Origin of the sequence: Methylocaldum sp. GT1TLB (assembly GCF_051027445.1) — a bacterium.
Classification (GTDB): Bacteria; Pseudomonadota; Gammaproteobacteria; order Methylococcales; family Methylococcaceae; genus Methylocaldum.
The window spans coordinates 1,322,122-1,379,792 of the sequence record NZ_CP194898.1 but is presented as its reverse complement, the minus strand read 5'-3'; the positions used below and the strand labels follow the sequence as shown (position 1 = coordinate 1,379,792).

Genomic DNA, 57,671 nt, shown 5'->3' with positions numbered 1-57,671 from the left:
CGGACAAGCTAAGGCGGGTGCTGGTCGATACGCCCAGCGGCGCACAGGTGCCGCTGGCGCAGCTGGCCTCCCTGCGCATGGTCAGCGGCCCGGCCATGATCCGGGACGAGGACGGCATGCTGTCGGGCTACGTCTACGTGGATATGGCCGAACGGGACGTGGGCGGTTATGTTGAGAAGCTCAAACGGCGCGTGGCGGAGAACATCGAGCTGCCGCCCGGCTATACCCTCACCTGGTCGGGGCAGTACGAATTCATGGCGCGCGTCAAGGAACGGCTCAAGCTTTTCATTCCCTTGACTATCGCCATCATCTTCGTGCTGTATTACTTCACCTTCCGCTCCGTCACAAAGACCCTCATGGTCATGCTGGGCGTCCCTTTGTCCTTGGTTGGCGGAATCTGGTACCTGGCCTTGCTCGGCTACAACATGAGCATCGCCGTCTGGGTGGGGCTGATCGCTCTGGCGGGCATTGCCGCCGAGACCAGCGCGGTGATGCTGGCCTATCTCGACGAGGCGGTCAAACGGCGGCAGGTTGCGGGTCGACTGAAGTCCCTCGAGGATCTCACGGAAACGGTATTTTCCGGGGCGGTGGAACGCATCCGCCCCATGGCTATGGCCGGGGGCGCCAACATCATAGGGCTCATTCCCGTGATGCTCGCCAGCGGTACCGGTGCGGATGTGATGAAGCGTCTGGCAGCCCCCATGATCGGCGGTGTCGGTTCCGCCATGCTGCTCACACTGTTCGTCATCCCGGCCGTTTACTTGATTTGGCGCTGGCACAAGGATGTCAAATACCAGGTGCCGGACCAAGGGCCATGAAGCTTTCCGGCCCGGTAAGCCGTCGAAGTCTCCTAGGTTAGGATTAGGCATCGCTTAAACGATGGACGCATGCTGCACTGAAAAAGCCGGTGCGCTTGAGCTACTCCGCGGGCGCCAAGCCAAGACCCTCCGGATCGTCTTGGCTCTGAACGCGATGATGTTCATCGTCGAACTTGTTTCCGGCCTGATCGCCGGCTCGGTCGCTCTCCTCGCCGACGCCCTCGATATGCTGGGCGATGCGTTGGTCTATGGCTTCAGTCTCTACGACGGCATTGTGAAGTATTACGAATCGACGCTTTTATCTTCCGCCGTTTCCTCTCTTCCTCCGATTGAGAAACAACGGATAAAAATTCCGGCTTGGCGGATCAGATCATGAAACCTAGCCCCTAAGAATGAATATCTCCCGTTTCATTATCTTTTGAGTGAGCTGCGGTCAAACCCCGCATGAAGGCATGAGCGGCCCGAAATGACGGCTGCCGATTCCCACATATGAACTAGGAGAGGAGATCGATATGAAGCATTCCCAAGTTCTCGGCATCGTGCTGTGCTATGTCCTAGGAGTCGTTAACGTGTTGAGCGCGGCCGAATCCAAGGCGGCCGGCGGCAAAGTTTACGCTACCGCCTGGTTCGGGGGTGAAGTTGGGGTCGTTGATTTGAACACCGGCAAAACGATTCGGACGGTCAAGGTCGGTGTCCATGACCACAATGTTTTTTTGAGCCCGGATCAAAAAACGGCCTGGGTTACCAATAATAACGACGGTACGGTTTCCATCATCGACACGGCTACGGATCAAGTGAGCCGGACATTCCGGGTCGGTAACGGCCCTCGCCACACCTTCATCAGTTCCGACGGCAAGGAAGCTTACGTCACCACCGAGTTCGATGACGCCGTCGCGGTGATCGATCCCGGAACCTATGCTCCGCTGGCCACCATCAAGGTCGGCCGCATGCCGCACTTCGCGCTCATAGCGGGCGACCGGGTGTTTGTCAGCAATTTCGGCAGCGGCGACGTGTCGGTTATCGACAGGACCAACCGGAACGTAATGGGCACCATACCGGTCGGGCTCGGCCCTTTGGGGGCCGGTTTCGCCAAGGACAGTCAGCGCGTTTATATCGCCTGTCATGCCGCCAACCATGTTGCCGTTATCGACGGCAACAGTCTCCAGGTCATTACCCGTATCCCCACGGATGCGGGGCCGGTGCAGGTGACGGTAACGCCCGATCAGAAACATGCTTACGTGGCCAACGACGGCGCCGGCACCGTGCAGAAGATCGACCTGGCCAACAATGCGATCGTCAAGACCGTCGCGATTGCGCCGAATGCCGGCACCCATGGCATCGGCTTTGCGGCCGATGGAAAACTGCTGCTCTTGACCAATACGGGAAATAACACGATCTCCGTGATCGACGCCACGAAGGATCGCATCATCAAGACCATCAAAGTCGGCACGGCACCGGAAGGCATCGCTTTCAAGCGCCCTTGAGCAGGAGCTGAAAGAGTTCCGATAGCTGGTTCGGAGTAGTAGGCCATTGCCGAATTCGGGATTCGTGGCCTCGATCCGCCGGGATCAGCCATGTTTCGTCCGGGCTGCTTGCCCATCGTGGCGCAAGTACGTTCGGGTAGACCACTCGATGCGGCTTCCGGAGCGCTTTGGGTTTAGAGCAGTTTCCATTCGTATGTAGGGATTGATTGCAAATGGCCTTAGAGCGTTTTCATCGCGCTCGTACGGCAAAACCAGCTTGGCGGACGTCGTTGGCGCCTTCGGCTCGGGTGAATGGATTCAAGCATTCGTAGGTCGGCAATCCTTTCCCAATCGCAAACGGTCGCTTTAGTCGCGACCCTTCCGACGAAGACGCTCGGCCGGGACGTGGCGTCGGGAAAGGATTCCCGACCTACGGGGGGATGCACGGTCGTAGGTCGGCAATCCCTTGCCGACGAAGACGCTCGGCCGGAGCATGGCGTCGGGAAAGGATTCCCGACCTACGCGCGAGTGCCCGTACAGTAGATATGAAAATGCTCTAAGTACATTCCGCAAATATTTGCGGAATCTCGACAGATTGGCTAGATTGGCATGGTTGTCGTGCAGGTTGCCTATGCCGCAAGACTTCCCTGAATGTACTTAGTGTGGGAGCGGGCTTTAGCCCGCGATAATCGCTCGATCGCGGGCTAAAGCCCGCTCCCACAAGCCGTAAACCAATCCGACAGCCGCTCTAAGTGTAAGAAATTGGACGCGAGGCCAAATAGAACCGGGATAATGTGCCGGACCAATCGGCCTGGAGCCGATTTGCACGCGAAGCGCGGCCTACAAAAAGCGTGGTGTGCTACGGCGGTGAAAAAGCGCTCCAACGCGCGTCAGGGCAGCACGATCGGCTCGTCGTCCAGCGAGAGCAGAAACGCCATCAGGTCGTCCTGGTCTCGCAGGGTATAGCCGCCTTCTTTATCCACCCAAACCTCATGGCCGCTGCCGTCCACATTGGCTTTTGGGAGGCGCGGATCGGCTCGGTTGGCCGCGACGACAGAGGCGCGCAAATCCCGGTCGAGCAACGCCCGCAAACTATTGCGAGGGTCTGGGGCCATACCGCGAAAGAGAAAGCTCATGCCGAGTTGGTCGGTCTTGGCGACGACCATGCGGTCGCCCTCGCGGCGAAATGCCTCGGGTCCCGCGGCGACGCCGCCGTCGTGCAGATAAGGCGCGCTGACCCGAATGCCGACGAGCTTGGGCACTTTATAACCGCCGGCGGGATTGCCCTGGGCATAGGCCAATCGCTGATCTTCCTCCGGAGTGATATCGGTCGGCACGGGCAGCATCTCGGGATTCGGCGGCAGGGGCACCGGCACGTCGGCGGGATAGGTCTTTGGCGGTACGAAGCTCCACCAGAATGCGGCCAGCGCCTTGGCGCGCGACGGATGCGTGCCGAGGGTCGGCTGAGGAAGGACGCGATTGTTGGTGAAGTTTGGAGCGCTATGGCAGTTGATACAGCCAGCCTTCGAAAATAGTCGTGCGCCGCGCCGTATCGCCTCCTTATCGTCGGACGGACTGGGCGGCGGCGACAAGGTGTTCTGCCAGGCCGACATGCCGTTGAGTTGCGCCGCAACGGGCATTCCCGGCGTGTTGGGCATCAGCCCATCCAAAATGAAAATCGAGCCTTTCGGATAGCCCGGCATGGTAACGGCCTGATTCATTCCGGGCGTTCCCGGCGTCGGATCGATGCGCTTGAAGAACAGCGAGGGCTGTTCGCCTTCGGACAGCCGGAAGTCCTCGTTCGCGGAGCGTTGCAGGATGACGCCCAGATAGGTTTCCTTGTCGATGCCCAGCAAGGACTCGCTAGAATCCGCGCCGGTGGTCATGTCCGAATTGGTGCCGTGGACATTGGCGTTCAGCGTGGTCAGCCCATGGAACCAGCCGGTCGAGGCGAAACCGCTCCAACCGTAGGGCCAGGCGCCGAAGGTGTAGGATGTCGGAATCTGAGTCGGATTGTTTTGAAGATCGCCGGTGGAATCGAAGTTGCCGGGCGGCCATGCCAGCAGGGCAGCGTCCACGGCGTCCTCGACCGCCCGCGGGTCGGGCAGACGGGCGTTTCGGTCGTCGGTCTTGAGATAAATATGATCGCCGGGGGGCAGGCGCATCGGGTTGACGTCGGTCTGGCGAAAGAAGGCGGCCGAATTGGTGGCGAAAGCCAGTAACAAGCCGGGATTCACATCCGCATTCGGCGCGCCTTCGATGATGGCGCCGGTGGACGGATCGACCGTCGCGTGACACGCGGCGCAGGTCATGCCGACCCGGATCTGTCCCTGCCGCAGAAAAACCCGCATGCCGAGCGGAATGAGTCCGCCCGCCGGTACATCCAGGCCGGTATTGACCCACGTGCCCCGCCTGAAGGTCCGCCCTCCGATCGTTACGTCGCGGTCCAGCTGAACCTGGAGGTTGGTGGTCGGCTCTCCGTCCAGCGCCATCGTGGCCTTTGCCAGTTTCCACAGGTTGATTGGCCCGTCGATGACGCCGACGACATCCGTCAAGAAGACTTCGTTGCCGTAAGTCTCCTCGTAGAATGCCCGACGCCCGAGGTCCAACAACTCACGGGTGATCTCCACGGCTCCATTCGCCGGCGCGAGGTAGCGTTTTCCGTCGGCCGTCTGCAGGAGTCTGGCCGCCTCGGCTTTGCCGACAGTTCGGCCCAATACGTCGTAGGAGCCGATTTCCTGCGGAGTCGCCCTGACTTTCGGGGTCAGCGTTTGGCTCGTCTCCGGTGCGCCGGGAATGGCCAGATCCGCGAAAAAGAAGACATAGACCAGGCCATCGCTGATGAAGAGCGCGGAAAGCAGCATAACGAGCCAAACTTCTGGTCGTAATCGCATAGAAACCATCCTTGGCTGGGTCTGCCTGATTTAGATTTTAGATTCGAGGCCGCAGCATCTACTCCGTATCGCGGAGAACGCCGTGAATTTACTTATACCATCAAAAGTCCCATCTTACGCCGCCTTCCAGGGTATGGTTGGTGGCGCCGCTGATGATCAGGCTGGTGTAGTTCACGAATGCCGAAACCGAGTTGGGCATCACAAACTGTGCGCCAAAGCCCACGTTGGCCCAATTGCGTATGGGATCGGGTGTCACGAATGACGTCGCGAACCCGCCGCGCCCGAGGGTGTTCGTGATAGCTTGGCTGCTGTTGCGGTATTCGTGGACCCACTCTCCGAAAATGCGGGGCAGAACCACGCCGTACGGGGTGCTCCAGACGTAGTTGAGCTCGGTTCCCACGGTGGTGGTCACGGAATCCCGATATTGCTTCCCCATGGTGATTCCGACGCCGCTGTCGCTTCGTTCGCGGAACCGGTTGATCTCGGTCGAAATCCCCGCCGCCTGGACGTAAGGGATGACGCTCAAGCCGCCCCAATTGAAGTTATATCCCGCCCCCAATGCAGCGCTGTACTCGTCGCCGGTATAGTTGGCCTTATAGTTCACGCCGAACGACCGGCGTTCCGACCGGTTGTCGTGAAGGGCATAGCCGATGGTCAAGTCGACATAGGCGTTCTCGAAGGGGACGAAGGTCAGGAATGGCGTAAACCGGAAGCTATCGGCCCTAAAAGTGCCTAGCCCCTGAACCAAGTCCGAACTGGTGCTGACATAGTTGAACAGCAGGCCGGTCCGTAGCCAGTCGGTCACCTGGTAATCGGGACCGACGGTTACCGTGCGTCGATTGATGGCGTAGCCGGGCAAAGATTGGCGCGTGTTGACGTCGCCGAAGCTTCCGCCGGCGGAAAAGAACAGTCCTAGGTTGCCCAGCATCAGATACTGGTCGCCGCTCGCCCCGCCGTTCGTGCCCTGAATCTCTTCATCGGCTTTTTGTTGTGCCATGCGCATTCCGCGCATTAGGCTCAGGCCGCGGGCCATTTCGGACGTCGGACGGTTGAACTGGAAATCCACGAAATTCAGCTGGTTGATCTGCTGCGCTGCGGGCAGGGCGCCTTGCGCCGCGCCGAACAGACAGTGATAAATCGCCAGGGCCGAATCGTAGCTGCCGCCCAGTCCGGTGCTGCCGCAGAACAGCGAATCCACCGCGCCGTTGTAGCTCACGCTGTTCCCGGTGATCTGCGAGCGTATGGCATCAAACGAAGAAAACCGGTACAGCGCGCCATTGCTCGGGACGTTTCCCAAATTTGCCGCGAGGGCATCGTAGGTGTTGATGTAGTCGCTCATCGATTGAGCGCTCTCGAAGGAAACGATGGAGCCATCCGGACGGATGAACTGCATGGGCGACAGGCCCACTTCCGGGGCGATTCCCGCACTCTCGGCGAACGACTGGAACGCCTCGACGTCTACCGACCACATGTGCAACTGGTTCAGGCCGGCGGGAGAGAAGACGTCCGCCGTGCCTTCCACCGGCCGCATAACGGGCACATAGCTGGCGAAATCGTAACCGAACTGTTCCTCGGGCGTTGCCGGCACGAACGAAGTCGTCTCCAAGGTCTCCGCTTGCGAGACATTGCCGGCGACCAAGGTGAGCGCGGAGCACATCAGCGCGATCCGACCGCCGGGAAATCTCGATATGGACAGAATCCGGCCGCCATAGCCGGGGCGGCAAAAGTCATTAAGAGCCCGTAACGGCGGACGGATTGGGACGTTGGCAATGCTCACGAGCTTGTGCTCCTCTTATTGGTTTAATTGTTCGATAAGCCCTCCCTGAATGAATGAGATTCCTATGCGCCCGTGGCCGGTGTTGAGCGAACCATGAGCCCCCATCTGGATCTTGAGTCAACCGCAAATTTAAGCACAAAACTTCGTTTCGGGTCTGCCGACGATTTCGGCCGATCTCGGGGAGTTTTCATGAAGTGTCCGGGTCGATATCGGGAAGGGGCGATTCTTTAGGTTGTTGTCCATGGACGATGATGTGACGGACGATTTTGCGACCCGTCAGGGGTTCTATCCGAATCTGGACGCATGGTTATTCGAACCGATCGATCGGTTCCGCCGCGATCTCGGCCTGTGGTTAGATCTGACCGGTTTCGGGCGGGAGGAGACGCCGTTCCGGACAGTGATGTCCGCGCCAGGTCTCACGCTCAGACGCTATGGTCCCGAACCCAATGCCGGGCCGGTCCTGCTGATCGTTCCGGCACCGATCAAGCGCGCCTACATTTGGGACCTGGTGCCCTGGGCCAGCGTGGTCCGGCGCGGACTGGAGAGCGGCCTGTCGGTATATCTGGCGTACTGGGAGCGTCCCGGCCGTATTGGCCAATCCTTCGGTCTGGCCGACTATGCCGACCTTCTGATTCTCGACAGTGTCAGGGCCATCGGAAAAGAACGAGGGAACGGGCCGGTTTTCCTGGCCGGGCATTCGTTGGGGGGAACCTTGGCCACTTTTTTTGCGGCCTTGCATCCGGAGTGCGTCAAAGGATTGATTCTTTTGGGCGCTCCGCTGCATTTCGGGCGGGATGTCGGACTGATCGACCGCTGGATCGCCACGGCTCCGCCGGCGCAATACTTGACCGCGGTCGTTGCCCCCGTGGCCGGTTCGCTGCTTAGCGGGTGCTCGTTCCTCGCGGATCCTTTGACCTTCGGTTGGCGCCGCTTATGGGACGGGTTTCGAAGCCTGGGCGACCCGCAGGCGCAGCGAACCTATCTGGCCGTGGAGCGGTGGGCATGCGACGAAATGCCCATGGCGCCGGCGCTTTTCGAGGAAATCGTCGAGTGGCTGTATCGCGAGGATCGCTTCATGCGGGGGAATCTTTCGATCAACGGCCATGAAGTCGCCCCGCGGCTCGTCGAGGCTCCGGTTCTCAGCGCCGTGGACCCGAACTGCCGTATCGTCCCGCCTCGAGCGGTGTTGCCTTTCCATCGCGCGGTGCGGAGCCGGGATACCGCGGTGCTTTGGTATGGCGGGGACGTCGGCGTCTCGCTCCAGCACGTCGGCATGCTGGTAGGGCAGGAGGCCCACCGCAGCCTGTGGCCGGAAATCATGCGTTGGGTTCATGCCCGCGCGCGCTGATCCCGCTCGGAAGCGAACCGAATGTCGCTGCCTGGTTATCCCTTTACGAACAATTACCTACGGAGTCGGGCGTATATCGGAAAGCGTCAGAGTCGGGTTTAATAAAGTCCACTTCCATGCAGACGGTGCATGTGAGCCCGAAACAAGAAGGTTTCGGTTGGGACTGTGGGATGCTGCGAAGGGACAGCGGAACTCGCCGGGAAAAGCATCCCAATAGTCGACGGACAAGGCTATAACTGGATCGCCAAGGCACGGCTTCTGCGTTCACGGGACGGTGATCGCAACGGACAAGGATGTCCGGATCCAGTTTCCTCTTCTCATGTCGGTTTCCGCCAAGACCGCGGATTGCAGGAATCAGGGCGAAAATCCGGGGAACACCCTACCGCAAGCCTCTGCCCGAGCTTTGATTCAAGACTGCGCCGATGGTTCAGCCTCTCAACCGCATTCATCCGGTTTCGGGGCGATTCCCCTGGATATCAGCAACTCCCGAACGGCGAGCGTAACGGGATAGACTTCCTGGTTTCGATCTCTCCCCAGTTCGTCATAAGCCCGCTGTTCCGCTTCCACCGCCATGCGGTCCTCGGCGAACACCGCTTCCGCAAAATGGCGGAGGAGCGGCCATAGCACATGAATCAAGCCGGGAATCCGGGGTTTCCGGATCATCAGAATGCCGAAGCTTTGATTGGTTTTTTGGTCCGGGTCTTTCGGCACGTAGACGCACCACAAACCGACGCTCGGAAATTCGGAGCCGCGTCCCGCGATCGTGAGCGTTTGGTAGGGATACTCGGTCCGGATGGTCATGACGTCGTATTCCTTTTCCGCGTGGTCGCCGCCGAACGAGAGGAGATCAGACCCTGAATGCCGGCGCCCGCCCAGATGATGGAAGTGATACCTTGCTTCGACCCATCCGTCGCCCCTGGCTGTGCCGAGCAGCTCCGGTCTGATCTTGCCCATCAACCGCCGATGCAGGAATTGATGATTCATATCCATCAGGTTCTCGTGCATGAACGAATAATGACAATCGACCTGCCGGGAAAAGCACATGGGCTTGTAATCGGGGGAATCGCGAAGCGCAATCTCGGGCAGCGGAACCTGGTCCGCCAAATCCGGATGGCCCGGAAACACGAAGATCGCTCCATAGGCCTCTCGGCAGGGATAGGAGCGCACGCCGGGCGGCGGTACGGTATCGGGTCCGGCGTAAGGAATCGCCGAGATCCGCCCGTGTTGGTCATATCGCCAGGCGTGGTATCCGCATTGAAGATGGTCGCCGCAGACAACCCCCAGGCTAAGCGGAAACTGGCGATGGGCGCAGCGGTCTTCCAAGGCGAATATCTTGCCCGATTGGGTCCGGGCGATGGCGATAGGCCGGCCGGCGAATACGGCTCCGAGAACCTTGGCTTTTCCGACTTGATGCGCCCACGCGAGCGGATACCAATAGTCGGGATTGATTCTCACCTTGCGCAGATCCGGTATGGTTTGGGAATTTCTGAGCTGGCTCATCGTGCACCGTGATTCCTTTCAGGATGAACTGGAGCGATCGCTGGCTGTAAAAAGCCCCAACTTTAGGACTGTTTTACGGCCGCTTCGTTCGGGCATTCGGCGGGGCCACTTTCCATGACGGCACGAAACGTTCGAGACGAGCGTAACAGAGTCGGGACATGCCGGCGCCGAGATGTCGACGGTCGCTACCGGCACGATTTTCCGAGGTTTCTCGAATCACGGCAACGGGAACGTACCCGCGGCCTGGTTTTTCTAAGGATTACCGGGCAGTTTGCCCGATGAGGGACGGAGCCGTGGCGATAGACACCTTGCAGCAATTGATCCGGGCGCTCGAAGGGCAGGGCGGCAAGCCGGCGATTGTGGCGTTTCTGAAAAAACGCACCGAAACCTGGTCTTACGGGAAGCTCGCCCGCTCAGTGCAGCGCTTGGGGGCCGGGCTAGTCGAATCGGGATTGCGGCCGGGCGATGCCGTGGGCCTTTTTGCGCCCAATAGTCCGGAATGGGTGGTGGCTTGTCTCGGCTCGATCGAGGCCGGGATCGTGCCGGTTCTGATCGATGCCCAGATGGGCGACGAGGACCTCCGTCACGTGCTGGCCGACAGCGGCATCCGCTGGCTGTTCACGACGCGGGGCCAGTTTCCGCGCCTGGAGCGCCTGGATCTCAAACGCAATCTCGATCCGATCCTGCTGGATGCGGAGCAGGGTGACGAGCTGGATTGGCGGCGCTATTGCTCCGATGCGGAAAAGCCGGGCATTCCGGCCGCACCGGACGACACCGCCGTCCTCTTCTACACCTCCGGGACGACAGGTCCTCCCAAAGGAGTGCCGCTCAGCCATCGGAACCTCGCGAGCAATCTCCAGGCCGTACTCGATCTTCACGTGGTCGGAGAACGAGAACGCTTTCTGTTGCCGCTGCCTCTGCACCACGTCTATCCCTTCACCATAGGCTTGCTGACGCCGCTCGCCGCGGGGGTTCCTTTCATCTTTCCGCTGTCGCTGACGGGGCCCGAACTGTTGCGGGCGCTCAGGGAAGGGAAGGCCACATTCCTGGTGGGGGTTCCGCGGATGTACGAGGCGCTGTTCGGCGCGATCGAAACCCAAGTCCGGCAGCATGGGGCCTTGGCGGACCGGCTGTTTCATGTCGGCCTGGATCTCGCGAGCGCGTTGCGCCGGCATTCGGACCTTACCATCGGCCGCCACCTGTTCCTTTCGCTGCACCGTCAGTTCGCGCCGGATCTGCGCATGATGCTGTGCGGCGGCGCGATGCTCGCGCCGGACCTGGCATTCAAGCTGGTCGGCCTGGGCTTTGACCTGGCCACGGGTTATGGTCTGACCGAAACCTCGCCGGTGCTGACGTTCAACGTGCCCGGCCGGGCCCGTCTCGATACCGCCGGGGCGCCGCTGCCCGGCGTCGAAATCCGCATCGCGGACCCCGAGCCGCCGGCCGAACACGGCGAAGTGCTGGCCAAGGGGCCCAACGTGTTCTCGGGGTATCGAAACCTGCCCGACAAGACCCGGGAGGCGTTCACCCCCGACGGCTTTTTCCGCACCGGCGATCTCGGCTATCTGGAGGACGGATACCTGCGCCTCGTCGGGCGCGCCTCGGAAATGATCGTGCTGGCCGGCGGCGAAAACATCCGCCCCGAGTACGTCGAGGAGATTCTGAGCCAGGGCCCGCACATCAAGGAAGTCGCCGTGCTGGAGAAAAAGGGCCGGCTGGTGGCCCTGATCGTGCCGGCACCGGCCGCGACCCGCGAGGGCGGGGACCTCGAAACGCTGATCCGCAAGGACGTCGAGGCGCAGTCCGGTCGATTGCCCTCGCACAATCGAATCGGCGATTACGTCATCACGCCGGACCCGCTGCCCCGGACGCACCTCGGCAAGCTTAGGCGGCATGAGCTCGACGAAATTTACGAGAAGGCCAAACAGAAGGGAAAGGCGGCGGCCGGGGAGACGGGTCCCTTGCCCTTCGAACGGATGGCGCCCGAAGACCAGCAATTGCTGGAGGCACCGAACGCCCGCCAAATCTGGCAATGGCTGGCCGAGCGCTTTCCCGACGTGCGGCTGATGCCGGATACGAATCTCCAGCTCGATCTGGGCGTGGATTCGCTCGAATGGCTGACGCTGACCCTCGAAATGGGCGCGGCCACCGGGGTCGATCTCGACGAGGAAACCATCAGCCGCGTGCAAACCGTCCGCGATCTGTTGCGGGAAGGCGCCGAAGCGGGCGGCGGCCTGGCGGGCGAAGTCAAGGACCCGTTGGCCCGGCTGTCTCAGCCGGAAGCCTTGGTGGGCGCGGACCAACGCGCCTGGGTCGAGCCGCCGGGAACCTGGTCGAGCGCTCTGGGCGTTCTTTTGTTCGGCTTCGACCGCTGGCTGATGGAACGGGCGTTCGACGTCAAGGCCGAAGGACAGGAGCACCTGCCGAAGAATGGGCCGTTCATTCTGGCGCCGAACCATGTCAGCTATCTCGACCCCATGGCCATTGCCGCGGTCCTGCCCCGTGAACAACTCCCGAGAACCTGTTGGGCGGGTTATACCGGGGTCATGTTTCGGAACGCGTTGATGCGGCAGGCCAGCCGTTCGACCGGCACGCTGCCTGTCGATCCCCGGCGGGGTCCTTTAGCCAGTCTCGCCCTGGCCGTATTGGCGCTCAAGCGGGGCAACAATCTGGTGTGGTTCGCCGAGAGCGGCCGTTCCGAAAGCGGAAAGCTCCGGCCGTTCGAGACCGGGATCGGTCTGCTGCTCCGGGCGGCGCGCGTGCCGGCCGTCCCGGTCTGGATCGGCGGAAGTTACATGGCGCTGCCGGTGGGGAGCTGGGTGCCACGTTTCCGGCCGATCGAGGTGCGCTTCGGTCCGCCGGCGACGGCGGACGAACTGGAGCGGGAGGGCCGGGGCGAGCGTCCGGAGCAGCGCATCGCCGCAGCGCTGCATGACCGCGTCGCGCGGCTGGATTCGGACGCAAGCGCCGGTTGAACGGGACGATGTGTCGTGGCTCGGGATAGGGGAGTCGCGAATGATGCGCTTCACTTCGTTCAGCACATCCTATGAGCTAGGCACTGATGGAAGCGCCGGTTGAATGGGCCGGGATGTTGCGGCTCGGGATAGGAGATCGTAGTTCGGCAATCCCTTGCCGACGAAGCCGATTATCCACCGGCTGACGTCGACAAAGGATTCCCGACCTACTCGGCTCGGCATAGGGCAGTGGAGAAAGGCTTATGGCCAAGGTCATGAACGTGGAGAAGCAGATCTGGGATGTCGAGGGATTCGCGGTGCGTATTCTCCACCTGGACGGGCGGGACGTGCGCGGCGACCGCATGGGCCTGCCGCCGTATCCCTTCGAATCGCCGGCGAAGAACGACCTGAGCGTGGAGAAATGGAAGGCGACGCGTTTCCGCCAGACCTATCCGGGCTTTCAGGTGGAAGTTGTCGATTCGGACGGCGCGGCGGTACACGGCAATACCCGGCTCGGAACCGTCCGCGATACGTATTTGGACGAGGAATGGCCGGCCGTCTCGCCATCGGAAGAACAGGCTCACGCCGATTAGGAGGCAATCATGTTTCTGGAAACGATCAAGTCGGAAGGGCTTTCCCATTTGTCCTATATGCTGGGCGACGAGAGCGCCGGCGTTTGCGCCGTCGTCGACCCGCGTCGGGACATTCAAATCTATTTGGAAATCGCCAAGGACCGCGACGTTCGTATCAGCCATATCCTGGAAACCCATGTCCACGAAGATTTCGTATCGGGCAGCCGGGAGCTCGCGGCGCAGACCGGCGCGACGATTTACGCAGGCGAATCGAACGAACGCACCTTTGACCACGAAGCCGTCAAGGACGGCGACACGATACGGATAGGAAATCTCTCATTGCAGGCGCTTCACACGCCGGGGCATACGCCCGAACATGTGTGTTACCGAGTAAGCGGCGGCAAGGGCGCCGAGGCGCCCTGGGGAGTCTTTACCGGCGATACGCTGTTCTGCGGGGATATCGGCCGTACCGATCTGCTCGGGAAGGAAGAGGCCGACGGAATGACCCGCCGACTCTATCACTCGCTCTTCGATAAGCTCCTCCCGCTGGGCGACGAGTTGACGATCTACCCGGCACACGGCAAAGGATCGCCGTGCGGCGGCAATATCGGCGACCGGCTGATCAGCACGCTGGGTTACGAGCGGCGGCATAATCCCAAGCTTCTAGCCGATAACGAGGACGAGTTCGTGAAGAACCAGCTCGGCTCGCTGCAACCTGCGCCGTTCTATTACGCTCATCTCAAGGACGTGAATACCCACGGGCCTCGGGTGCTGGCCTGCGTGCCGCCGATTCCGATGCTCGAGCCGCACGTGTTCCAAATCGAGATGGGCAAGCCCGACACGGTGGTCCTCGATACCCGCGAAATCGAAGCCTTCGGCGGGGGGCATATCCAGGGTGCATTGAACATCGCCTTGCGCGAGGAGTTTCCGACGTGGGCCGGCTGGACGCTTAGGCCTAACCAGCGGATTTTGTTGGTTCTGGCGGAAGAGGACGATCTCGAAACGGTTCAGCGTCACCTGCTGCGCATCGGATTCGAGAAAATCGATGGCTATCTGGGCAAAGGCATGCGCGGCTGGTTCGAAGCGGGCTTGCCTTTCGATCATATGCCGGAAATGAGCGTACACCAGTTGAAAGGACGGATAGACAGCGGCAGGAGCGATATCCAGGTCCTGGATGTGCGAAGCCCTGCCGAGTGGAACCAGGGCCATATTCCTGGCGCTCTGCATCTCTATGCGCCTTTTTTGCCGGACCATCTCCACTCCTTCGATCGCACCAAACCGATCGTCACTTATTGCGGGAGCGGTTATCGGTCGAGCATCGCGGCGAGTCTGCTGAAACGCGGCGGATTCAAGGAGGTATACAACATTCCGGGAAGCATGAAGGCGTGGAAGGCGGCGGGTTATCGGCTGGAATGAGTATTCTTTTCGGAAACCGGCTAGGCGGCAACAGTTCCGGCGATAACCCGCGGCGGCAAAGGTCGTTGCATTGCTTATCTTTAGGACAGGAACAAATCCGTTATCTCGAGCTAGAGCGTTTTTCACCGCGGTTTAGGGGTGACGATTGAGAAAATTCGTAGGTCGGCAATCCTTTGCCGACACACGGGATCGGTGAGGGGCGTTCTCGGAAGGGTCGCGACAAAAAGCGACCGTTTGCGATTGGGAAAGGATTGCCGACCTACTGCACCTTGAAGGTTCTAATTCAAACCGCCATGCGATTCGATAACATCCGATTCTTGCGCTATGGATTTCCACATACTCACTCGTCGGGACGGGATAATCATCCCGTCCGCAACGTTTGTGAAGGTATATACCCGTATGCGTCAACGCCAATCGAATGGTGCTGGAGCAGTTTGGTTTTCACTTCGCCATAAGCCGAAAAGCGAACGGCGGAGATGATGCCGTCCCATTTAACGCTTCCGGGGTATGCTGGAGAATGAATTGATCCATTGCCATCAGGGCTTGCTGCCTGGCGGCAAGCCCTAAGCCATGGCAGGTTCCGCGGTAGATTTTGGCTGAGAGACTTCCTTGAGCACTTCCGCCGTCTGCTGGGTCGGGGCACGCCGGGCGATATCCGCCTGGGAAACCATTCCGCAGCAGCGCCCGCTTCGATCGGCTACCGGCACACGCCGGATTCGATGTTCTTCCATCACCTTGCAGCAGTCTTCCAGCGAAGTTTCGGGTGTAACCGTGACGCACGGGGTGGACATGCATTCCCGTGCGGTCATGTCCATTGGATTCTTGCCCTGAGCCAAGCTGCGGCAGACGATATCGCGATCGGTGACGACGCCGACCAGCCGCATCGATTCCTCGTTCTCGACGACCGGTATCTCGCCGCAGTCGTGCCGTACCATCAGTCGTGCGATAGCTTCCAAATGGGTGTCCGGGGTACAGCAGACTGGGTTGGGGGTCATGATTTCTCTTACTTCCATGGGGTTTCCCTCCGTTCTCGGATTTTCATCATGCTGACGATCAAGAACCGCCTGCTTGCGGTCCGTAACAGTGGGACAGGGCGAGCCGACGAAGGTTCGGCACGCGTCGGCAGTTTGGGAACGATCGGCTCCTCACGAGTGAAAGGGTCTTGAGGCGCGTCTCCGGCGCCCGACGGCCTCTTCCAATTGCTCGGGCGAGGACGGTTCGGCGCCGTTCGAGCATTCGGCATTCATCGGTGGGTTGAACGGAGCAGACCTGGAACGGGAAGCGGAGCCGAAATGATAATGACGAGGGGGCGTGATCAGCGGATTTCTACCCTGCAATCTTTCGACGAGACCTAGGAGACGGTTAAGTCTGGCGCGGTTTCCCTGGGGATCGAGGTAGATCATGTCGGCTGCATCCAATAAGCGTTGAATCAATTCCGGATGGTGGCACAGGCGATATTTTCTGGTCGCCATCGTTTCCCTCTGATTTCAAGATCTCATTTAAAAAACTGGCACCTAGTCTCTCGGTGCCGTCGATATTCGGAATTTCGGCTAGAAGGAGACCCACTCTGGTCGGAGGGGCTAGGAAAAGTTAAGGAAGCTCTGAACAAGTGGATTCCGTTCATGCCCTTCGACTTGGCTCAGGACAGGCCTGTCGAAGGACTTAATCAGAGCTTCCTTAACCTCTGCGGGGCTCCGACTTTCCGCCGAAGAACACTTGTGTGAGGAAGGTTCCCACGCCGGCATATTCGGGATAGCGACCGCGCCATGGGGGCTGCACCGGATGGTCAACCGTCACTGTCGATCTAGGCGTGAACCAACAGTAACACTTTCAATTTGAAATGAATTTGACATCAGTCACGAAATCTCCGTTTGACCACCGCCATTAGAGGAGATCTACGTAAGAGCTCGCACGTATTTTTTTCGGCCGAAGCTGGGCGCTTAAATAAATCGCACTCGAAAGGGCGGTAAGGAAGCGGCATTCGAGCACAGAAATAGGGATGTCGCGTCGCCCCCCAGGAAGGGATAGGCCGACATCCCGCTCATTCATGTTACGACTGGCAACTGACCCGGCTAGCGGAAAAGCGAAGGGTTAAGGTTTTTATATTTCGATGGCAAAAAAGGCCGTCGGCGCGATGGCGCAGATCGGCCTTTTTTATGCGTTGATCTTTGTCGGCCGGGACAACGGCCGGCTTCCAGGCCGAAGCGGTTTTTAGTACCGGCGTCCACCCCCGAAACCACCGCGACCACCGCCAAAGCCACCGGATCTTTCCTCTCGCGGACGCGCTTCGTTGACGGTCAGACTGCGCCCGTCGACATCTTTGCCGTTCAGGGCGGAAATGGCGGCCTGAGCCTCTTGGTCGTTGCTCATTTCAACGAATCCGAAGCCTTTGGAGCGGCCGGTGTCGCGGTCCATGATGACATTCGCGGAGTCTACCGCGCCGTGCGTGGCGAACATCTCTTCGAGATCGCGGCTGCTCACGGTGTAGCTCAGATTGCCGACGTACAATTTCTTGCTCATAAAAAACTCCTAAAAGGAAAAATAAAAAATCAAAAGGATGGCTGCCGATCCGGTCGATCAGCCGTTAAACGACGCCTTTTGCCGCCGCTTCGCCCACGGGGACGCTCTTCGCTGATACGAAGACAGTTGCCGCGCTGGGCGTACCTTTTCAGGACACTGATCGCGGCGCGGGCCTCGCGGCCCTTGATTTCAACGAGGCCGAAACCGGGGCAGCGGCCGCCGGAAGTGCCCCTTGCCAGTTCCATAGCCCGCACTCGGCGGTGCTGGCCGAATAAACCGGTGAATTCGTTTTCGGTGAACTCGGACGGCGAATCGCCGGCATAGATTCCCTGCATTAATCGGTCTCCTCTCGGTAGCGCTCAGCGAGGTATCAAAGCGCGCGGCGAGGCGGGTTTGCAGTGCGATGGCGCGTATTCGCGCGGGCATTGGGACGCGGCATGGGCTTCGGCGGCGTGCGCGGAACCGCCGGCTCTGTCGTCATGGTCGACTGGATTTCTTCCGGTACCGGGTGGGCGGGCAATCGCCGACCGAGCAGGCGCTCGATGTCCCGCAACTGCGGAGCCTCATCCCTGCATACGAGCGAAACCGCGGCGCCGTCCGCGCCCGCACGGCCGGTGCGGCCAATGCGGTGCACGTAATCCTCGGGAACGTGCGGGAGTTCGTAGTTGACCACATGGGGAAGCTGCTGAATATCCAGGCCGCGGGCCGCGATGTCGGTGGCCACCAGAATCTGCACGCGGTCCGCCTTGAAATCGGCCAGGGCCTGGGTCCTCGCGGACTGGCTCTTGTTGCCGTGAATCACCGCGACGCGAAAACCATCCCGGTCGAGCTGCTCCGCCAACTTGTTGGCGCCGTGCTTGGTTCGAGTGAAGACCAGGGTCTGACCCCAGCGCCCGCTGGTGAGAAGATGAGCGAGCAATACCTGCTTTCCCGTCTTCGGCACGTGATAGATCGACTGACTGACCATCTCGGCCGGCGCATTGCGCGGTGCCACCTCGATGCTCAGAGGCTGATGCAGGAGCCTCGCCGCAAGCGTGCGGATGTCATCGGAGAAAGTTGCGGAAAACAAGAGGTTCTGGCGGACTTTCGGCAGTAATCCCAGGATACGCCTGATGTCATGGATGAACCCCATGTCGAGCATGCGGTCGGCCTCGTCCAGCACGAGATACTCGATTCCGGCGAGGTTTGCGTGTTGCTGAGCTATGAGGTCCAGCAGACGTCCGGGGGTAGCGATCAGAAGATCGACGCCCCGGCGCAGAGCGGCCACCTGCGGCTGAAACCCTACGCCGCCGAAAATTACCGCCGTCCGGATCCCGGTGTATCGGCCATAGATGCGCACGCTTTCGCTGACCTGCGCGGCCAATTCGCGGGTAGGCACCAGAACCAGCGCTCTAGGGGAGCGGTCCGGTCGATGATGGGTTCCGCTGCTTTCCGTCAAACGCTGCAGCAAAGGCAGGGTGAAGGCGGCAGTCTTGCCGGTTCCGGTTTGGGCCGCGGCGAGCAAGTCCCGGCCGTCGAGTACGGCGGGAATCGCCTGGGCTTGAATAGGCGTGGGGGCCGCATAGCCTTGTTCGGCCACGGCGCGCAAAAGGGCCTTGGAAAGCCCCAGAGAAGTAAAAGCCATTATCTTTTTTTCCTGGCTCTGGCCTGCCGCGTGAAACGCACGGCACCGGTTGAGCGTGAGCGATTGGGTTGAGGTGACCACAGGGTCGTCCGAAACGGACGCACCGCGTGCGGTTTGCAGGAGGAGGCGGGATTAACAGGTGCCTCGCGGCATGGACTGAGTGGGAAATTCCGTATCCTCGTGGCGAAGACCGGTCTTCAGCCGCGACAAACTAGCGTCAGGATACGCGCATTCTTCGGAATAACCTAATTAAATTTATTTCGCCCGTCTTCTGGACATTTCTCCGCCGAAAGCGCACTGTTCTAAGACCAAGGACAATTCGTACAGGAATGCTAGGGATCATTCGGAATGCCTTGGGCAAGCCTCCTCGGGCAGGCTGATGGCGAACCAAACTTCAGAGGTCGAGATGCTATCCACGAGTTCAACACCCTGCGATTCTTCTCTCACGGCCAGCAACTTCCAACAAACCTGCGGGTTTTGCGGCTGCGTGTTCCGTGTGGAAATCACGTGGCGAATATCCTATTCATATTCCTCCAAGGCCCTTCAGGACACACAAACTTATTCCTGCCCGGAGTGCCGGAGGGATTCCCAAATCAAAACGTCTACGGAGCCGCGTGTGAGCTTGATTTCAAGACGCACCGATGGCCGCAAGGGTCCCTGTCCGCTTAAATAAGGAGCTCAGCGCAAGACCGATGTATCTTTCGGCGGGTATCGGCGCCGGTTCCAGAGTGAAAACCCCATGAAGTTCTACGACTTGAGCCGACGCATGTGCGAGTGGGAGCGTCTCGACGAATGGCGCGGAAAGATACGAGCCATCCTCGCGAAAAGCGAGACAGGGATGATTTCGCCGTTTCACTTGCTGTCCCTGCCCGGCATGAGCGCGGGCGAGCAGCGCGCGTGTGCCGATCTCTGGATGAAGACGCGCATCGAGGCGTCCGCTGCGGAGCGGGCCGATCTGGCGTTTACGTTCCGCTCGGCGGCGAGGCCGAAAATACGTTTGGGGTACCTGTCCTGCGATTTTCACGAGCATGCCACGTCGCTGCTGCTGGTGGAGTTGCTCGAATCCCACGACCGGGAGCGCTTCGAGGTATTCGCCTATTCATACGGCCCGGACGACGGCAAGGGCATGCGGGAGCGCCTCAAGAAAAGCTTCGACCGATTCGTCGACATCCAGACTTTGTCCACGTCCGAGGCCGCCCAGGCGATTCATCAGGACGAAGTGGACATTCTCATCGATCTCAAGGGCTATACCCAGGCTACCCGCACCGCCATTCTTACCTTCCGCCCGGCGCCCATCCAGGTGAATTACCTGGGGTATCCCGGAACCTTGGGCGGCGAATTCTGCGACTACATCATCACCGATCCGTTTCTGACGCCGCCCGGCAGCGCGGACGACTACAGCGAAGCCTTCGCGTACCTGCCCAACACCTATCAGCCTCACGGCCGCCAAAGCCCGATAGGGGTTCGGCCCACGCGCGCCGAGGCCGGATTGGCAGAACAGGGATTCGTGTTTTGCTGTTTCAACCAGGCTTACAAAATAACGCCGGACGTTTTCGACATCTGGTGCAGGCTGCTTGCCGACGTGCCCGGAAGCGTGCTCTGGCTGCTTAAGAGCACACTGGCGGAAGGCAATCTCAGAAATGAAGCCTATCAACGCGGGATCTCGCCGGATAGGCTCGTTTTTGCGGATGACAAGCCGCAGGTCGAACACCTGGGCCGCCTGGGGCTCGCTGACCTGGTGCTGGACACGCTGCCCTACAATGCGCACACGACGGCCAGCGACGCACTGTGGGCCGGCGTACCCCTGGTGACCTGCGCGGGCGAAACCTTTCCTTCGCGGGTGGCGGGGAGTCTCTTGCACGCGATCGGTTTGCCCGAGCTGATCGCCGACGATCTCGAAAGTTACTACGACCTGGCGTTCGATCTGGCTACCCGCCCGGAGCATCTATCCCGAATCAAACACAAACTTGCCGCGAATCGGCTTAGCGCGCCGCTGTTCGATATCCGGGCTTATACGGGCCATCTGGAAGGCTTGTTCGAAGCGATGTGGCAGCGGTATCGCGATGGCGAGACGCCGGCGCTCATAGGGGAGACAACCGATTGGCATGGCTGGTCATTCCGGCCTCACGGAGAGACGACGCCGTCGGAATGCGAAAGGGCGTGAAGCTCACGCAATATTCCACTTAAATTTCTCAAGAAGTATGTTCATGAAAAAGCAAGAGAAAACCTATCTTCAGTCTTCCAAGTACCGATGTCCTTTGTGCAAGCAAATGGTTTTGTCATCCGACTACCTATTCTTGCGTCGGCGGTCCGCAAGCGGTGCCTGGACCATCGTCGAGTGTTGCCGGAAGTGCAAGGATTCCGGTTGTTAGGAGGTTTCGGCATCTGAAACGGGGCGGCGTGAAACGGATCAGGCTTTTATCGTTTGCCTTGCGGTCCTTTCGTGTCGATAGGCGTCGGTCTTTCGCTTAAGGAAAACTAAAGCAAATAACCAAAGCCCGATGCCTCCGCCGTCCCTCTTCAATGCTTTCCGCCGGGTACGCGAAAACGTCGATTTTCCGGCTTTCGGATTCTTTTCTGAAGCGACAAAATAAGCTCGGAGACAGTCGCAGACTGTCCGAGGGGGCTGATTCACGAGGCTTTCCGATTTTCGCTTCATGCGGCGGTACATGGGACACGTCGATTTGACACCCTTTTGGATATCCCGCGCTATGTCCTGCTCGGATCGGCAATGATGCGCAAAGACTTTGTCGGCTGAATCGGCGGATTGCACGCAACCGGTGGGTTGTAGACTGGCTGGAGTCGGCCAATCTGAGCCCAGGACATGAAACGTCGCACTCCCGTAGAATCTACCGCGGACCCCATTGGCATCGAATGGAAACTTGTCTTGCAATCGCGGCGCACGCACGATATTCGCGGCGCCCTGTTTGGGGCTATTATTTTGGTTAATTCGGGGCAGGGTTTCCTTAGCGCGGCGACAAGCCGCGTGAGCCAAGGTCGGGCCTGTACCGGCCTTGGCGGCGGCCCGTAAATACCAGGAGGGTATGTACGGGCCTGATTGATAAATTCTTGGCGGGCGGGAGGACCTTTAGCTTATATGAGCCAACGCAGCGGCGCGCTGTTCAGGATCACCGTTTGGAGCACGGCCGGGGCATTGCTGGCGCTCACTGCCATTTACATCTTCCAGGAAATCAAGACATCGGATTTCCAATCACGCTATTTCTCTTCGATCGACGAGCATCTGCGCTTCCAGGTGGAGCCGGGAGGTAGCGCCGCCATCCGCTATCCGAGCGCCGGGCCCTACGATGAACGGCTCGGGTACACGGCCCTTCCGAGCTTTCAGCAGCGTCTCCGGAACCTCGGCTTCTCCATAACCGCGCAGGCACGGTTTTCGCCGGAATTGCTGCGTGTGGTCGACAAGGGCTTTTATGCCACCTATTTCGAGAAGATCCAGGCCGGTCTCACTATCTTCGATCGCGATAGCGAAGTCCTGTTCAGTAAAACCTACCCCACCCGAATTTATCCCGATTTCGACGCCATACCGCCATTGGTGATCAAAACCTTACTCTTCATCGAGAACCGGGAATTGCTCGATGACCGTTATCCGCACCTCAATCCTGCGATCGAGTGGGACCGCTTCGCGCGGGCGACCATGGAGCTGATCGCACGCAAGCTCGGAGCCGACATCAACGTGGCCGGCGGCAGCACACTCGCCACCCAGATGGAGAAATACCGCCATTCCCCCGGCGGCCGTACGGACAACCCCATGGAAAAGCTGCGGCAGATGAGCAGCGCCTCGCTGCGCGCTTACCTCTTAGGCCCCGACACCCGGAAGGCACGGCGCGGCATCGTTCAGGCCTACCTGAATTCCATGCCGCTCGCCGCCGTACCGGATTCCGGCGAAGTGCACGGACTCGGCGATGGTTTGCAGGCATGGTTCGGATCGGATTTTGCTGCGGTGAACCAGTTACTCGGCGCCGCGAACCTGTCCACCGGCGAGGGGATCACCGCGGAACAGGCGCTGGCCTATCGCCAGGTGTTGTGCCTCCTGCTGGCGCAACGTCGCCCCGCGTATTATCTCCTGGCAGGGCGTGCCGACCTGGAGAACCTGGCCGACAGCCATCTGCGCGTGCTGGCCGCGCAGGGGGTCATCCCAACGGCGCTGCGCGATGCCGCGCTGAGCGTGTCAGGCGCTACGAGCGTCCAGGCCAATCTGACGCCCGCGGCACCCCTCATCGATCGGAAGACCGAAAGCGTATTGCGCGCCCGGCTTGCCACCGCCTTGGGTGTGAGCCGGATCTACGACCTTGACCGGCTCGATCTGACCGCCCGCTCGACCATCGATTACGACATTCAGCAGGCGGTAGCCCAGGCTTTGCGCAGATTGCGCGAGCCCGAGCAGGCGCGTGCCGCAGGGGTTTTGGGTTTTCGGCTCCTCAGCACCGACAGTGATTTTGGCGAGATCGTTTACAGCTTCGTTCTGTACGAGCGCAGCAGCCAAGGAAACCTGTTGCGGGTGCAGGCCGACAACAACGAGCAGCCGCTCGATGTGAACGAGGGCATCCGGCTGGACCTCGGTTCGACCGCCAAGCTGCGCACCCTGGTGCATTACCTGGAAATCATCGCGGAACTTTATGACCAGTATGCCGGCCAACCGAGCGAGACCCTGCGCCGGGCCGAGATTCACCCGCGCGATCATCTGTCGCGGTGGGTTGTCGATCAGCTTCTTGCGAACCGCAAGATCGGGTTATCAGCCATGCTCGAGGCGGCGCTGGAGCGCCGCTACTCGGCCAGCCCGGGAGAGGCTTTTTTTACCGGCGGCGGGCTACACACTTTCGCCAATTTCAATAAGGACGATAATTCCAAGATTATGTCCCTGCGCGTGGCACTGCAGGAATCGGTGAACTTGGTCTTCATCCGGCTCATGCGCGACGTGGTCTACTACCACCTGTATAAGCCCGATGGCGTGGCACGCTGGATGGACGCGAAGGACAGCGAAAAGCGGCAGCAGTATCTGGAGCGCTTCGCGGACCAGGAAGGGAAAGCGTATCTGCGCCGCTTTTATGCCAAGTACCGGAACAAAACCCCTCAGGAAGCCCTGGATATCCTAACCGGGAGCGTGCACCCCGTTCCCAAACGGCTGGCCACCGTATATCGCTCGGTCTACCCGCGTCGCGACGTTGCCGCTCTTCGGGATTATTTGCAGGCGCACCACGTGGGCCAAGGCCTATCCGCCGAAGACATCACGGACCTTTACGAAAAATACTCCACGGAGCGCTTCGACCTGCAGGATCGCGGATATATCGCGCGTATCCATCCCCTTGAGCTTTGGTTGGTGAGCTATCTGGTAGAGCATCCGAACGCCACCCTTGGCGAGGTCGTCGGCGCCAGCGCACAGGAGCGTCAACAGGTGTATCGCTGGCTATTCAAGACCAGCCGCCGTTACGCGCAAGACAAGCGCATTCGCACCTTGCTGGAGAACGAGGCTTTTGCCCAAATCCACCGGGCGTGGAAACGGCTCGGTTACCCGTTCGGGGCTCTGACGCCTTCCTATGCCAGCTCCATCGGCGCCTCGGGAGACCGTCCGGCCGCACTCGCCGAATTGATGGGCATCCTGTTGAACGACGGCGTGCGCCTCCCGATGGTACGCTTCGACGCCTTCCACTTCGCAGCGGATACGCCTTACGAGACACTCATGCAGCTGACGCAGGCACAAGGCCGACGGGTGTTGTCGCCGGAGGTGGCGGCGGCTGCGCGCAGCGCCCTGATCGATGTCGTCGAGCGCGGCACTGCGATACGGGTCAAAGGCGTGTACAAGGGCCCCACGGGTACGCCCCTCGTCATGGCCGGCAAAACCGGGACGGGGGATCATCAACGCGAGATTTTCGGACCCGGCGGACGGCTGATCGCAACACAGGTCATCAGTCGTACGGCGACATTTGCCTTCATGCTGGGTGATCGCCACTTCGGAACAGTGACTGCGTACGTGACCGGACCCGCCGCCGCGCGTTATCGCTTCACGAGCGCCTTGCCGGTGCAAGTGCTCAAATCCCTCGAGCCAACGCTGACGCCGCTGATCGCGCGTGCCTATTCCGAGCCGCCGGAGTCTCGTCCTCACACTGTCACTGCCGCCACCGCCAAAGGCTTCGAGCCGGCGCCGACGACACAGCGATAGACCGTTTCCCCGAGGCTTTGGCTATACGGTTCCGAGCAGCACTTTAGAAGAACGAGCGTCCGCTCACGGCCGCCAGTCCGCGAACCAGCCACCGGTAGCGCCGGACGGCTGTCCAGTCGTCCCGCTCAAGGTGATCGTTCGGTCCGAAAGCGACGATTATCCGTCCTTCTTCGTCGCGGCTAGGGCGGCCCTCATCGTCGCGCGCGATGCGGTATTCGTAGGCGGTCGGCGGGCCCGCGGCGATAAGTTGTCGTCCTGTTTCCAGCAGTTTTTCGGCGAACCGGGCAGACCATACGGCGGCAACCAGTTCGCTGTTGAGGGCCATGCTGAGGGGGTCGAGGTTGTAAGTCCCCAACAGGCCGAGCTGATCGTCGATCACGGCGAACTTGCCGTGCAGATTGTGGCGGTCCCCGGCGACGAACAGCCGCAGCGTCGGAACCCGCGCCAGGAGTTTCGGCCATTGCTCGAGGAAAAAAGCCTGGCTGAGGGGATTATCGCTGGACACGGGGCTGTTGGTGAGTACCGTGATTTCTACGCCGCGCCGAGCCGCATCTTCCAATACACTTACGGCTTGCTCCGAAAGCACCAAATACGGGTTGGCGACGAAAATCGATTTCTTGGCGCCGCGCACCAGCCGGCCAAGGCTGACTGTAATGGGATCGTCGGTTCTGATCAGGCGAGTGCGGCTGTCGAGAAAACGAACGGGCGCCTGCACCGATTCAGGGGCCGGTCTGGCCAGAGCGCCGTGGAGCATGGGACGAGCCTGAAGCTCGTCGATCCAGGGCAACCGGCGATCGCGAATCCGGGCGGACACGGCTTCGGGTATGGGTTCGCCCCGCAGCCAGTAATCCATAGCCTGGTAGGCGAGCAGCAAGTCACTGGTCGAATCGAGCAAGTCCACTGTTTCGCGGGTGACAGCATGAGCCTCTCCGCCGTCGTATTGCGATTCGAACACGGCTTCGAGCACGGCTCCGGCCTCTCGTCCGGTCAATACCGCGTCCGCATCGCGAAACGCCTTGGGATCGAAGTTCAGGTCGGCAAAATACTCGGTCGCGATGTTCCGTCCTCCGATCAGGCCGTGAACGCCGTCCGCCAGGAGAATCTTGTCGTGGTCGCTGGCAACGATTGCCGCGGGATTCAGGGTGAGAAAGGCATCCTGGAAGCGATAGCGCAGCGGGCGGTACAGCTTTACGGTGACATTGGCCGTCTGTACCACTGTATCGAGGTAATCGTTCCCCTGGACGTCGCGCGACATCGTGGTGCCTATGGCGTCGAGCAGCACCCGGACCGTAAGGCCTTGACCGGCCTTGTGGACGAGATGGCCGAGAAAAGCGATGCCGAAGACATCCTGTTCCAGAATGAAATAGCTGATGTCGAGACGCTTTCGGGCGTTAGCCAACAGGCGCCAGCGTTCGACCCAGGCCATCACGTTATCGTCCAACAGGGTCACCTGGGACACGGTGGCGCCCTCGGCGGGCAAGGATTCGAAGATTTCGCGCATTGATCGATCCTCATCGTCGGGTCGCCCGGCATCCGTCGATGTAACGAGCGGATCGGGGAACTGGACGTCGAGCAGCAGATGACCGACCAGCCAGATCGCTATCCCGCCGGCCAGAACAATTAAAACGAGGCGGCCGAATCGATGGGTTCGGCGTCCATATCGATTCATGGTCATCCTTGCATTTTGCAGCGTATACCTCGTTGTTCCAATGAAACGGCGAAAAGGCGGGTTACGCGGGTACGCTAACCCGCCCTACCATCGTACTTCGAATGGCAAACGGGCGTTTAGCATATTATTAACCCGGCCTATAAATATAGGCCGGGTTAATCCGGGGCAGGGATGCCCCGGCGCGGCGACAAGCCGCGTGAGCCCAGGCCGGGCGTGTACCGGCCTGGGCGGCGGCCCGAAATACCAGGAGGGTATTTACGGGCCTGATTAATAGGATGCGCTGCACGAAGGGACAAATCGGCAGGGCAAGACGCAACGCGACGAGGCCGATTTACTCGTCTCATCCATGAGACTCGCCCTTCGGGCCGTGCTTCCCACGTTCCAGTTCGCTCCCGGCGAACTGGTGCACGGTAAGTCCGCCCGTAGGGTGCCGGACAGGGATTGTCCGGCATGAGCCGCATCGATCGCGAACTTTTCGACATCCTCAAACCGGGGAGAAGGCAGACGATGCAACAACTTAGCCCCCGTCCTGAGGAGTATCCTTTGATCCTCCGCCGATGCCCGAGAGGATACTCACGAACCCGGTGTTCGTTTTCAGCCATTCGAGAACGCGGTGCTTGTCCGGAATGCGCTTCGGGACGTCGCAGTCGACGAGACGTGCCAGTTGGTGCTGACGCACGGCATCGTGCCAGCGGATGAAGGCGGACTTCGCTTCGGGCGTCAGCCAGCCGTAGGTGACCGACAGTCCGCGGTGATCGGATTCGTCGGCGCCGATCACCTGAACGGCTTGAGGTATCAGATCGGGTGTGGCGAACGATCCGTCCAGAGGCCATACCGGTGCAAGGGCCGGGAAGGTTGCCCAACCCGAAAAATCGTTGACGCCCTCGCGCGCTGCGACGACAACCCGCGCATCCGCGAGGTCGCCGCTGGTCAACACGTCGTGAGTGCGGTCGGCGGCGAAGTGAGGACGTTGGTATGTCAGGGCGGTCGGAACCGTGTTCATGTCGCCGAGGAGAATCGAAGTCCGGCCGGACTCGACGAACCGCTGCAGGAGATCGGCCGCCTGCGCTTCCCGGCGCGCGGGGTTGAAGGCCTCGAGGTGGGTAACCAGGAAGTCCACCGGCTGGCCGAAGAACCGAATGCGTAGGTGAAGCGCTCCGCGCGGCTCGTTCAAGATCCGGTCCAGAGCGCTCACCGGGAAAGCCGAGGCATAACTCGTCTTTTGCGTCTTTTCCAGAATCCGGGCATCCACGGCAAGCGCCGAGTGCCGGAACAGTACGGCGTTGCCGAAGCGGACCTCCAGGCCGGGTGTATCCCGGCGCCAGGTTTCGCCGCGTGCCACCGCGTAGGCATGGCCGGTGCGACGCTCGAGTTCGTCCGCCAGAAATGCGGCTTGATCGATCCAGCCGCTACGGCGCGAGCCGAAGTCCACTTCGTTAAGCGCGACGACGTCTATGGGCATTTCCGGTGATGCTCCCGCGATCCGGTCGGCAATGCCGGTGAGATTGCGTTCGACCTCCCGGCGGTCGGCAAAAACGCGCCAGCGAGGCCCGAGTCCGGAATGGAGGTTATACGTGACGACCCGGAGTTCAGGGAGGTCGCTACGGGTTTCCAGTTGCGGAAACGGGGCGGCATGCTCCCAGTCGGTCGACGGGACCGTGCAGGAAGACGGTGCGTCCGGACGCCCGAGTGTGCTGGCCAACTGATAGCCGTCCCAGAAATCGGTCAAGGTCGTCATGGTCAAAGCGCCGGACACGGCGGTCAATAGAGCGATTCGAAGAAGTCGGAACACGTATGGTTAGATAGCAAGAATGGACTGATTGCGCTGCCAGATCGCAGCATTCGACATCCGCGATGAACCGGGTATTCGGTCGATCATGCGGATTTATTCTTTGACATCGATGGCGGCCGTCCAGTGGGCAATGTTTTCGTGGGTCATTCGCCCCTTGGGTTGCAGGCGGGCGTCCTGGTAACCCCAGCGCATGATGTCGGTCAGATATTGTTCCCGTGAGAGCAGCGTACCCTGGCAGAGGCGCTCGGAAGGCGGTGCGCTGCGAAGCTCGTCGGCCAAAAGGGCCAGCAGCCGCTGCATCACCCAATCGGGAATGCGGCTTCTTTCGGCCGGGTAGATGAAGCCGAAAAGAACGAGATGGCTGAGCAGTACCCGCCAGTGGGCGCCGAAGCGGTCCATCAGCCTAGTCCAATTCAATCGGTCGGAACAGACACGGAGGATATGGGCGATGTCTGCGCCGTCGTAACGCTCCCGCTCCAGTACGAAGGATTTCGACCAGATGATTTCCTCTATCGGGCAAAGCAATACCGGCACGCCCAGTATGTCCCGTCGGGGGGCGTGCTCGAACCACGCTTCGTCGACGGCGCAAATGCCGTTTCCGGAACTGAAGATGATATCGATGAAGTATTCCCCGTAGTACGCCTTGGCGAGCCAGTGAGGATACGTGACGTCGGCTTGATAGCCCGCGCTTGCAAGAATTTCGATGATGCGATCCCGATCGTCGGGCCGCACGAAGATATCCAGATCCTTGGTGTGGCGCGAGATTCCGGTGTAGCACTCCAGTGCGTAGGCTCCTCCGACGAGAAACGGAACCCGGGCGTCGATTAAAAGCGTCAGCCCATGACAATAGAATGACCGCCCGGTCGGGTCGATCGGCGGTGGGCTGGTATCGGGCGCGGAAAACGGTGTGTCCATAAATATTGCTAGCCCTGTACGGGGTATGGTTTGTGGTTGAACGAGTGATGTTCCGTCTCCGCAGATCCTTCGACCGGAAGCTCGACCAGCCGGACCGGAGGTCGATCCGGAAAGGCGCGCCGCAGAAGCGGCAGGGCGACGTTGTAAACCGGAATATTGCCGCCGGTTTTTCCCGTGGGGTGTCCGCGATGGGCGTGCCCGTGAAACACCGCGGTTACCGAGTAACGGTTCAAAGGTTCCTCGAGTCGGCTGGACCCCAGAAACGGATAGATTTCGACGGGTTCGCCCACAACCGTGGCTTTGACCGGAGCATAGTGAAGCAGGGCGATCCGATGCGGCATGCGCAATTTGGCGAGCGCCGACTCCAGCTTCAGTGATTCCTCCACGGTCTCGTGCACGAATCGCTTCAGTGTGCTTTCGCCCCATGGTTGCAGGGCATGCTCGCCGAAACCGCCGGCGAAGCCTTTGACACCGGCGAAGCCGATGCCATGCACTTCATGAGCGTCGCCATCGAGCAGGACGATTCCGGCATCGGAGAAAATATGCTGCACCTCGTGCACTTGGCCTGCTTCGTACTCGTGATTGCCGAGCACGCCGAGGATGGGAATCTTTACGCCGGCGGTCAGCTCCTTGACGAACAGCCGAGCCTCTTCCGCCCGTCCGTAGTCCACGATATCGCCGCAAAGCAACAAAATATCGGCGTTCTCGGAAACATAAGCACAAATGGTTTGAAGTATTCCCTGCGAGGACAGGGTGTAGTGAATATCGCCGACGGCCGCAATGCGGACCGTTTGTCTGTTCGAGGGCATCGCTGCGTTATAGGTCTTGATTGCCGGAAGCCGGTGTCAATAAACCAAAGACAGCGATGCAGGGCAAAAGTGCCCGCGCGAAGCAGGTTTGGCCCGCCTGATTTGGGAGGGGATTTCCGAGCTACTCGCCGACGCAGGTCGATAGGTCGGCAATCCTTTGCCGACGGATCTGCACGCCAACTCGTTTGTCGGGAAGGGATTCCCGACCTACTTGGCTAAGTCCTACTGCCGCGACGAATCGGCCGCGGCTGCGGCTTGTTCCGACGCAGGCGCTAAAGCGAGCGGTAGCTCGACGACGAACTCGCTGCCCTTGCCTGGACCGGCACTGAAAGCCTCTATGCGCCCGCCATGCAGTTCGACCAGACGCCGAACCAAAGTGAGCCCGATGCCGAGGCCCCCTTGACTCCGGTCGAGAGAGCGCTCGCCCTGGATGAAGAGCTCGAAGACATGGGGCAATAGCTCGGGAGCGATGCCAAGGCCGGTGTCTCTGATACGGATGAGTGCCCGCTCTCCCTTGGCCTCGGTGCGGACCGAAATCGAGCCGCCTTCTTCGGTGTATTTCGCGGCGTTGTTCAAGAGATTGGCCACGACCTGGATCAGGCGGGTCGCATCCCCGACGATCAAGAGGGGTGCTGGTGCGACATCGACCGTTAGCCTGTGGCGCCGGGATTCGATCAAGGGCCGCGTCGCCTCGATCGCTCGCTCGACGACGGTATTGAGAGGTATGGGTTCCTTTCTCAGCGTCACCTTGCCCTGGGTGATGCGGGAAACGTCCAGCAAGTCGTCGACCAGGCGCGAGAGGTGAATGACCTGGCGGTCTATGATCTCCCTCGCACCCTGAAGCCTAGGCTCGTCGGCAGCGAGTTTTCGAATCAGCTGAGCGGCGTTGCGTATCGGTGCCAGAGGATTGCGGAGCTCGTGGGCCAGCATGGCGAGAAACTCGTTTTTCCGTCGATCGGCATCGCGTAGCGCAGCCATGGCGCGGGCGCGCTCCCAAGCCATGGCGGTAAATAGGCAAAGCGTCCGCAGGAATTCGATTTCCTCCGGATCGAAATGCTCGCGCCGCGTACTCGCGAAGGAAAGCGTCCCGAGCGTACGGCCATCGCCCGCCATGAGCGGGTGGCAGGCATAGGCGCGCAAGCCCATGTTGCGAAGAAGGATGCTCTTGGGGTCGTTTTCGATGCGAGCGGTATCGGCGATCAGGGGAGTGCCCGTAGCGGCGACCGTGCCGCACATGGTGTCGCCGAGATCTAGCCTCTCCATGGCGGGAAGCAGCGCCTCGGAAATACCGTACGCAGCGATCAGGCGAAGGCTTCGGCCGTTCTCGTCAACCCGGTAGTTGAAACCTACGTCGGCATCGAGCAGGGCGTGTACTTTCTCGAAGACCATCCGGCTTAGTTCGACGTCGGTGGTTTGGCTGTCCAGCGCCGCACGGCTGATGGCCAGCAGCTCCGCCTGCCGTTCGTTATGGCGGCGCAAAGCCAATTCGGCCCTTTTGAGCTCGGTGATGTCTTGAGTGGTTCCGAATGCGCTCAGCACCTCACCCCGGTGGAATTCCAGCTCGGCTTTTTCGTGGACCCAGCGGATGTCCTTGCCGACCACGATGCGGTGTTCGATGTCGTAAGGCGTGCCACGGAGTGCCGCCTTCCATTGCCGGTCGACATATTTCCGATCGTCCGGATGGACGCAGCGGAGGAACGTCTGATAAGTCAGTGGCGTACCCTCGGGTATGCCGAAAATCCGATGGTTTTCGGCCGACCAGAGCAATTCGTTGCGCTGAACATTGAGCCGCCAGCTCCCGATCTTGCCGACCGCCTGGGCGCGGTTCAAATCGTGTTGGCTCCGCTGCAGCGCCTTTTCAGCCTCCTTGCGCACCGTGATGTCGTTGGCGATGCCGAGATAGCCGGTGATCGCTCCCTTTTCGTCGCGCATGACCGAGATCGAGACTTGGGCCGGAAACCGGCTGCCGTCCTTGCGGATCAGACTCCACTCCGTTTCGGTCGATCCGCAGGCTTCGATCAGCGTCGGCAAGAATTTGATGGACGATGTAGCGGGACGGCCTAGCGTATCGGCGAGCGCTTTCGCATGGGCCTCGAGCTCGGCGGGGTCATGAAAGATCGCCGGCGTCTCCTTGCCGACGAGTTCTTCGGCGGAATAGCCGAGCGCTTTCGCCGCGGCTTTGTTGATGGTCTGGATGATGCCTTGCCTATTGACCGAGACGATGCAGTAATTGGCCCCGTCCAGAATCGCCTGCTGCAATCGGAGCGTGTCGCGCAAGGTTGCCGTGCGTTCGTCGACTTCCTTCTCGAGATGATTGCGGGCCTCTTGCAACGCCGCCAGCGCTTGCCGCCACTGGTTAGCCAGGGCACCCAGTACAAGTACCGATATCGAGAACAGCACGACCAGAGACTGTACCAGGAGGGCCTGGACGGAAATCTCGAACTGCGCTCCCGCGAAAGCGCCTTGCCCCAGTGCCGTGTATCGCGCGGCGATGATTCCCAGGACGAGAATCGCGAACGAAACGCCGGGGATGCCGAAACGCACGCCTATCCAAAGCAGGGGTGGCATGATGACGTAGGTGAACGGAATGCGGTCGGTGAAAACAGCGAAGGTCAGTCCCGCGACCGACGTCAGGGCGGCTAGCGCTTCGATCCGCCTAGCGGGCGGCAGCTTGCGCCAATACGAGCGGGTAGCCGGCAGTGCGAGGCAAAGAGGAGCCGTCACCATGATCCCGGCGATGTCGCCGGTCCACCATGTGAGCCAGGCCGCAGCGAACGGTTCGCGGTCGACCAAAGCGATCGGCGCAGTCCCCGCCGTGGCGGCTATGGTCGCACTCAGCAAGGCTCCCAGTATGGTCAGCGCCACCACATCCTGTACCGTTTCCAGGCGTAATGGCATGCCGACCGTGCGTCCCAATAGCCATGCGCCCGTCAACGCTTCCATGGTGTTGCCGAGAGAAAAAGCGGCGGCAATTGCATAAGGCTGGTCGAATACCCATAGATTGACGCCGAAATTGACTGCGAGCGCCGTCATAACGAACGCCGGCCAAAGGGTCCGAGGACGGGTAGCGAGCGTAGATAGGTAAAACCCGCTAGGCAGCCAAAACGCGACAAAGTGGTAAGGCTTCGGGGAGATCCAGTGGCTGAGCAGAGCCAGACCGAAAAAGCAGACCGCAAACCCGAGCAGCGATCGGAACGACGGCCACCGCAGGGATGTTTCACAGCCTGATGAAAACCTTTCGCTTTGCATACTTACAGTAGTGTCCATACAATTCGACCAGTTCCATGGCGGTTTCTCTCAGGTCTCGATCGTTTGGGCGCGTCCCTTTCATCCTACGGATACCTTACGGCTTGCGCAATCCGCTGCTTGCCGGAATCCGGCTAGAGCATTTTCCGATTCGGTGTCAGAGGGCCCGATAGTAGGTCGGCAACCCCTTCCCAATCGCAAACGGGCCTTTAATCGGCCCCTTCCAATCGCAAACGGTCGCTTTAGTCGCGACCCTTCCAATCGCAAACGGTCGCTTTAGTCGCGACCCTTCCAATCGCAAACGGTCATCCGGGGAGCGCCCGAATGACCCTTCCAATCGCAAACGGCCGTCCTGGGAGCGCCAGGACGCCCCTTCCAACAAAATCCCTTGCCGACCTACGTTCTTCCTGCCCGACACGAAGCCGTACACCGGGATGAAAAACGCTCTAGCCTTTCGGTCGACATCGCCGGTAGCATGGTTTCGGTCGAATTTCCGGAAACATAGACAACTATCGAGACTCGGACAGGAGGGTCATATGGCGAAGATTACGGTAAAGAAGCTTACCGAATCCACTTTCGAGGTGACAGTGGAGGCGCAGGCCACGACGACGCACACGGTTACCGTGGATCCGGGATATGCCGCCAGGTTGACGGACGGAAGAGCGCCGGTCGAGCGACTGGTAAGCCGCTCGTTCGATTTCTTGCTGGAGCGGGAGCCCAATACCAGCATCCTGCGTCGCTTCGACCTGCCGGTGATCGGCCATTATTTCCCGGAATACGAGCGGACGATCAAGAACATGCTGGCCTGATCCGATTTACTCCAAATCGCTTTCAATCAGGCATTCATTTTGTAGATGGGTAGAGCGAAGCGAAACCCATCGATGGCGGGTTAGGCCGCGCGGCCGTAACCCACCGAGCGACCTCGGACCTGTCCTGAGCCCAGTCGAAGGGTCGGTGGGTTACGCGGAGCCTGTCCTGAGCCTGTCGAAGGGCCTGCCCCGAGCGGAGACTAGGGGTTAACCCCAATGCCATTAAGTTAAGCCGTCATTCCGGAAGGGATTGCTCACCCCATCCCTGGGGTTCGTCCTACGGACCGTGCTCCGCACGTCCAAATTTGCTCCTGGCAAATTTGTGCCGGACAAATCGGCAGGATGGCCGATTTGCACGCGAAGCGCCCGTAGGGTGCCGCACAGGGACTGTGCGGCATGAATCCAGTGCACAAGGAAGTGAGAGGCCTTTGCCGTCCTTGGCGTCTGGACCCCGGCATTCCAATCGCAAACGGTGTCTTCGGGAAGGGCGTGGCCGGCGCTCCCGGCCAGGCCGTTTGCGATTGGAAGGGTCATCCCAGCGCTCCTGGGATGACCGTTTGCGATTGGAGCACCGAAGCCACCCTTCCCTGCCGGGGTGACGTCATTCGTCTTAACTTAACGGCATTGGGGGCTAACCCACCCATTAATGCTCACTCGAATGCCGAATGGAATTAGGCTGTCGCCGTCATTTTTTTAGGCCCAGCGGCTCGGGAGACGGCGGTAAAACCGTATCCAGCTCGTCCTTGAGGGCGACCCCGGAAATGCGGCGGCGCATGGCTTCCTCGGTCAGGTAGAGCAGTTTCGCGGCGGCGGCTTCGTAGCTCAATCCTTCGGGCGGTCGGATATTGGAGATGCAGTTGCGCTGCGCATCGCTGTTGCCGGGCCGCGGTGCATAGGCGAAATAGATGCCTAGACTGTCGGCGGCGCTGAGCCCCGGCCGTTCGCCGACCACAATGACGGCCACGCGCGCGCCGAGGGCGAAGCCGATTTCATCCGACAGGGCCACCCGGCCGTTCTCGACCAGACTGATAGGCCCGACCCGGATGCGCCGTGGCCGATATCGACCGATCACCGCCTCCAGCAGGGGCAGGCCGTGCCGTTCGACGGCGGTGGAGGACAGCCCGTTGGTGACGATCAAGGCCACATCCGTACCGCCGCCGTCCATGTCATCCAGCCGCGTGCGGGAATCGGAATCGAGGACGCGACCCCGATCGGGACGGCGGAGATATTCGGCGCGACTTCGGATCGGCGTTCGCAAAATCAGACAATCTTGGCCCATTTCGCGCAAGCTTTCGGCGAACCCCTCGATGTCCCAAGGCAAGTGCACGGCATCCCGCGCTTGAGCGTGGGCGAGCTGGAAGTCGAGCAGGGCTTCGGTCGGAACGGCATGACCCGCGTGTCCCAAGCCTATGCGGGCCTGGGTGAAACGCCTGAGGGCGAACCAGGGATCGGTCATGGGCTGTCCTCCGTCAGTGCGTCCATCGCACTGAGCAGGCGAGGGGGCATGGGACCGAGGCTCAGCGCATTGCGGCCGTCGAAAATGCCCATGCGGTCGAGCCATTCCTCGAATTCCGGGGCGGGCCGGAGCCCCAAAACCTTGCGAAGGTAAAGGGCGTCGTGAAACGAGGTGCTCTGATAGGCCAGCATGACGTCGTCGGCGCCGGGCACGCCCATGATATAGGTACAGCCGGCCACCGCCAGCAGCGTGATCAGATTGTCCATGTCGTTTTGGTCGGCTTCGGCATGGTTGGTGTAACACACGTCGCAGCCCATGGGCAGGCCCAGCAGTTTTCCGCAGAAATGATCCTCGAGACCCGCGCGGATGATCTGTTTCCCATCGTACAGATATTCCGGCCCGATGAAGCCCACCACGGTGTTTACCAACAGCGGCGAAAACGCGCGGGCGACTGCATAGGCCCGCGCCTCGCAGGTCTGCGCATCGATGCCGTGGTGAGCGTCCGCAGACAGGGCGCTGCCTTGGCCCGTCTCGAAATACATCAGATTGTCGCCCAGCGTGCCGCGTTTCAGCGACAGCGCCATTTCGCGCGCCTCGCGCAGGAGGGAAAGATCGATGCCGAAGCTCCGGTTCGCGGCTTCGGTCCCGGCGATGGACTGGAACACCAGGTCCACCGGCGAACCGCGCCGCATCAAGTCCATGGTCGTCGTGACATGGGCGAGCACGCAGGACTGGGTGGGGATGTCGTGCTCGACGATGATCTCGTCCAGCAGGCGGAGCAGGGTGTCGACGTTCTTCGGACTATCTGTCGCGGGATTGATGCCGATAACGGCATCTCCGTTGCCGTAGAGCAGCCCATCCAAAATGCTGGCTGCGATGCCGCGCGGGTCGTCGGTCGGATGGTTCGGCTGCAATCGCGTGGAAAGCCGTCCCGAGAGGCCGATGGTGTTCCGGAACCGCGTGGTGACCGTGCAGCGCTTGGCGACGGCGATCAAATCCTGGTTGCGCATGATCTTAGATACCGCGGCGGCCATTTCCGGCATCAGGCCCGTGCGAATCCTCGCGATGGCTTCGTCGGCGGTGGTGTCGGAAAGAAGCCATTCTCGAAACTCGCCGACCGTCAGCGCCGAGATGGGCGCGAACGCGGCATTATCGTGCGTCTCGAAGATCAACCGGCTGACCTCGTCCTCTTCAGGCGGAATCAGCGGTTCTTCGAGGAAGCGGCACAAGGGAACCTCGGCCAATAGCCGTTGCGCGACGGCACGCTCCTCCTCCGACTCGGCCGCAATTCCGGCCAGTTCGTCCGCCGAGCGTAGGGGCGACGCCTTCGCCAGCAAAGTCTTCAGATCGGCGAAGGCATAGCCGCGTCCTTGGATGCTTGCGGTGTATTTCATGGCGGTTCCAATTTCCTTCTCGTTTCCATCCTAATCCTTAAGGAAGCTCTGAATAAGTGCGTTTTATTGGTGGCTCCGATAAACCGGCCGGGGCTGTCAGCCGAAAAAGGTCGTTTTTCCCTCCCCAATTGGCGCCCGCCATCAACTCCTCCCGCACCTGGTAGAGATTGCCGAGGGCAAACAGCAGGTAGAGTTGCTGCCCGTTTTTGAAGAGTCCCCGGTACCGGACCTTGGTATAGCCGAATTGGCGTTTGACGATCCGGAATGGGTGTTCGACCACCGCCCGCAGCGCGGCCAGCATGCGGTTGTGAAGCGCTTGTTCCGCAGGCAAGTCCTCGCCCTTCTTACGCTTGAAGGGAAATGCCCAGACCGGCTCGCCCTCCTGGCGTTCGACCTCCAGATTGCGGTCCTTGCGGGTATAGGCCCGATCGCCCAGGACGACCCGCTCCTCGCCGTGCAACAGGGCATCGGTCATGACCCCGTCCGCCACCTTGGCGGTGGTGACTTCCACCGTGTGCACCAAGCCTGAATCAGCATCCACGCCGATGTGCGCCTTCATGCCAAAGTGGTAATTGTTACCCTTCTTGGTCGAACTCATCTCGCCATCCCGCTTCCGCTCGCGGTTCTTCGTGGACGGCGGGGCGGCGATCAGGGTGGCATCCACGATGGTCCCTTGACGCAACAATAAGCCCTTTTCCGCCAATAGGGCCGCCGTTTCATCGAATAGGGTTTGCGCCATCTGATGGGTTTCCAACAGGCGCCGGAACTTGAGGATCGTGGTTTCATCCGGCATGGCGTCCTCGCCCGCATCCAGCCCGGCAAACTCGCGTAGCATCGGAATGTCATGCAGCGCCTCTTCCATCGCCGGATCGGAGTAGCCGAACCACTGCTGCATCAGGTGGATGCGCAACATCGTCTCCAAAGGAAAGGGACGCCTGCCCCGGCCGGCCGTCGGGTAGTACGGCGCAATCCGGCTCGTCCACAACCCCCAAGGAATCACCTGCTCCATGTCCTGGAGAAATTTCTGACGCTTGGTCAGCTTCGGTTTCTTCACAAACACGGTGGCACTGAGTCCGAGTTGCTTCATCTGGTATCGACCTGTCGAAAATTGGACGTTGGGCGTTATTTTATCGGGGCCAGGGACTTATTCAGAGTTTCCTTAATGCTGTTAAGACACCTTTGTCGGCAAGGGATTGCCGACCTGCCAAGCTTGCACACACCACGCCGGAGTAGGTCGGGAATCCCTTCCCGACGCCTTCTGCCGCCTCACGTGGCAGACGATTTCGTCGGCACAGGATTGCCGACCTTCAACTGGCTTTCGATAGTTCCGCTGCCTTGCCTGGTGGGTTACGGCGCGCGGAAACACCATGGGAACTTTCCAGACTCGGTGCGATGCGCGCCTAACCCACCCTACAGCCGCGATAATGTCGTAGGGTGGGCAAAGGCCGATAGGCCGTGCCCACCGGAATTTGCTGGGCGTTGCCTCTACAGCGCCACGGTAACGGTCTTGACCTCGGTATAGTTCTCCAGGGCATAGCTGCCGAGTTCGCGCCCGATGCCGGACATCTTGAACCCGCCGAAAGGAGCGGCCGTGTCGAAGATATCGTAGCAATTGATCCATACCGTTCCCGCCTTCAGTTCGGCCGCCAGGCGATGCGCCTTGCTGATGTCCTTGGTCCACACCGCCGCCGCCAGTCCATACATGGTGCGGTTGCCGTGTCCGATGACCTCGTCCACGTCCTTGAACGGAATCATCGACAGCACCGGCCCGAAGATTTCCTCGCGCGCGATTTTCATGTCCTCGCCGACATCGGCGAAAATCGTGGGCTCTATGAAAAAGCCCCGGCTGCCGACGCGATTGCCGCCGGTCAGAAGCTTGGCGCCTTGCTCCTTGCCGGAGCGGATATAGCCCATGACCTGATCGAACTGATCCTGGCTGACCTGCGGTCCCTGGGTAGTTTTCGGATCGAACGGGTCGCCCACGACCTGCCTGCGGGTCCGTTCGACCAGCTTTTGGGCGAAATCGTCGTAAATGTTCTTTTCCACGAAAAGGCGAGAGCCGGCGCAGCAGCACTGGCCCTGATTGAAGAAGAGTCCCTGGAATGTGCCTTCGAGCGCCGCATCCAGATCGGAATCGGCGAAGACGATGTTCGGGCTTTTCCCGCCGAGTTCCAGCGTGACGCGCTTCAGATTGGAACGGCCGGCGGCCTGCATGATGAGCTTGCCCACTTCGGTCGAGCCGGTGAAAGCCACCTTGTCGATGTCCATGTGCTCGGCGACCGCGGCTCCGGCGGTTTCGCCGAATCCGGGCACGATATTGATGACGCCTTCCGGAATGCCGGCTTCGAGAGCCAGTTCGCCCACCCTAAGCGCGGTCAGCGGCGTCTGCTCGGCGGGTTTGAGCACGATGGTGCAGCCGGCCGCGAGAGCCGGGCCCCACTTCCAGGCCTGCATCAGCAGCGGAAAATTCCACGGAATGATTTGCCCCACCACGCCGACCGGTTCGTGACGGGTGTAGGTGAAGAACGGGCCGTTGATCGGAATGGTTTTGCCCTCGATCTTGTCCGCCCAGCCCGCGTAGTAGCGGTAACATTCGATGGTCAGCGGCAGGTCGGCCGATTTGCTTTCGGTGATCGGTTTGCCGTTGTTGAGCGTTTCCAACGCCGCCAGTTCGTCGAAGTGCTTCTCGATCAGGTCCGCCAGGCGGTACAGGCAACGTCCCCGTTCGCGCGCGTTCATCTTCCGCCAGGGGCCTTCCTCGAACGCCTTGCGGGCGGCGCGAACGGCCTTGTCCACGTCCTCGCGGTCGCCTTCCGCGACGCGGGCTATGACCTCGCCGGTCGCGGGGTTGAGCGTTTCGAAGGTCTTGCCGCTGGCCGAATCGACCCACTTGCCGGCGATCAGCATTTTCGTTTGAGAGATCTTGATCTGGGACGGGTTGATCTGTTTTGGTTCCGCACTCATCTGCATTCCCTCGTCGGTTGAATTGAAACGGGTCCCGGTTCGACCCTGATTCTGACTACAGGTGTGCCGCCGCCTGCACCCATGGCTTTGACAGACGGCGCCGCTCCAAAAATCCGCGTTATCCGATTCCGGATGGCGCCCGCTTAGATTACACCCCTGGTCGAAAAAATCCTGCATCCGGTCTTTACGACCGGTTTTCGACGACCGACAACGAGGGGCACCGTTGATTTGTTGTAGAACCGTAGGATGCGGTGAGGAACGAACCGCCCTTCGACTAGGCTCAGGACAGGCATCGTTCGCGATTGGTGCGGTTCCTGTCGTCACCGCACCCTATGGGCTGGCATCTGTCGCGGCCGCTGGCGACCCAAACCGGGATGACCAATCAATGGCTGAAGGGCAGTAGGGCGCAATAGCGTACCCGCGTATTGCGCCGCGTGGTAGCCAAATCCATCCGGCGGAATACGGGAGTACCCTATTCCGCCCTACGCGAGCTGTGACATTTTACGGCATCGGCTTGAGCGGCTTGTTGGGCGGATTCTGAGTTACGGACTTTGATTTTTCTAATTCCAAAAACTGCCGTTGTATTTCATTTGCTTCTCTCATCGCAGCTACGGATTGCCAGGTAATCACGGTGTACACGGCAGTAGATACGGCTACGACGATCGAGAGAGCGATTAGGATTTTTTGCTGTCGACTTTGAGCATTAGATATTTTTTCGTACAGCGAGATTAGGTCGGTAGTCTTTTCTTGAAGCCCTTGACTCGCCCTATATATAGTTCCCATCAGGCCAGTCACCTTGTCGCGCAATCCTATTGCGGCCTGAATGGATTTTTGCTGCATGATGCGCTCGTAACGAGCCATTTTCCCAGTGTGCGCGTCCTCGAAGTTCAGAATCTCGTCGTCCGATATTTCGTTCCAATTCTTTGGCATTTACGTCTCCTTGCGACGCACCCAACGACAAAGCTCAGCCGACGCTTGGAGCGTAGCAGAAAGCGGTCGCCTGGAGCAGAATGTTAGGTCGAGATTCCAACCTAGAACCACCATACGGTTTAACTCCTACTTTATGCATTCCGCCTGCATACCTTTTCGTCGAATTGCACTAGCGTATGTTGTACATATCGCCTCCGCCTGTTCACGAGATACGCCCGAGTAAATCATTCTAAATGTTCCACTTGTTGTATACGGTGCAACGAAGCTCTGATTGTGCCAAACAGCTTCATATGCTGATGGAATGCTTTGTGAACATCCACCGTACTCCTTCTTGCATTCAGGGCAATCCAGCTTCAACCCAGCAAAATAATTTTCAATTAGTATTTCACATTTAGCAGACTTGAATGATTGAATGACAACCATTTTTAGGCCAACACCGTTGTCATATTGACTAATCGCGTACTGCTGATCTGCCTGAGATGGCACACAACCAAAGGCAGATAATAGGAACAATATCGTGAGGTATTTTTTGAATATCTGCACGAATTTTGCCTTCGTATATTGAAATTTCACTTGCCGCCTAAAGCGCGGTAGGGCGCAATAGCCCGAGTAGGGCAGAATCGGGTGCCTCACTATTCCGCCGTATGAAAACGATCCATTCGGCATGCCGCGCAAAGTTGAGCGGGACGTAAAACGAGCGCGTTTTTCGACCTGAGAGGCGTCTTGACTCATGAGGCGGAGATACTTGAACGATAAGGCAGGAGTGTTGACCGAGTTACGGATAAATAAACCTAGCACAACCCACTGTTTTTGCCTTTCTTATTGTTCCGGCAGTTTAGTGGAATCAAGGCTTGTGCGGCCTTCTGATTTTCCAACGGCAGCCTTTGTAGCCGTCATAGGATGGGCTGAGCGAAGTGACAAATCGGCAGGATAGCCGATTTGCACGGTAGTCCGCCCGAAGGGTGCCGGACAGGGATTGTCCGGCATGAACCCCATCGATCGCGAACGATGCCTGTCCTGAGCGTAGTCGAAGGGCGCTTCCCGATGGTCAGCACATCCTATGGACTGCAAAAGAAACATCTGCGTTATCCGTCATTTACAAGCGGTTTTCGATGATCAAGAACCAGGGGCGGCGAGGTATCGGCCGAAGATGCCCATTCTTGTCGAGTTTCAAAATGTTCTTGGAAACGGAGTTTCTGACGTTTCCGCCGATGGCTTCCAGGGTCCGACCGTGTTTTTCGACGACGATGTCGCAGTGGAGTTTGGTGTGCTCGATGGTTTCGAGGAAAGGGGATTGTACGAACGGAGGAGTGATCGAGGACCCGCGGCTTGCGCAGATCAGATCGCCGGGACGCGGCGCGTAGTCGTGTATGCGTCTGGGCACGAAAACGGCGTTCGGCGACTCGGCGTTGCGAATAATCCGTGAAAGGTACATCCAGTGGGCTTCCGAAGGCGGAAACCGCTCTTTCGGAACGCCCGCAGTGGCCATGACCCAGCTGACGAAAGCCGCCGACCACGGTTGTTCGCAATTTCGGCCGGTACGTTCCGGCATGCCGACCGCTCGCCAATACTGGTTGATTCGTTGAGCGTAGGGGGATTCGTCCTCCCAGAACCCGACCAGCGGGATGCTTTCCTTGTCGCCGTCGTAAATGACCGATTGCCGACCGAAGTAGAACCATTCGCTGATGGCTAGCGCGAGAATTCGGTCTTTTGTGGGCGGAAGTTCGATGCCGGTGCTTAAGCGAGGGCTGATTTCAGCGTCGTGCGCCTGCTTTTTGGGCAGCCATCCGCAGGCCGATAAAGCGAGAAAAATAAGAACCAGTACGATTTTCATGGTTGCCGATCTTGGGCGATTTTCGGTAGGCTGGCGTACCGGGAACACGCTGCTCGTTTCGGGTTACGCCGACGATTTCACGGCAGGCCGTTATGAGTCCGTGTGGGCAGCTACGGGGCGGCAGCCGTTCCCGGCAAAGACTCTCATTCTCACGGATACGTACCAATGATTCACCATATTTCTATCGCCGCCAGGCACCCCGAGCACGCAGCGGCGGTTCTTGCGGAGTTGCTGGGGGGACGGTCATTTCCATTTCCCGTATTCTCCGGCAGCTACATTGCACTGACCGATGATCCGCACCGTACGGCGATCGAGGTTTATCCGCTCGGCACGGAGCTCAAGCCCGGCCTGGAGCACGAAGAGGTAAGCTCAATGAATAACGAGGCATCCTCGCCGTTCACCGCCACCCACGCCGCCGTCTCGGTCGATCTCACCGAACAACAGATCAAGAGCATCGCCGCCCGCGAGAGCTGGCGCGCCGTGACGTGCAACAGAGGGGGGCTTTTCGATGTCGTCGAATTGTGGGTGGAGAACCGCGTTCTGATCGAATTGCTCACTCCGGAAATGGCAAAAGCTTATCTGAATTCGATGTCTTCAAGACAATGGGCGGACTTTTTGAAGCAGAATGCGGGCACGGATTAGCCGGTGAGTTCATCCGGTGAAAGGCAGTGTTACACAATCGACCTAAAGCCGCCGGTCCGGCGCTGCTCTATTTTCACGATCCCATGTGCAGCTGGTGCTGGGCGTTTCGACCTGTATGGCAGAGTGTACGGACCCGGTTGCCGGATGCCGTGGAGATCGAACAGTTTCTGGGCGGTCTGGCGCCGGACAGCGCGGTGCCCATGCCGGCCGAGATGCGCGAAAACATTCAGGACATTTGGCGAACGATAGAACGTTCGGTGCCGGGCACCCGGTTCAATTTCGATTTCTGGACGAAATGCGTTCCAAGGCGTTCCACCTACCCGGCCTGCCGCGCCGTGATCGCCGCGCGCCGGCAGGGCGCCGGCTTCGAGGACGCCATGATCTTCGCGATTCAACAGGCCTATTACCTGCAAGCGCGAAATCCGTCGAACGACTCGACTTTGATCGAGCTGGCGGAAGAGATCGGTTTGGACAGAGGCCGCTTCGCGGCGGATCTCCGGCATCCCGATACTCACGTGGAATTGCTCGAAGAAATCCGCTGGGCGCGAGAGCTCGGGGTCCGCAGTTTTCCGACCTTGCTCCTGTCTCATGACGAAGGATACTCGGAAATGCCCGTGGATTACGGCGACGCAAATCGGATTTTGTCGGCTATCGCCGCGCGTTTATAGTGTCGCCACGCTCAAGTAGCGCGAGAAATGGTAGGCCGGCAATCCCTTGCCGACAAACCCGCTTAGCAAGTTGTTAACGTCGGGAAGGGATTCCCGACCTACAACACTCTAACCGCGCCGAAGCCGTTGTCTCACATCGTTTTCCAATTGCCGCCATTGCCCGCCGTTCAGCCATTTCTCGCACCAGTACGTCAATTGCGCCGGGTTGGAGCTCATGAGCCTGTATTCCTGTTTGGCCTGATCCGGTCCTTCCGTCGGCCACCACGAAAGCGTGTCGAATTGCTGCTGAATATGGGCCTTGGCCGCTTCGAACGTGTCCGCATCGATTTGCAAATGACGTGTCGTCACAATGGATCTCCCGTAAAGTCAGTCATGAAATCGCGGTTTCAACTATTTTGACGCTCCATCTTGAATAAAATCGTTTTTCGCATTCACTCATCGAACAAAGGAGATGTCCATGAAAGCCATGCAATACACGGGCTACGGTGATCCGTCGAAAATTCATCCGGCCGAAGTGCCCGCGCCGAAACCGTCGCCGGACCAACTGCTCGTCAAAGTGGCCGCGAGTTCCGTCAATCCGATCGACTGGAAGCTGCATAACGGCAGTTTACGCTTTATCGTTCCGGTCCGGTTTCCGTCCATACCCGGCATGGACCTCGCCGGCGAAGTCGTGGAGATCGGCGCGAAGGTCACGCGTTTTCGGCCCGGCGACCGGGTGATGGCGTGTTTGCGCTCACGGGGTTTCGGAACGGCAGCCGAGTTCGCCGCGGTGGATGAACGCTTGGCCGCCTTGGCGCCGAAGACGATGATCGACCATGAAGCCGCGGCTTTGCCCTTGGCGGGGCTGACCGCTCTCCAGGCTCTGCGCGATCTCGGCCGCCTGAAGGAGGGCGGCAGGGTGTTGATCGTTGGCGCTTCCGGCGGTGTCGGGCATTACGCCGTACAGATCGCCAAGGCGCTCGGAGCCAACGTTTCCGCGGTATGCAGCGGCGCCAACGCGCCCTGGGTACGTGAGCTCGGGGCGGACGAGATCATCGACTATACTCAGACGACCGAGTTCGGTCCCTTGGCCTCTTTCGATCTGATCTTCGATACCGTGGTTTCGGAGCCTTTCGGGCGTTATGAGGGTTTACTGAAACCGGACGGCATCTATGTATCCACTCTGCCCGCGATCGGTCTGATGGTTCGCTCAGTGTTGTTCCGGCTTTTTTCGAAGAAGAGGATCAAGACCGTCATGCTCAAGTCTAACGGGGAAGATTTGGCGTTCTTGAGCACACTGGCGGAGCAGGGGCGGTTGCGTTCCGTCATCGACAGTGTGTTCCCGCTGTCCCAGTTGGATCTTGCGCATCGTCGGAGCCAATCGGGACACGCACGGGGCAAGATCGTCATCGACATACTCGGCGCATCTGCGGGATCGACCTGACACCTTCAACATCCGGGGATCGGTCCGCCGGGAATTATCGGAAAGACCCTATTCACTTCAATCGTTTTGGCTACAGATCTATGCGCATCGATTCAGACGGCAACATGGAATTAACGGCGGAAGAAAACCAAGACCTCATGGATCGGCTGGACATACCCGAGAGCGATTACGACGATCCGCCCGTCGAAATCGAGTGTGTCGGAATAGAGAACGAGGTCGCCACGTTCAAGGCCACGAACACGAAAACGGGAAAGTCGGTTCAGATGGTATTCGACTTGATGGACGAGGAAGATTAGGTTTTTCGTCGCGTATAAGTCGGCCGAAACCGATATGAATCTGTAGCCGCCGGGCTGATGTCGAACTTCCTTCGCGGAACGCCCGGCGTTTGCCGCTTTTGCGGTATCGCAGCCGCGCTATGGCTTGCGTTGGGCCAAACGGCGGCTTATGCCGACTTCGTTCCTTTCGCCGATCAGATCGCGACTAACTTCTATTCCCTGCAATTGCGGGGCATTTCTTTCGAATCGGAAGGACAGCTTGCCGAGGTTTACGTGGCCGAGGGGACCATGGATCCCGCCTCTTTCGGTCACATCCGGATCACCGATTTAAGCGCCAACTCGATTCTTTTCGAGCAAACCTACGGAGATCTGGGGGGCATTTGCTGCAGTCCGCAGATCCGGGGCAGCTTTGCTCAGCAGCTCGTATTGCCCTATGCCACACCGCTCCAGATCGACATGAACGGCCAGGAGTTCAGCGGGATGTCGGTCCTCTACGGCAATACGGTGGTTGCATCGGGAAGAACATTTGACAATCAGTTCCCTTCCTTTTCGACAAGCTTGACGATTAATACCAACGTGCCGCCGACGGCAACCGACGATAGCGTCGCCATCCCGCGCGACCAGGCGACGGCGATCGGGGTGCTGAACAACGACGGCGGAGCACAGCTCCAGCTGGCCGGCGTTTCGGCGCCGGCCCACGGCACCGCTGTTCCGAGTGGCTCGTCGGTGATCTATACCCCCGACGCGGGATACGTGGGTATGGATTCGTTCGTCTATACCGTCACCAACCCGGCCGGAAGCGCCAATGCAACCGTGAGCATCACGGTCAATCCACGCCTGCCGACCGCCGCCAGTCACAAAACCAGCACCACGACCGGGCAGCCGGTAACCGTCACGGTAGTGGACAGCAATCCCGATCAGATCGTCGTGACCTCGGTGTCCCAGCCGGCCAACGGCACAGCAACGGTGAGCGGAACCACCCAGGTCGTGTATACGCCGAGAGCGGATTTCGTGGGGGAGGACCGCTTCACTTACACCGTCGCCAACTCGATCGGCGAGAGTACCGGCACGGTGACCGTGGTGGTCGGGGCCACTCTGAACACGGCCGGGGACCTGGTGCAGCAGGAATCCTTGGCCGGTACGCTTCAGACCATCGTCAGCACCAACAGCGCCTCCGAAGCCTTGCAGGAGCGCATTCAAGGGCTTACCGAATTGCTGAATCAACCCGGCGGGCTGGAAAAGGTGGCGGCAGCCCTCAGCAGCATCAGTCCGGAAGAAACCGCCGCGCAGGCCCTCGGCGGCGGGCGGATCTCGCAGATTCAGGTCGGCAACGTCAACCAGCGGCTGGTGGAACTGAGAGCCGGAAGTTCGGGTTTCAGCGTGAACGGATTGACCCTGAATCTCGACGGGCAGACGCTGCCGGGCAACCTGCTGGCAGCTATGCTTCCGTTCGGCAGCTCCGGCGGAGCCAGCGGAGACGAGGACAGCGGATTCAGCAGGCTGGGCGTCTTCGTGAACGGCCAGTTCGAGTCGGGGGACCGAAACACCACGCGCTTGCAGCGGGGATTCAATTCCAAGGTTTACGGCTTCACGGCGGGCGTCGATTATTGGTTCACCCGGCAGTTCCTGATGGGCGTGTCCGCGGGTTACGGCTATACCGAATCGAATACCGTCCGAAACGGAGGCGATCTCGAAATCGACGGTACGACGTTTTCCCTGTTCGGCAGCTATCAGCTCACCGACCGCTGGTATCTGGACCTGGTGGCCAACGGTACCTACAACCAGTACAGTTCGACCCGGAACATCGCCTATATCGACGCTTTCGGGCCGGTGCGAATGACCGCCAAGAGCGACACGGAAGGCTGGCAGCAGCGCTACAGCGTCAACAGCGGCTACGATTTTCCTCTTGGCGCGTGGACACTGGGTTTGCGCGGGCGCACGGAATACGGACGGACCACCATCGACGGCTATACGGAGCGGGGCGCGGACCCGCTCAATCTGGCGATCGACGCGCAGACGGTGGATTCGGTAACCACGGCCTTGGGCGGAATGGTGTCTTATACCGCCGGCACGGCCGTCGGTGTGTTCGTATCGCAGCTCGGTGTGGAATGGGAGCACGAATTCGCGAAAGACAGCCGTCTGATCGGCGCCCGTTTCGCCGACGACGCCGGCGGGCATCGATTCACCGTGAGCAGCGACAGTCCGGACCGGGACTATGTCAATCTCAGAACCTCGGTTTCGGCGGTTCTCCCCCACGGCGGATCGGCATTCGTCCAGTACGAGACCCTGGTCGACAACCGCTTCGAAACACGCCATTCCGTCAATGCCGGCGTGCGGTTGGAGTTTTAGAGCATTTTCCGGTTGGGTGCGGAGGATGCGTCGGCAAGGGATTGCCGACCTACGCATCGGTGCCGCCAAGTAGGTCGGGAATCCTTTCCCGACACAGCCCATGGTAGGGCGGGTTAGGTGCGCACCATACCTTCCGCGCGTAACCACACGAGTCATGCGCGCACCGTAACCCGCCGAAGGACGGCGTGGCGGGTAACGGCGCACGCAAAGCGTAGTGATCGATAGCTAGCTTGTGTTGGAGTGCGCCTAACCCGCCCCACGAAATCCGGTTTCGGTAAGCCGTCGAAACGGGCGGGGCTCGGTTCGTTAACCTATTCAAACTCCAAAATCTTTTCTTCGATCGCTCGCCGGGAGATGCCGTGCCGATCCAGCAGTTCTTCCATCGTTCCCGATCGGGGCTCTTTGCTTACGGCGAGACGATGTACGGGTACCGTGGAATTCAAGGCCGCCGCGACCGCATCGCCGAGTCCCCCGTCGCGCCAGTGGTCCTCGACCACCACGACGCCTTGTGTTTCCCGCGCCGCCTGCTCCAGGGTCGCCACGTCCAGCGGCTTGACCGAATAGGCATCGATGACGCGCACCGATATTCCTCGCTGCTTCAGGCTGTCATGGGCTGCGAGCGCCTCGTGCACGGTGATGCCGGCCGCGACGACCGTGAATCGGTCGTCCCCGCCGGAGCGCAGGGCCTTGCTGCCGCCGATCGGAAAATCTTCATCTTCGGAATAGATCACCGGGGTTGAAGGGCGCGTGGTGCGTATATAGACGATGCCCGGCGTCTTCACCGCCAGTTCGGTCAGGCGTTCGGCGCTGACGGCGTCGCACGGGTACAGCACGGTGCTGCCGGCCAGGGCGCGGAACATGGCCAGATCCTCAAGGCCCATCTGCGAAGGGCCGTCCTCGCCTATGGATACGCCGGCATGACTGCCGCAGAAGACGAGATGCGGCGGACGGCTGTGGCCCGCCATGCGGATGAAGTCGTAAGCACGCGAGAGAAAACAGGCGAAGCTGGCGGCGACCGGAATCTTGCCTGAAACGGCCAGGCCGAGCGCGGTTCCGACCAGGTTCTGCTCGGCGATATAGCTTTGGAAGAAGCGCTTCGGATAGCTTCGGGCGAAAAATTCGGTGTACGTCGAGTTGCTCACGTCGCCGTCGAGCACCACAATTTCCGGCATGAGTCCCCCGAGCTTCTTGAGCGCATTCCCGAATCCCTTGCGCGTGGCGACTTTTTCGCCCGGCTGGTAGCCGATCTCGAGGGGCGGCGCCGGTTCGGGGTCGGAGCGCCGGATCTGGCCGACCCGCCGCGATTCCACCGTCATGTGCACGCCCGTATCGCCCAGTTCCTTGAGCGCCCGGTCCATCTCCTCCCGGCTCAGGGCCTTGCCGTGCCAGCCGTGAGCGCCTTCCAGAAAGGGAACGCCGTGGCCTTTTTCGGTTCGGGCGATGATCGCCGTCGGGCCGCCTTTTCGGGCCCGATACAAGGCGTCGAGTATGGCTTCCATGTCATGCCCGTCGATTTCGATGGTCGACCATCCGAAGGACTGAAAGCGGCGTGCGAATACCTCGGTGCGGTGCCCATAAGGCGTGGGTCCGGTCTGGCCCAGGCCGTTGACGTCGACGATCGCGACCAGCCCCGACAGCTTGTTGAGAGACGCGAACTGCGCCGCTTCCCACACCGAGCCCTCGGAGCACTCGCCGTCCCCCACGAGGCAGAAGACCCGGCTGGCGATGCCGTCCAGGCGGTTGGCCAGCGCGATCCCGTTGGCGGCGGCCAGCCCCTGACCCAGCGAGCCGGTCGCCACTTTGACCCAGGGATTGGTCGGCGTCGGATGGCCCTCGAAGGTGCTGTCGATTTTGCGCAGCGAACCCAAGTCCTCGTGACTCGCGCCGGACTCGTGGAGCGCGGCCCATAAGATCGGGGCCGCATGGCCCTTGGATAAGATGAAGGAGTCCACGTTGCGGGCGCTCGGGTCGCTCGGGTCCCAGCGCATTTCGTGAAAGAAGAGGGCGGCGACGATATCGGCGCAGGACAGGCTCGAGGTCGGATGGCCCGATCCCGCTTCGGTCGTCATCATGACGACGTCGCGGCGGAGTTGGCGCGCCACTTTCTGCAGGAGGGCGATGCCGCGGCGATTCGAGTATTTCTGGCACTTGTCCGCCAGGCTGTTCATCAGGGCGTCGTACGGTTCGATGAATTTCTGTACGCCCTCGTTTTCGAGCTGGGCGGTAACCAGGCCGAAATCGATTCCGAGCTTCGAAAGCCCCTCCATCACCCCTCGCGCCTCGTCCGAGCCTTCCTCGATCGTGTCGCGCACCGCGCCGTGATCGGCGAAGGCGTCGATGGTCGTTTCCGGCATGGTGTTGACCGTGTGGGGCCCGATCAGCGGTTCCACGTACATGACATCCGAGTAGTCCGGATTTTTCGTGCTGGTGCTGGCCCATAGCATGCGCTGCATGCGCGCGCCCTTGTTTTCCAGAGCTTTCCATCGATCGCTCGTGATGATTCGCTTGAAGCTACGGTAAGCCAGCTTGGCGTTGGCGATCGCCGTCTTTCCCAGCAGCGTTTTCGGGTCCGGCTCGAGGTCGCGGGCAATCTCCGGGGAGATTCGCTGACTCAGGAGCTGATCCGCCAATACATCGATCCGGCTCAGAAAAAAGCTGGCCACGGAGGCGATGTTTTCCAGCGGGAGACCAGCCTCGGTCCTCCGTTCGAGCGCTCGGAGATAGGCCTCGGCGACGGCTTGGTAACGCTCGACGGAAAAGAGGAGGGTGATGTTGACGTTGATGCCCTCGAACAGAAGCTGCTCGATGGCCGGCAGGCCGGCGACGGTGCCCGGAATCTTGATGAACAGATTGGGCCGGTCCACGATGCGGGACAAATGCCGTGCCTGTTCGATCGAGGCCTCGGGGTAATGCGCGATGTGCGGAGACACTTCGAGACTGACGTAGCCGTCCAGTCCGGAGGTTTCGTCGTAAACGGGACGCAGGATGTCGCAGGCGTCTCGAATGTCGGTGGTCACCAGCGCTTCGTAGATCTCGCGCACGTCGGGGCATGGACGGCCGCCGCAGGTGAGGCTTTCGATTTGCTCGTCGTAATCCTTGGTTCCGGCGATGGCTTTCTGGAAGGTCTGCGGATTGGAAGTCACCCCGCGCAGGCCTTCGCGGCGGACGCGGCATTCGAGTTCGCCGCTGGTGATCATGCGCCGCGTGAGATTGTCGATCCAATAGCTTTGGCCGTGCTCGATGAGTTTTAGTAGAGCGTTCATTATGTCTTCCGTCCTATAAGGATAACGGCGCCGGATACTGCCGAAACGTTCTGGGGCGTGAGGCCGAAACAAGCTGTGGTCGGTCGGCAAATCCCTTGCCGACAAAGAGGCGGTGCGTCGGGCAGTTGTAGGTCGGCAATCCGTTGCCGACGAAGCGGTGCGTCGGGAAGGGATTCCCGACCTACTCCCGAGCTGTGGTAGGTCGGCAATCCCTTGCCGACGAAGGCGTCTCATCAAAGCCTTCCCTTCAGGCTGCGAGGGTCGATCGGGCCGGGTTCGGCAATCAGCTCGCGGGCTAAGTCGACGCGTTCCCAGACGTTCCATAACAGCACGCCTCTGACCCGACCGTCCCGCAGGTAATAGACGACGCCTTTTCGGTTCGGCTCCGACCAATCGGCGACTGTTTCGAGGCGGGAGTCGGTTTCTCCGACGGCTTCGTATCCCAGCTCGAACAGATCCGAATAGAAAAACGGAAGATGGTGATACGGAACGGTTTCCCCGGCCATGTTTCGACCGGCGTGCTTGCCCATGGTATTGGCATTGTCTTCATGTTCGACCCGCAAGCGTGTGTCCAGGGCCGGATTGTAGAAATTGGCGACGTCTCCGCTGGCATACACGTCCGGAGTACCGGCTTGCAGGAGGCCGTTCACCACGATGCCGTTTTCCACTCGAAGGCCCGCGCCTTTCGCGAGCTCGATGTTGGGGACGATACCGATGCCGGCCACCGCGGCATCCACGGAAATCGCCCGTTCGTTGGTGGTCTTCCCGTCGCGTAAGGTCAAGACGAGCTGGTTGTCCGACTTTTGAAGATCGGTGACCTGCTGTCCGGGCAGCACCTCGACGCCCTGCTGTCGATAGTAGTCGTTCAGGAACAGGCTGAGGTCGGGCGGGAACAGTCGCGCCCCTATCCCTTCTTCGGGAAAGGCCATGACCACTTCCTTGCCGTTCATCGCCAGAGCGGCCGCGATCTCGGAACCTATGAATCCGCCGCCGATGACGGCAAAGCGCTGTTTTTCCTCGCTCAGCGCGCGAAGACGCTGATAGTCGTCGAGGGTTCGAAAATAAATGATGTCGTCGCCGCCGAAGGGGAGTCGCCGCGGGGTTCCGCCCGTCGCCAGCAGCAATTTATCGAAGGTGTAGGCGGTCCCTTGATCGTCGTCGATGCGCTTGGCCGCGAGATCCAGCGTGCTGGCGGTCCGGCCGAGATGCAGAGCGACATTCCGTTCGACGTTCTTCCGCCAGATGCGCTCGATTGGTTTTCCTTTCCAGAGTCCTTTGGAGAGGGGCGGGCGGTTGTAGGGAGGGTGCGCCTCCGCGCCGATCAGTCCGATCGTTCCCCCGGTATCGATCTCGCGTATGCCCCGAATCGCGGCGTCCGCCGTCATTCCGCCGCCGATGATGAGATAGTTGTAGTGCGGCATATCATTCGCCTCCGTCGGCGCCCTCGTCCGTCAAAGGTTTCGGCCGCGAGCGCCTTAAACTGTTTGGGCGCTAAACGAGCTTTGCCCTGAGCTTGATTTCGGCACCGGTGAGAAGCCGGGAGACCGGGCAATTCCGTTTCGCGTCGTCGGCGAACGTCTGGAATGTCGCTGCGTCGATTCCGGGGACGTCGCCCTCGGTATCCAACTCGATCGCGGTGATCTTGAATCCTTCGCCCGCTTTTTCGAGGTGGACTTTCGCCGTCGTCGCAATGCGCTTGGGCGTGTGCCCGGACTGCGCCAAGCCGTGTGCCAGCGCCATGGAAAAGCAACCCGCATGCGCCGCGCCGATGAGCTCTTCGGGATTGGTGCCTTGTCCCTCTTGAAAACGGGACGAAAACGAGTAGCTCCCGGTGAAGGCGCCGCTGCCCAATCGCATGCTTCCTTTTCCCTGAGCGAGATTGCCTTCCCACTCGGCCGATGCGCTTCGTACCGCCATGTTCCCTCCTTTAAGATCTCTAGGTCTAAGACGGTGGGTGGGAAGCTACTGCGCGTCCCGATGGCGGCCCTTCGACTAAGCTCGGGATGAACTTATCCTCGGACCACTCGTGACGTTCCCCGCTCACCGTTTAAGGTATGAGACTTTTCTCCGAAAAGAGAGTTGCACGTTTGTTTTTCCGCATCCTTCCGGGGAGGGGCTATCATAAAGAACGCCACCGAGCCGCGATGTGTTTGCAAAACAATCTTCCCTGATAAGAAAAATGACAGATATTCAGCAAACGTCTGGTGATGATGCACTCGACAAAACCAGGATCTTGCCCTCGTCCGCCGGCAATCGTCCGGGTCCGGCCGCGGTTGCCGCAGACGATGATGCGGAAAAGACGCGGCTGGCGACCCTCGCCCCTAGGGTGCCGGAGGCGCCGCGTCCCGTCGCGGCGCCCGCGCCGAGCGATGATGGCGATTCGACTCGGCTGAGTACCCGGACCGGCCACAGTGTCCCGCTGCCGGTCGAATCCGCGTTAACGGTAAGGCCTTTGCAAATCGGCGACGTCCTCAAGGACCGGTTCGTGCTGGAGCAGGTGCTGGGCGAGGGCGGAATGGGCGTAGTGTTCAAGGCACTGGACCTGCGCAAGAAAGAGGCCAACGACAAAGAGCCCTATGTTGCTTTGAAGGTCCTCAACGAGGATTTTCAGCAAAATCCCGTTTCCCTGATCGCGCTCCAGAGGGAGACCAAACGGGCTCAGACGCTTTCCCATCCGAACATCATCAATGTGTACGACTTCGACAGGGACGACCGGCACGTCTTCATGTCGATGGAATACCTCGAAGGCCAGCCCCTCAACCGATTGATCCGAGAGCTTCCCGAGGGGGGCATGCCGTTCAAGAAGGCCTGGCCGATCATCCAGGGCATGGCGGAAGCGCTGGCCCACGCCCACAAGAAGAACATCGTCCATTCGGATTTCAAGCCGGGCAACGTCTTCATCGACGAGAACGGCGAAGTCAAGGTGCTCGACTTCGGCATCGCCTGCGCCGCGGGCCGAACGGACAAGAAGGGCGGCGACGCGACCGTATTCAATGCCCGCGATCTGGGGGCGCTGACGCCGGCTTATGCGAGTTACGAGATGCTCAAGGACGAGGAGCCGGACCCGCGCGACGATATTTACGCCCTGGCCTGCGTGACTTACGAACTTTTGGCGGGGAAACATCCGTACGCAAAAATTTCGGCGGACGTCGCGGTCGAACTGAAATTGCAGCCCAAGCCCATCTCCGGCTTGAACGGCAGGCAATGGAGAGGTCTCAAGAGAGCCCTCGCCCTCAAGCGCGAGGACCGTACCCCGACGGCCGAGGATTTCATCGGCGATCTGCAGAAGCGGTCGCCGGTGTTCTACGGAAGCTGGGCCGCCGCCACGGTTGTCGTCCTGGCCATCGGCAGCAATGTTTACATGGGCCTGCATAAAGCCAAGGAGCCGCCCAAGATCGCGACCACGCTCACCGCCGAGCAGCACGCGAAAGTCGCGGATCTGCTGGAACTGGCGGACATTCACTTCGAGGTCGGCTATTTGACCGCCCCGACCGGCGCCAATGCTTTGTGGGCCTACCGCGAGGCGCTCAAGATCGATCCCTACAACGAAAAGGCGGCCAGCGGCATACAAAAGATCGCGAACGCCCTGGAGCTGGAGGCATGGAAAGCGTTCGAGCAAGGCAACCGCGTCGATAGCCTGAAGAAAGTATTGGAGGGGCTGGAAGCCGTCCCGAATCACGACGGTCTGCTCAAACTCAAGGGCAAGCTTGAACGTTGACAATGGAGCGTCCCGCGTTTCCGCTCCGTTTCCGGATACGCGGTTCGGGCTCGCACGCTGAGCGCCGGTCCCGAGGGACGGCAAGTCTAGGCATTTGTCATCCCGTCTTTCCGCCATCTCCCGCTATTCCTTGACAGCATTTCAGAAAAATCCGGTCTATGCGCGGAAATGCCGGAGCTCTGTACGAACTATTGCGTATTTTTGGATAGAACGAAGGGCGGCCTGATCGAAATTATTGGATACGGAGACGTAAGTCCTCGTGTAGCGTCCTGGTAGCTTATCGGATTGGAGTGCCGTAACAAGAGCGGTCCGAGATAGGCGCGCAACTCCGAAAGTACGGAGTACCCTGAATCGAAGGAACGCAGAGGGTCGTCCCGCATGAATGACCGATGTTTTCGCCGAAAATTGCCGCTGGGGGCGCTGGCTCTGTCGGGCGTTTTCGGTTTGGGTCTTGTTGCCGGCTGCCGGGAAGAACGGGGCATAGGCGAGTTCAGGCAGGCGCCGCCGGCAGGGGGAACGCCCACCGGCGCGCCCATGGTTGATTTGCGCCCCGGCCCCGAGATGCCGGAGCTGCCGCGATTCCGAAATCCTTTCGCGGGGGACCGGCAGGCCATCGCCGAAGGCAAGGAGCTCTGGGACTGGTTTAACTGCTCCGGCTGTCATGCCAGCGGCGGCGGGGCAATCGGTCCGCCGTTGATGGACGACGAGTGGATCTACGGTCCTCACGACGACAACCTGTTCGCCAGCATCGTCGAGGGCCGGCCCAAGGGTATGCCTGCCTACGGCGGGCGGATTACCGATGTACAGGTCTGGCAGATCATCGCTTACATCCGCACGCTGCAACCCGAGTACGCGGCGACCGGCGCGCCTGAACCCAGGCGCCGGGAATCGGCGGATGAAAGCGGGAAATCGCCCGGCGAGCCGAAACGATGAACCAAGGCGCATGGAATCCGGGCCGGAGCGGGGGGGCACGATGCCGGGTGAAGCGGGTCGTCCTTCCGATTTTCGTCTTGCTGTTCGGCGGCTGTTCCGGGGTTCAGGACGCCACCAATCCGATGAGCCCGCAGGCACAGATGCTGGCCAACCTGTGGTGGGCCATGTGCATCGTGGCCACGCTGATTCTGCTGGCGGTCATGGTTGCGCTTCTGACCGGCGTGTGGCGCTCGCGGGGCCGGCGCGGGGAAGCGCCTCTGAATCGGCGCCAGAGCCGCAATCTGGTGCTCGCCGGCGGCGTGATACTGCCGGCTATCGTACTCCCGATCGTTTTGATTTCCAGCGTGTCGATTCACCGAGAACTTTCGGCGGAGCCGCCGGAAAATGCGCTGACCGTGGAGGTGATCGGACGCCGCTGGTGGTGGGAGATCCGTTACCTCGACGAACAGGATAGGGCGGTCGCGGTTACCGCCAACGAAATCCACATCCCGGTCGGCCGGCCGGTGAAATTCCTGCTCAAATCCAGAGACGTCATCCACAGCTTTTGGGTGCCCAATCTGAGCGGCAAGATGGATCTGATTCCAGGTCAGAGCAACGTCGCTTGGCTCACCGCCGACCGGGCCGGGGAATTTCGCGGCCAGTGCGCCGAGTTCTGCGGCATACAGCATGCGAACATGGCTTTTTGGGTGGTTGCGGAGCCGTCCGAAGTCTTTTCGAACTGGCTGGCTCGGGAGCGCGCTCCGGCGGTCGAACCCGCCGATCCGGTTCTCGCCAGGGGACAGCAGGTCTTTCTTTCATCGCCGTGCGTACTCTGTCACTCGATCCGCGGGACCGCCGCGCTCGGACGGGTCGCGCCCGATTTGACCCACCTGGCCAGCCGGCGGACTCTCGCGGCCGGAACCCTGCCCAATAATCGCGGCAACCTCGCGGGCTGGATTCTCGATCCTCAGCACGTCAAACCGGGCAACAAGATGCCTCCCGTCAATTATGACGCCGAGAGCCTGCATCCCTTGCTGAGTTATCTGGAGAGCCTGAAATGAAGAAGAAATTTTACACGCAGTCGCCGGCAAGGGATTGCCGGCCTACGAAGGCTGGCGCTTGTTTCGGCCTACATGCTCGCGCCCGAGGTAGGTCGGGAATCCTTTCCCGACAGCTTCGTCGGCAATGGATTGCCGACCTACGATCTTCCCGACTGCCTCGGGACAGGCTCCGTGTTCCCGGCATGGTGGCCTTCCCGCCGTTGATTGCCGGAAACGCTGACGCTTATTCCGGCCTACCAGCTTGCGCCCCAAGCAGGTCGGGAATCCTTCCCAATCGTAAACGGCGATTGGAGCGCCGAAGCCCCCCTTCCCGACGCCACGTCCCGGCCGCGCGTGTTCGTCGGCAATGGATTGCCGACCTACGATCGAGAAGTTTACGGACAGGGGCATCCTACATAGGCCGAGATAAGCCCCTTGGCTCCAGTCGGGACAGGCTTCGCGTTCGCGACAAAACGAAAAGGGCATGCCCATGACCGCGAGC

42 protein-coding genes and 1 pseudogene (2 of these 43 only partly in view) are annotated in these 57,671 nt (G+C 60.2%); 19 read left to right on the top strand and 24 right to left on the bottom strand.

All coding sequences use genetic code 11. From position 1 onward, the window contains the following. The 3 genes from ACR2R1_RS05995 to ACR2R1_RS05985 form a co-directional block, all read left to right on the top strand. Positions 1 to 818, top strand: the end of a protein-coding gene (locus ACR2R1_RS05995; protein ID WP_434113124.1) for an efflux RND transporter permease subunit. 2,323 nt of this gene lie to the left of the window's left edge; 818 of the gene's 3,141 nt are visible here — the last part of the coding sequence; the start codon falls outside the window, past its left edge; the stop codon is at positions 816 to 818. A 139-nt stretch (positions 819 to 957) separates the two neighbouring features. Beyond that, positions 958 to 1,194 carry a cation transporter gene (locus ACR2R1_RS05990; RefSeq protein ID WP_205780810.1) on the top strand — a complete coding sequence of 79 codons (237 nt, stop codon included), beginning with the start codon at positions 958 to 960 and terminating at the stop codon, positions 1,192 to 1,194. Between the two features lie 136 nt (positions 1,195 to 1,330). Further along, entirely contained in the window at positions 1,331 to 2,302 is a 972-nt protein-coding gene (locus tag ACR2R1_RS05985) for a beta-propeller fold lactonase family protein (RefSeq protein ID WP_156879994.1), read from the top strand. An 869-nt stretch (positions 2,303 to 3,171) separates the two neighbouring features. Here ACR2R1_RS05985 and ACR2R1_RS05980 read toward each other — a convergent pair. Together ACR2R1_RS05980 and ACR2R1_RS05975 are read right to left on the bottom strand one after the other, a co-directional pair. Then, positions 3,172 to 5,175 carry a hypothetical protein gene (locus ACR2R1_RS05980; RefSeq protein WP_434113121.1) on the bottom strand — a complete coding sequence of 668 codons (2,004 nt, stop codon included), beginning with the start codon at positions 5,173 to 5,175 and terminating at the stop codon, positions 3,172 to 3,174. Between the two features lie 100 nt (positions 5,176 to 5,275). Next, the gene (locus ACR2R1_RS05975) at positions 5,276 to 6,952 is read right to left on the bottom strand and encodes an autotransporter outer membrane beta-barrel domain-containing protein (RefSeq protein WP_434113119.1); all 1,677 of its coding nucleotides are present in this window, start codon (positions 6,950 to 6,952) and stop codon (positions 5,276 to 5,278) included. A 241-nt stretch (positions 6,953 to 7,193) separates the two neighbouring features. On the opposite strand from ACR2R1_RS05975, the gene ACR2R1_RS05970 reads away from it, so the two are divergent. Then, on the top strand, positions 7,194 to 8,300 hold the full coding sequence (locus tag ACR2R1_RS05970; protein ID WP_434113117.1) for an alpha/beta fold hydrolase: 1,107 nt from the start codon (positions 7,194 to 7,196) through the stop codon (positions 8,298 to 8,300). 435 nt (positions 8,301 to 8,735) lie between these two features. On the opposite strand, the gene ACR2R1_RS05965 is transcribed toward ACR2R1_RS05970, so the two are convergent. Then, a complete protein-coding gene (locus tag ACR2R1_RS05965) occupies positions 8,736 to 9,800 on the bottom strand; it encodes a Rieske 2Fe-2S domain-containing protein (RefSeq protein WP_434113115.1) in 1,065 nt (354 codons plus the stop codon). Between the two features lie 278 nt (positions 9,801 to 10,078). Between ACR2R1_RS05965 and ACR2R1_RS05960 the strand changes: the two genes are divergently transcribed. The 3 genes from ACR2R1_RS05960 (at position 10,079) to ACR2R1_RS05950 (ending at position 14,742) form a co-directional block, all read left to right on the top strand. After that, positions 10,079 to 12,775 carry an AMP-binding protein gene (locus ACR2R1_RS05960; protein ID WP_434113113.1) on the top strand — a complete coding sequence of 899 codons (2,697 nt, stop codon included), beginning with the start codon at positions 10,079 to 10,081 and terminating at the stop codon, positions 12,773 to 12,775. Between the two features lie 242 nt (positions 12,776 to 13,017). Continuing rightward, positions 13,018 to 13,347 carry a hypothetical protein gene (locus ACR2R1_RS05955; protein WP_205780809.1) on the top strand — a complete coding sequence of 110 codons (330 nt, stop codon included), beginning with the start codon at positions 13,018 to 13,020 and terminating at the stop codon, positions 13,345 to 13,347. A 9-nt stretch (positions 13,348 to 13,356) separates the two neighbouring features. Further along, positions 13,357 to 14,742 carry an MBL fold metallo-hydrolase gene (locus ACR2R1_RS05950; protein WP_434113112.1) on the top strand — a complete coding sequence of 462 codons (1,386 nt, stop codon included), beginning with the start codon at positions 13,357 to 13,359 and terminating at the stop codon, positions 14,740 to 14,742. A gap of 563 nt (positions 14,743 to 15,305) precedes the next feature. Here the strand turns inward: ACR2R1_RS05950 and ACR2R1_RS05945 are convergent. The 5 genes from ACR2R1_RS05945 to ACR2R1_RS05925 all read right to left on the bottom strand — a co-directional run bounded on the left by ACR2R1_RS05945 (position 15,306) and on the right by ACR2R1_RS05925 (position 18,886). After that, positions 15,306 to 15,755, bottom strand: a complete 450-nt coding sequence (locus ACR2R1_RS05945; protein ID WP_077731108.1) for a CBS domain-containing protein — start codon at positions 15,753 to 15,755, stop codon at positions 15,306 to 15,308. A 132-nt stretch (positions 15,756 to 15,887) separates the two neighbouring features. Then, positions 15,888 to 16,214 (bottom strand): hypothetical protein, encoded by a 327-nt coding sequence (locus ACR2R1_RS05940; RefSeq protein WP_434113110.1) that lies wholly within the window; start codon positions 16,212 to 16,214, stop codon positions 15,888 to 15,890. A 739-nt stretch (positions 16,215 to 16,953) separates the two neighbouring features. Beyond that, entirely contained in the window at positions 16,954 to 17,262 is a 309-nt protein-coding gene (locus ACR2R1_RS05935; protein ID WP_434113108.1) for an RNA recognition motif domain-containing protein, read from the bottom strand. 29 nt (positions 17,263 to 17,291) lie between these two features. Further along, positions 17,292 to 17,597: a hypothetical protein gene (locus ACR2R1_RS05930; RefSeq protein ID WP_434113106.1), complete on the bottom strand. Its 306-nt coding sequence runs from the start codon at positions 17,595 to 17,597 to the stop codon at positions 17,292 to 17,294. Between the two features lie 35 nt (positions 17,598 to 17,632). Continuing rightward, the gene (locus tag ACR2R1_RS05925) at positions 17,633 to 18,886 is read right to left on the bottom strand and encodes a DEAD/DEAH box helicase (RefSeq protein ID WP_434113104.1); all 1,254 of its coding nucleotides are present in this window, start codon (positions 18,884 to 18,886) and stop codon (positions 17,633 to 17,635) included. Positions 18,887 to 19,625: 739 nt separating this feature from the next. Between ACR2R1_RS05925 and ACR2R1_RS05920 the strand changes: the two genes are divergently transcribed. Both ACR2R1_RS05920 and ACR2R1_RS05915 read left to right on the top strand, forming a co-directional pair. Then, complete coding sequence (locus ACR2R1_RS05920) at positions 19,626 to 21,050, top strand: UDP-N-acetylglucosamine-peptide N-acetylglucosaminyltransferase (protein ID WP_086133289.1); 1,425 nt, start codon at positions 19,626 to 19,628, stop codon at positions 21,048 to 21,050. A 933-nt stretch (positions 21,051 to 21,983) separates the two neighbouring features. Beyond that, positions 21,984 to 25,061: a transglycosylase domain-containing protein gene (locus ACR2R1_RS05915; protein ID WP_434113102.1), complete on the top strand. Its 3,078-nt coding sequence runs from the start codon at positions 21,984 to 21,986 to the stop codon at positions 25,059 to 25,061. Positions 25,062 to 25,104: 43 nt separating this feature from the next. Here the strand turns inward: ACR2R1_RS05915 and ACR2R1_RS05910 are convergent, their stop codons facing one another. The 5 genes from ACR2R1_RS05910 to ACR2R1_RS05890 form a co-directional block, all read right to left on the bottom strand. Beyond that, positions 25,105 to 26,730: a phospholipase D-like domain-containing protein gene (locus ACR2R1_RS05910; protein ID WP_434113100.1), complete on the bottom strand. Its 1,626-nt coding sequence runs from the start codon at positions 26,728 to 26,730 to the stop codon at positions 25,105 to 25,107. 517 nt (positions 26,731 to 27,247) lie between these two features. Beyond that, the gene (locus ACR2R1_RS05905) at positions 27,248 to 28,486 is read right to left on the bottom strand and encodes an endonuclease/exonuclease/phosphatase family protein (protein ID WP_434114211.1); all 1,239 of its coding nucleotides are present in this window, start codon (positions 28,484 to 28,486) and stop codon (positions 27,248 to 27,250) included. A 129-nt stretch (positions 28,487 to 28,615) separates the two neighbouring features. Continuing rightward, positions 28,616 to 29,437 (bottom strand): nucleotidyltransferase family protein, encoded by an 822-nt coding sequence (locus ACR2R1_RS05900; protein ID WP_077731099.1) that lies wholly within the window; start codon positions 29,435 to 29,437, stop codon positions 28,616 to 28,618. 8 nt (positions 29,438 to 29,445) lie between these two features. Further along, positions 29,446 to 30,246: a metallophosphoesterase gene (locus ACR2R1_RS05895; protein WP_133718589.1), complete on the bottom strand. Its 801-nt coding sequence runs from the start codon at positions 30,244 to 30,246 to the stop codon at positions 29,446 to 29,448. Between the two features lie 222 nt (positions 30,247 to 30,468). After that, positions 30,469 to 33,495 carry an MASE1 domain-containing protein gene (locus ACR2R1_RS05890; protein WP_168183735.1) on the bottom strand — a complete coding sequence of 1,009 codons (3,027 nt, stop codon included), beginning with the start codon at positions 33,493 to 33,495 and terminating at the stop codon, positions 30,469 to 30,471. A gap of 533 nt (positions 33,496 to 34,028) precedes the next feature. Here ACR2R1_RS05890 and ACR2R1_RS05885 point away from each other — a divergent pair. Beyond that, complete coding sequence (locus tag ACR2R1_RS05885; RefSeq protein WP_086133294.1) at positions 34,029 to 34,301, top strand: hypothetical protein; 273 nt, start codon at positions 34,029 to 34,031, stop codon at positions 34,299 to 34,301. A 685-nt stretch (positions 34,302 to 34,986) separates the two neighbouring features. Here the strand turns inward: ACR2R1_RS05885 and eutC are convergent. The 7 genes and pseudogenes from eutC to ACR2R1_RS05850 form a co-directional block, all read right to left on the bottom strand. Then, positions 34,987 to 35,757 carry an ethanolamine ammonia-lyase subunit EutC gene (gene eutC / locus ACR2R1_RS05880; protein ID WP_434113097.1) on the bottom strand — a complete coding sequence of 257 codons (771 nt, stop codon included), beginning with the start codon at positions 35,755 to 35,757 and terminating at the stop codon, positions 34,987 to 34,989. Continuing rightward, positions 35,754 to 37,151 (bottom strand): ethanolamine ammonia-lyase subunit EutB, encoded by a 1,398-nt coding sequence (locus tag ACR2R1_RS05875; protein WP_434113095.1) that lies wholly within the window; start codon positions 37,149 to 37,151, stop codon positions 35,754 to 35,756. The genes eutC and ACR2R1_RS05875 overlap by 4 nt, the downstream gene beginning before the upstream one ends. 130 nt (positions 37,152 to 37,281) lie before the next feature. Continuing rightward, positions 37,282 to 38,238, bottom strand: a pseudogene (locus tag ACR2R1_RS05870) (IS5 family transposase); the annotation flags it as partial. Between the two features lie 398 nt (positions 38,239 to 38,636). Continuing rightward, complete coding sequence (locus ACR2R1_RS05865; RefSeq protein ID WP_434113093.1) at positions 38,637 to 40,115, bottom strand: aldehyde dehydrogenase family protein; 1,479 nt, start codon at positions 40,113 to 40,115, stop codon at positions 38,637 to 38,639. A gap of 501 nt (positions 40,116 to 40,616) precedes the next feature. Continuing rightward, positions 40,617 to 41,045 carry a hypothetical protein gene (locus tag ACR2R1_RS05860; protein WP_434113091.1) on the bottom strand — a complete coding sequence of 143 codons (429 nt, stop codon included), beginning with the start codon at positions 41,043 to 41,045 and terminating at the stop codon, positions 40,617 to 40,619. 126 nt (positions 41,046 to 41,171) lie between these two features. Next, positions 41,172 to 41,777: a hypothetical protein gene (locus ACR2R1_RS05855; RefSeq protein WP_434113089.1), complete on the bottom strand. Its 606-nt coding sequence runs from the start codon at positions 41,775 to 41,777 to the stop codon at positions 41,172 to 41,174. A 364-nt stretch (positions 41,778 to 42,141) separates the two neighbouring features. Next, positions 42,142 to 42,879 carry a DUF2272 domain-containing protein gene (locus tag ACR2R1_RS05850; protein WP_434113088.1) on the bottom strand — a complete coding sequence of 246 codons (738 nt, stop codon included), beginning with the start codon at positions 42,877 to 42,879 and terminating at the stop codon, positions 42,142 to 42,144. 165 nt (positions 42,880 to 43,044) lie between these two features. Between ACR2R1_RS05850 and ACR2R1_RS05845 the strand changes: the two genes are divergently transcribed. Together ACR2R1_RS05845 and ACR2R1_RS05840 are read left to right on the top strand one after the other, a co-directional pair. Next, positions 43,045 to 43,521, top strand: a complete 477-nt coding sequence (locus tag ACR2R1_RS05845; RefSeq protein WP_077731089.1) for a hypothetical protein — start codon at positions 43,045 to 43,047, stop codon at positions 43,519 to 43,521. A gap of 26 nt (positions 43,522 to 43,547) precedes the next feature. Continuing rightward, positions 43,548 to 44,189, top strand: coding sequence for a DsbA family protein (locus tag ACR2R1_RS05840; protein WP_434113086.1), 642 nt, complete (start codon positions 43,548 to 43,550; stop codon positions 44,187 to 44,189). Between the two features lie 108 nt (positions 44,190 to 44,297). Here the strand turns inward: ACR2R1_RS05840 and ACR2R1_RS05835 are convergent, their stop codons facing one another. Then, complete coding sequence (locus tag ACR2R1_RS05835) at positions 44,298 to 44,537, bottom strand: hypothetical protein (RefSeq protein ID WP_434113084.1); 240 nt, start codon at positions 44,535 to 44,537, stop codon at positions 44,298 to 44,300. A gap of 109 nt (positions 44,538 to 44,646) precedes the next feature. On the opposite strand from ACR2R1_RS05835, the gene ACR2R1_RS05830 reads away from it, so the two are divergent. From ACR2R1_RS05830 to ACR2R1_RS05820, 3 genes are all read left to right on the top strand, one after another. Beyond that, positions 44,647 to 45,612 carry an NAD(P)-dependent alcohol dehydrogenase gene (locus ACR2R1_RS05830; protein ID WP_086133300.1) on the top strand — a complete coding sequence of 322 codons (966 nt, stop codon included), beginning with the start codon at positions 44,647 to 44,649 and terminating at the stop codon, positions 45,610 to 45,612. A gap of 80 nt (positions 45,613 to 45,692) precedes the next feature. Continuing rightward, on the top strand, positions 45,693 to 45,908 hold the full coding sequence (locus ACR2R1_RS05825; RefSeq protein ID WP_086133301.1) for a hypothetical protein: 216 nt from the start codon (positions 45,693 to 45,695) through the stop codon (positions 45,906 to 45,908). A 57-nt stretch (positions 45,909 to 45,965) separates the two neighbouring features. After that, positions 45,966 to 48,236, top strand: coding sequence for an autotransporter domain-containing protein (locus ACR2R1_RS05820; protein ID WP_434113081.1), 2,271 nt, complete (start codon positions 45,966 to 45,968; stop codon positions 48,234 to 48,236). A 311-nt stretch (positions 48,237 to 48,547) separates the two neighbouring features. Here ACR2R1_RS05820 and ACR2R1_RS05815 read toward each other — a convergent pair whose 3' ends face one another. From ACR2R1_RS05815 to ACR2R1_RS05805, 3 genes are all read right to left on the bottom strand, one after another. Further along, the gene (locus ACR2R1_RS05815) at positions 48,548 to 51,499 is read right to left on the bottom strand and encodes a transketolase (protein ID WP_434113079.1); all 2,952 of its coding nucleotides are present in this window, start codon (positions 51,497 to 51,499) and stop codon (positions 48,548 to 48,550) included. Between the two features lie 233 nt (positions 51,500 to 51,732). Next, positions 51,733 to 52,920 (bottom strand): NAD(P)/FAD-dependent oxidoreductase, encoded by a 1,188-nt coding sequence (locus tag ACR2R1_RS05810; protein WP_434113077.1) that lies wholly within the window; start codon positions 52,918 to 52,920, stop codon positions 51,733 to 51,735. Positions 52,921 to 52,990: 70 nt separating this feature from the next. Further along, entirely contained in the window at positions 52,991 to 53,416 is a 426-nt protein-coding gene (locus tag ACR2R1_RS05805) for an OsmC family protein (protein WP_347258368.1), read from the bottom strand. 262 nt (positions 53,417 to 53,678) lie between these two features. On the opposite strand from ACR2R1_RS05805, the gene ACR2R1_RS05800 reads away from it, so the two are divergent. The 4 genes from ACR2R1_RS05800 to ctaD form a co-directional block, all read left to right on the top strand. Beyond that, positions 53,679 to 55,217 carry a protein kinase domain-containing protein gene (locus tag ACR2R1_RS05800; RefSeq protein ID WP_156879971.1) on the top strand — a complete coding sequence of 513 codons (1,539 nt, stop codon included), beginning with the start codon at positions 53,679 to 53,681 and terminating at the stop codon, positions 55,215 to 55,217. 378 nt (positions 55,218 to 55,595) lie between these two features. Further along, the gene (locus ACR2R1_RS05795) at positions 55,596 to 56,150 is read left to right on the top strand and encodes a c-type cytochrome (protein WP_077731080.1); all 555 of its coding nucleotides are present in this window, start codon (positions 55,596 to 55,598) and stop codon (positions 56,148 to 56,150) included. After that, the gene (coxB, locus tag ACR2R1_RS05790; protein WP_434113074.1) at positions 56,147 to 57,190 is read left to right on the top strand and encodes a cytochrome c oxidase subunit II; all 1,044 of its coding nucleotides are present in this window, start codon (positions 56,147 to 56,149) and stop codon (positions 57,188 to 57,190) included. Before ACR2R1_RS05795 ends, coxB begins: the two co-directional genes overlap by 4 nt. A 469-nt stretch (positions 57,191 to 57,659) precedes the next feature. Next, on the top strand, positions 57,660 to 57,671 hold the start of the coding sequence (gene ctaD / locus ACR2R1_RS05785; protein ID WP_434113072.1) for a cytochrome c oxidase subunit I. 1,935 nt of this gene lie beyond the right edge of the window; only the first 12 of its 1,947 coding nucleotides appear in the window; the start codon lies at positions 57,660 to 57,662; its stop codon lies beyond the right edge, outside the window.

Bases quoted from the DNA above. Each gene is read 5' to 3' on its own strand.
- ACR2R1_RS05985 (WP_156879994.1), top strand. From the start codon at position 1,331: ATGAAGCATTCCCAAGTTCTCGGCATCGTGCTGTGCTATGTCCTAGGA.
- ACR2R1_RS05980 (WP_434113121.1), bottom strand. From the start codon at position 5,175: ATGCGATTACGACCAGAAGTTTGGCTCGTTATGCTGCTTTCCGCGCTC.
- ACR2R1_RS05970 (WP_434113117.1), top strand. From the start codon at position 7,194: ATGGACGATGATGTGACGGACGATTTTGCGACCCGTCAGGGGTTCTAT.
- ACR2R1_RS05965 (WP_434113115.1), bottom strand. From the start codon at position 9,800: ATGAGCCAGCTCAGAAATTCCCAAACCATACCGGATCTGCGCAAGGTG.
- ACR2R1_RS05960 (WP_434113113.1), top strand. From the start codon at position 10,079: ATGAGGGACGGAGCCGTGGCGATAGACACCTTGCAGCAATTGATCCGG.
- ACR2R1_RS05955 (WP_205780809.1), top strand. From the start codon at position 13,018: ATGGCCAAGGTCATGAACGTGGAGAAGCAGATCTGGGATGTCGAGGGA.
- ACR2R1_RS05950 (WP_434113112.1), top strand. From the start codon at position 13,357: ATGTTTCTGGAAACGATCAAGTCGGAAGGGCTTTCCCATTTGTCCTAT.
- ACR2R1_RS05945 (WP_077731108.1), bottom strand. From the start codon at position 15,755: ATGGAAGTAAGAGAAATCATGACCCCCAACCCAGTCTGCTGTACCCCG.
- ACR2R1_RS05940 (WP_434113110.1), bottom strand. From the start codon at position 16,214: ATGGCGACCAGAAAATATCGCCTGTGCCACCATCCGGAATTGATTCAA.
- ACR2R1_RS05935 (WP_434113108.1), bottom strand. From the start codon at position 17,262: ATGAGCAAGAAATTGTACGTCGGCAATCTGAGCTACACCGTGAGCAGC.
- ACR2R1_RS05930 (WP_434113106.1), bottom strand. From the start codon at position 17,597: ATGCAGGGAATCTATGCCGGCGATTCGCCGTCCGAGTTCACCGAAAAC.
- ACR2R1_RS05925 (WP_434113104.1), bottom strand. From the start codon at position 18,886: ATGGCTTTTACTTCTCTGGGGCTTTCCAAGGCCCTTTTGCGCGCCGTG.
- ACR2R1_RS05920 (WP_086133289.1), top strand. From the start codon at position 19,626: ATGAAGTTCTACGACTTGAGCCGACGCATGTGCGAGTGGGAGCGTCTC.
- ACR2R1_RS05915 (WP_434113102.1), top strand. From the start codon at position 21,984: ATGAGCCAACGCAGCGGCGCGCTGTTCAGGATCACCGTTTGGAGCACG.
- ACR2R1_RS05910 (WP_434113100.1), bottom strand. From the start codon at position 26,730: ATGAATCGATATGGACGCCGAACCCATCGATTCGGCCGCCTCGTTTTA.
- ACR2R1_RS05900 (WP_077731099.1), bottom strand. From the start codon at position 29,437: ATGGACACACCGTTTTCCGCGCCCGATACCAGCCCACCGCCGATCGAC.
- ACR2R1_RS05895 (WP_133718589.1), bottom strand. From the start codon at position 30,246: ATGCCCTCGAACAGACAAACGGTCCGCATTGCGGCCGTCGGCGATATT.
- ACR2R1_RS05890 (WP_168183735.1), bottom strand. From the start codon at position 33,495: ATGCAAAGCGAAAGGTTTTCATCAGGCTGTGAAACATCCCTGCGGTGG.
- ACR2R1_RS05885 (WP_086133294.1), top strand. From the start codon at position 34,029: ATGGCGAAGATTACGGTAAAGAAGCTTACCGAATCCACTTTCGAGGTG.
- eutC (WP_434113097.1), bottom strand. From the start codon at position 35,757: ATGACCGATCCCTGGTTCGCCCTCAGGCGTTTCACCCAGGCCCGCATA.
- ACR2R1_RS05875 (WP_434113095.1), bottom strand. From the start codon at position 37,151: ATGAAATACACCGCAAGCATCCAAGGACGCGGCTATGCCTTCGCCGAT.
- ACR2R1_RS05865 (WP_434113093.1), bottom strand. From the start codon at position 40,115: ATGAGTGCGGAACCAAAACAGATCAACCCGTCCCAGATCAAGATCTCT.
- ACR2R1_RS05860 (WP_434113091.1), bottom strand. From the start codon at position 41,045: ATGCCAAAGAATTGGAACGAAATATCGGACGACGAGATTCTGAACTTC.
- ACR2R1_RS05855 (WP_434113089.1), bottom strand. From the start codon at position 41,777: ATGAGTCAAGACGCCTCTCAGGTCGAAAAACGCGCTCGTTTTACGTCC.
- ACR2R1_RS05850 (WP_434113088.1), bottom strand. From the start codon at position 42,879: ATGAAAATCGTACTGGTTCTTATTTTTCTCGCTTTATCGGCCTGCGGA.
- ACR2R1_RS05845 (WP_077731089.1), top strand. From the start codon at position 43,045: ATGATTCACCATATTTCTATCGCCGCCAGGCACCCCGAGCACGCAGCG.
- ACR2R1_RS05830 (WP_086133300.1), top strand. From the start codon at position 44,647: ATGAAAGCCATGCAATACACGGGCTACGGTGATCCGTCGAAAATTCAT.
- ACR2R1_RS05825 (WP_086133301.1), top strand. From the start codon at position 45,693: ATGCGCATCGATTCAGACGGCAACATGGAATTAACGGCGGAAGAAAAC.
- ACR2R1_RS05820 (WP_434113081.1), top strand. From the start codon at position 45,966: ATGTCGAACTTCCTTCGCGGAACGCCCGGCGTTTGCCGCTTTTGCGGT.
- ACR2R1_RS05815 (WP_434113079.1), bottom strand. From the start codon at position 51,499: ATGAACGCTCTACTAAAACTCATCGAGCACGGCCAAAGCTATTGGATC.
- ACR2R1_RS05810 (WP_434113077.1), bottom strand. From the start codon at position 52,920: ATGCCGCACTACAACTATCTCATCATCGGCGGCGGAATGACGGCGGAC.
- ACR2R1_RS05805 (WP_347258368.1), bottom strand. From the start codon at position 53,416: ATGGCGGTACGAAGCGCATCGGCCGAGTGGGAAGGCAATCTCGCTCAG.
- ACR2R1_RS05800 (WP_156879971.1), top strand. From the start codon at position 53,679: ATGACAGATATTCAGCAAACGTCTGGTGATGATGCACTCGACAAAACC.
- ACR2R1_RS05795 (WP_077731080.1), top strand. From the start codon at position 55,596: ATGAATGACCGATGTTTTCGCCGAAAATTGCCGCTGGGGGCGCTGGCT.
- coxB (WP_434113074.1), top strand. From the start codon at position 56,147: ATGAACCAAGGCGCATGGAATCCGGGCCGGAGCGGGGGGGCACGATGC.